Raw genomic sequence first — 57671 nt, 5'->3', positions numbered from 1 at the left:
ATCTGAGACGGTTCAGATGGCCCCGCATATGGTAAACCACTTCCAGCAGGGTTGCGTTGCCGGTCAGCTCCAGGATGCACTTGTGAAAAGCCTCGTCCAACTGCAGGAACTGAATCACATCCTGATGCTCCGCCGCCTCGCTCTGCTCCCGGAGAATACGGCTGATCTGTCTCTCCGCTTGCACGAACTTCTCGGAACTGTCCCAGCTTCCGGCCGCCAGCTTGAAGGCGCTGCTTTCGAGGCTGAGCCGCACAAAGCTGCTTTCTTTCACTTTGGATTCCGAAATGCGGGCGATCTTCTTATGCCTTTGGGGCAGCACCTCGATCAGATGCTCCGTTACAAGAAGCTGGAACGCGTCGCGGATCGGAGTCCGGCTGATCTGGAACGTATCCGCGATTTCACTTTCGAAAATCGGTTGCCCGGGCTCCAGCTTTAACGTGATGATGGAGTCCCGCAAGGCTTCATACGCTTGTTCGCCCAGCGACTTGCCGCTCGTAATGAGGGGGATTTGCGGGGTAGACGCCATAGAACTCACCTCCTTTATATGAGAGTCGGATTAAAATGAGTATACGTGTATACACGTATACGCGTCAATGAAAAACGATCCAGATGCTGGAAGGTTACTGATTACTCGATCAAGCCACTGGTAAAGAGAAGGCTATCACCGATTGCGGGGATCGGCCTGCAGGCAGGAAGCGGTTCGGTTCGCCTGCCGATCTATGATCGGCCGGGAACCACATGTTCAGGGCCAGCCTTCCGGCGCGCGAATCACGAGCTAGCGTTCCTGCAAGGCATGGCGGCGCTCAAGCCTGGCGCTCCCGCAGCCCGGCACCAGGGCCTGAAGCGGAACTGCCGCGTGTCTGCACCGCTTGGCGGGATCGGACCGGCTGCATCTGACCTGCCCCGGAGCTCGCCCCATCCTGCATCCGCCACCCCAAAAAGCAGGTCCTCCGCTATCCGTCCGCATGCTCTGCCGACGGATAACGTGAGGGCCTGCTTCCAGGGACGGGCTCGCGGTGCGGCTCTACTGCGCCTCGCGGGCCCACTCGGCCAGATATCTCCTGTGCTCCTGCTGCTGCCGCTCGCTGACTTCATGGCCGGAGAAAGGATGCACGTCGATGTGCTTATCCCCTTCGATCCGGTTGTAAGCGGCGAAGATGGACTCCGGCCAGCACACCATATCCTTGAGCCCGACGGTCATCCGGACAGGCACGCGGATGCGGTGGGCCAGGTTCATCATATCGAAATGCGCGAGCGTTTCGAATACCGGTTCCAGCCGGTCCGGGTTCCGCTTGATAAAATCGGCGGCTTCCTTCAGGGAACCGACCGAGTTCAGCACGCCGAAATCCATGTGGCACATGTTCGGGATGTCCGCGACGATCAGCGACACTTTCTCGTGAAGCGCGCCCGTGATCAGCGAGAGGCCGCCGCCTTGGCTGCCGCCCACTACCGCGATTTTGGACGTCCGCACTTCCGGGCGTCCGGCGGCCCACTCGACCGCTTTGTACGCATCCAGCGTAACCGCCATGTAATAGCAGCGGTCCTTGTCGAGGATGTTCTGCGTCATCCAGCCGGTGCTGGTCCCTCCGTCGTAGTCGAGCCGGTTGCCGGTTTCGCCTCCTTGGCCCCTCACATCGACGGCAAAAACGGCAAAACCTTGAAGCAGCCAAGCCGCATACCGTTCCGGCAGGCCTTTGTCGGCCGTATACCCCGGGAACATAACGAGACAGGGGTAGCTCTTCTTTTGCAGAAAAGAGGGGACGAGAAACCAGCCGTGGATAGGGGTTTCGTCAAACCCTTCGTAGGTAACGTGATACGTATCGACTCCGTTCATGAGCGAGTCTCTCCGCTCGACATGGGCGTTGAGGGGCTTGCTTTTGAAAAGGTCCAGCTTCTTGTCCCAGAAATGATCGGCTGCGGACGGGTCCAGCGTCAGCGCGGGCTTGTACTGATGAAGAGTATGAATTCTTTTCTCGACGGCATTCATTTCCTAATCCTCCAGTAATTTTGAAGTTTTATTCCATTTATTATAAACTCGCCAAGTGGAAAACACACGATGTTTTTGTGTGCGGAAGGGTAGGAAGAAGCAGACGGATTTGTAAAATAAGGTTGTAACCGGAGTCTGTCGTAACTAAAATGATAGAAAAGCATAAATCCTATATCTGCGCTATGAAGGAGAACGCCTGCCATGACTACGGATTCGGTCAGCATCAGACCCGCAACGGCGGAAGATACCCGCGAGCTTCACGATCTCATGATCCAGTATATCGTCGATTTTTATAAAAGGCCCCGTCCGGATGAGCGCGAGCTGGACAAGCTCATTGATCATCTCCGGGAGAATCCGTCTGCCGGTCTGCAGTTTGTAGCGGAAAGAGACGGTACGCTCGTCGGCTTCGCGACGCTGTATTTTTCGTTCAGCACGCTTCAAGTCAAAAGGACGGCCGTGCTGAACGATCTTTTCGTCGATGCTTCGGCCCGCGGACATAAAGTCGGAGAGCGGTTGTTCCGCTCGTGTCTGTCCTATATCCGGGAGCAGGGCTTTGCCTACATGACGTGGGAAACGGCCAAAGATAATACGGCCGCCCAGTCGTTGTACAACAAAATGGGCGGGCATGTCTCTACGGACTGGCTCGTGTACGAGATCGAGTAAAACGGACAGCAGCCCGTCCGTGATGGACAGGCTGCTTCAAGCGGCCGGTTAAGGCGCGCATATCTCCGGCGTGTCGTACCGGATAGGCCGGAACGTGCCGGATGCTGCGGATTCACGGGCTTGGACGCACATCAAGGCACTTAACAGGCCGTCGTCCATCGTAGCGACCGGTGAAGCGGCGCCCCGCATCAGCCCGGCGAAATTGGCCGCAAGGGCGGAGTCGCCGCCGAAATGGTTGTCGCCCGCCCCGATCTCGTAAGTCTCCACACGGGGTGTGTGGTGCATGAACACTTTCACCTGGCTCGTGTAGAAGTCGAACTCGACGGTACCTTTGTACCCGAGGAAGCGCGCTCCTCTGGAAGCGGCCGCCCGGCGGGCGAAGAAATTTTGCGAATACGACACATGCATGCCCGATTCGTAGCGGATCAGCGCGCTGCCGGAATCCTCGTTGCCGGTATCTTCGGCGTATAAGCAGTATTCCCACGTCTCCGGGATATCCTTGGAGGGGAACGCCGTGCTGTCCGGGCAGGTCCGCTTCTCTTCGCAGTCGGCGCATTTCAGGCCCGCAGGTTTCGTCCCTTTGAAAATCTGCTTGGACGTCATGGCGGCCACATCCGTCGGAGCGAGGCGGAGAACCGAATTGATATAGTCGAAGTCATGTGTCGCCTTCTGGAGGAAAAGTCCGCCTGTTTCGGCTTCGTCCCGATACCAGTTCTGGTAATACACCGCTCCGTACGGCACGTTATTTACGGCCTGCACGTGCTCGACGGTGCCGATTTTACCGGAGTCGATGATTTCCCGGACGAAATTGACGATTGACGTGACCCGCAGGGGAAACGATACCACGACCGGCGAACGAGACGCCTCGTAGCCCTGTTTCAACCGGAGCAGATCCTCCATCGTTGTCGCGACAGGCTTTTCCAGATACAGCGGCAGATGGCGAGAAAGCACCTTGAGCGCCATGGGCGTATGCAGGGAGCAGCGCGTTCCGATCAGAACGCCGTCCAGCCGTTCGTTACCCAGCATCTCGTCGGCGGATGCGTAGAAGGAGATATCCTCCCGTCCTTTTTCACGGAACTGTTCCCGAAGTTCCCCCAGGCGGATATCCGTGATGGCGGTTATTTTGCAGTCCGGGTCCTCCTTCATGATCTCCGACGCAACGTGGCTGATGCGGTCGCCGTAGCCGATTATTCCCAGGTTCATAGAAGCTCCTCTTTTCTGAATCGCATTTGGTAAAGGAATAAAATCCATTACGTTCAGTATAAAAAGGGAAGCCTTCTTTTTCTTTGTCCGAAGGGCCGGATTTTTTGTCCCTTTTTAGTTGAGAACGGTAAGGGAGGCGAGAGAGTGGAGGAGAAAAAGAAGGAGCCGTGCGAAAAGCCTGGTGCCCGGGAAGTTCAGGAAGCCCTGGAAAAGCAGGGGGACCATGGAACAAGCGAAAACCTGGAGCAGGAGAGCGAAGATCAGGAGAAGCAAGCCCAAGAAGCCCAAGAAGCCAGTACCTTGGAACTTCAAGAAGTTCCGGCAAGTGGAGAAACCCGGGAAGCCCGGCTTAACCGGATGCAGAGGACGTACTTGGAGCAGGTGATCCGGATCGGCAGCATCATCACGATGTATTATTTCGAGCATGGGAAGGACTACGTGTTCCGGGGAGAGCGGCATAACTTCTGGGAGTTTCTGTACGTGGACAAGGGAGAGATCGAGGTCGTGACGGACGACGCCGGGCATGTCCTCAAGCAGGGCATGGCTATCTTCCACGAGCCGAACGAATTTCACAGCTTCCGGGCCGCTCCCGGCAGGGCGCCTAATGTGATCGTGCTGACCTTTGACTGCGATTCTCCGGCCATGAGAGCTTTTGCGGGCGGGGTGCTGAGGCTGGAGGACGAAGAGAGGGATCTGCTGGCCCGGATTGTCCAAGAAGGGGAGAACGCGTTCGAATTTCCGTTCGAGTATCCGCTGAAGCGAAGAGAGAGGGCTCTGCCCGGTTCCGAGCAGCTGCTGCGCTGCTATCTGGAAGCGTTTCTGATCCGGCTGCTGCGTCAAGCGCCGTTTGACGAGAAAGCCTCTCCCGCCCAGCTGTCATCTCCGGCAAGACAGAAGAATCAGGAGGAGCTGGCGGCCAAAGTAATTGCGTTTATGGAAGCGAATGTGGAATCTCCCGTCACGCTGGATGAAATTTCGCGTCATTTTCATATCGGAAAAACGCTGCTCAAAGAGAGCTTCAAAGCGCAGACCGGCACAACCATTATGAAATATTGGAGCCGGATCAAGATCGGACAGGCCAAGCTCCTGATACGGGAAGAGGCGTGCAATTTTACGGAAATCGCCGGCCGGCTCGGATTCGGGAGCGTGCATCATTTTTCCAAAACGTTCAAGAAAGCGTCCGGCATGAGTCCGTCCGAGTATGCACGCTCCGTGAAAGCGAGAATGGGGACGGGGGACGGCCGGACGTAAAAACGATACAAACACAGCAGGGAGGCTCAGCGATGGGTACACAAGCCAAAACAAACGCTTGCCGGATGCTCGACAAGCTCGGTATCACGTACACTCTTCACGAATACGAGTGGGACGAAGATCAGCTTGATGCGGGAACCGTGGCGGGAAAAGTAGGGATCGGAATCGGCAGCATGTATAAAACCCTGGTTTTGCGCGGGGACAAAACCGGGGTTCTGCTGGCCTGCATTCCGGGAGACAAAGAGCTTCACCTGAAGGCGCTCGCTTCGGTAAGCGGCAACAAGAAGGTGGATATGGCCCCGGTGAAGGAGCTGCAGGCGCTGACCGGCTACATACGGGGCGGGGTATCTCCGCTCGGTATGAAAAAGAACTACCCGCTGTATCTGGAGCGCGCGGCGCTTGCGACCGAGCCGGTCAGCATTTCGGCCGGCCGCCGGGGGCTGCAGATTTTCCTCAGCGGGAAGGACCTTGCGGCGGCAGCGGACGCCATTCCGGCCGACATCACGCACTGAGGAGCGCGGAGAGTCCGGTGGGAGAGGAGCTTCCCCGGCGATATTCCCGCGCGCAAAAAGGCCCGCCAGCTTGAATGCTGGCGGGCCTTTCCGGCCTGCACGCAAGGTGCGGGCCGACCGGCTTCCGCTACCGGAGAGCGGCGGCCTGCGGCTGCTTACTTAATCGTTTTCGGCTCCGGATAGTCGACTCCGAGCGTATCCACCGTGACCTTCTTCATCGCCGGCGGAGTTTTGGGACGGTCGTTGGCTTCCGTAGGCTGGTTGACGATCTCGTCGACCGCCTCCATGCCTTCGGTTACTTTGCCGAAGGAAGCGTACTGTCCGTCGAGATGCGTGGAGTCCGCTACCATGATGAAGAACTGGGATCCGGCGGAGTCCGGGTCCTGGGCGCGGGCCATCGAGAGGACGCCGCGGGTGTGCTTCAGCTCGTTCTTGAAGCCGTTGGAGGTGAACTCGCCTTTGATGCCGTACCCCGGACCGCCGGCGCCGGTTCCGTCAGGGTCGCCGCCCTGGATCATGAAACCGGGGATGACCCGGTGAAAGATTTTGCCGTCGTAAAATCCTTTTTTGATGAGCGAAATGAAGTTGTTCACCGTATTCGGAGCCACCTCCGGATAAAGCTCCGCTTTGATGATTTTGCCGTTGTCCATTTCGATGGTCACGACCGGGTTCTTGCCGTCCGTCTTCGGCGGCTCCGAACCGCCCGCGGAACCGGCTGCCGTCGGGGACGGCGTCGGTGACGGAGTTGCCGTGCCGCTTCCGTCCGTCTTCGCTTTACCGCATCCTGCGGCGATGACCAGAAGGGCCATCACGAGAAGCAGAAGACCTGTAAAACCTTTGCGCTTGCCTGTCATGTCATTCATTCCACCTTATCTGCATGTTCTCGTTCCTATCATACCGCTTTTGGATGCCGGATGGAAATTTTGGGAACCGCGAGACGTGCAGCCCCAAGTTTTTGACTTGGTTTTTGGACTGTGCTACATTTAAAACGTACATAAATTGTGGACAATTTAATTTTTGTAAATCAAATAAGATCCGGGTACCTGTACCACCGCCGGGCAGCCGCCCTTGTAGTGCGGGACCGCAAAAAAATGGAGGAATTTGACGATGAGCGTATACCCTTATTCGGCCAGAAGCATTCGCGGAACGGAAACGAAGCTTGAAGAGTACAAAGGCAAGGTGCTGGTGATCGTCAATACGGCGAGCCAATGCGGATTTACGTCGCAATACGCTGATCTGCAGAAGCTGTACGAGAAATACCGGGACCAGGGACTTGTCGTCCTCGGATTTCCGTGCAACCAGTTCGGCGAGCAGGAGCCGGGCACGAACGAGGAAGTCAACACCTTCTGCCAGCTCAACTACGGGGTTACGTTCCCGCTGTTCGAGAAGATCGACGTGCGCGGTGAAGAGAAGCACCCGCTTTACGCTTACTTGACCGAACAAGCGCCTTTCGAAGGCTTTGACCTGAACCATCCGAGCGGGAAAATGCTGAATGCTTTTCTGTCGGAAAAGCAGCCGCATCTGCTCCAGGGCAACGATGTGAAATGGAATTTCACCAAATTCCTCATCGACCGTGACGGCAACGTCGTGAAGCGCTTCGAATCCGGTGTCGATCCTCTGGATATGCAGCCGGCTGTCGAAGCCGTCCTATAGAACCGGCGGACGCAGACAGCACCGCCGGCTGCCGGAATGTCTCAACCGGCCCAAAAAGAAAAGGAACCTACGTCGTAGGTTCCTTTTGTGCGAACAGGGCCAGCTTTTCGAACGGGTTGTTCGTGAAGCTGTCGCCGGTTTTGTACACGACCTCCGTCGTATACAGGGGAAGATCCCCGGCCTGATTCCGCTCCAGCACGAGCCGGTCGTGCAGATGGATGAACAGCTTAGCGGTATTCATCGCATCGTCCAGGGCCCGGTGATGGGAGCCGTCGAACGGAATATTCCAGTATTCGAGGGCGGTCTTGAGGCCCATCTGCTGCTGCTTCTCCTGCTGGACGAGTCCGGCCATAAGCTTTTGCAGGTTGTTGTGGTTGCAGATCCAGTCGGTTTTGACGCCATGCATCCGGCAGTCGCTGCCGAGCTGGATCAGGTCGTCGGGGCCCCACGCGCACAGATAGTAGTCTCCGTCCCCGATCCATTCCAGCAGACGTTCCAGCACGAGCGGCCAAGGTTCCGCCGATTGCAGCTCGCTTTGCTTAATGCCGGTCAGGGCCTGGGTGGAAGCGGAAATAACCGGAGAGCGGTCGGGTTTAACGAAAGACTGGAACGTGCCGGTAACGGCAGGTTTGCCATCCGTGATTTCAACGGCCGCCGCTCCGATTTCGATAATTTCCGAAACGTGGATCTTTTTGCGGGTTACGGTCATCTCCAGATCATACACAATTACTTTCAAAGAAACTCACCTCCTAGAGAGAAACCCTCATCATATCGTGTGCCAGCAGCACGCCCGGTGTGCCGGTTTTTTTATATTGGGCTAAAACCTCTTCGTAAGGCTCGTCATCCGTAAGATGAATCGCGATCACTTGAGGGATCCGGTCGACCGGATAGAACGTCAGGATGCCTTCCAGGCTGGTATGGATGCTCATGTCGCCCCGGGCCTGCGTCGCTTCGTGGATCAGTACGTCTATCCTTGGCTGGCTGCGTATCCATTCGCTCGGCGCCGTGTCCGCCGAATACACGAGCACCTTGTCCCCGCATGCGACCCGGATGCCCGATGTGGAGCCGGAATGCAGGCTCGTGAAGACGGAGACTGTCATATCGCCCTGGACGAACAAGGTTCCGGGCTCTGCGCAGTCGAACGGCTGCACCTTGATCTCGAAGCCGATGGGCCACTCGTCGGTCCGGTACGCGCGGAGAATATCGCCGAGCTGGTCCTTATGATCCTGCGGGCAGCAGATGATCAGCGGCTCTTTTCTTTTGCCGAGCCACATGCCCCAGAGCAAAGAAGGGAGACCGAAAATATGGTCGATGTGGAAATGAGTAAGAATGACCCCTTGGATGGATTGCAGCGGGATTTCAGCCTGCTTCAGCTTGCCGAGCGGATTGCCGCCCACGTCTATCATCCAATTGCCTTCTTCATGCTGAAGAAGCAGGTAAGTGTTGTCCCTTTCCCTGCTTCCCGAAGCGCTGGCACTTCCTAATATAAGAACGTCCACGGTGTTTTCCTCCGATCTGTTTGTCCCAAGTACTTATAAATGTATCGGCAATCGGCGGAATGTGCAAGAAAATCCTTGTAGGGGCGCCGTTTTCGGCCGTTTTGCCCTCATAACGGATTTTTAGGAAGATAAATTGCGGCTTTCTGCCGTCAGGTGTTTTGACGCTCCTTACAAAATGGTAAGCTTAGAACAAACGGAACCGCTAAGACGGAGGCTGCGTATGACCATTTATAACAAACTCGTTCGGGATAAAATACCGGCAATCATCCGGGAGAACGGAAGAACTGGAGGCTTTGCGCAGGCGGAAAGCGGCTAAGCGCGGAGGATTCCGGGACAGGATTTATCTGCTGGAAACGGAGGAAACGGAGAAATAGAAGGCCGTACAGAGACGTTTGTCGAATAAAATCGCGCTTTGTCATTTAATTTTCCAAATAGGCAGGAAATTTAAGTGTATTTGGCGAATTTTGTCATCTTAGGTACTCCGGCATAAGACTATCCTTTTCTATTTTTCTTCAGAGGTGCATACATAATGACCAAATCAAGAGCAACGGCGTTCCTGGCATTCGTGTTTACCGGGATTGTACTGCTTACTCTGTTGTTCGTGCCGGCCACGGCGCGGGGGCAATCTCCCTTGGATACGATTAAGATTACCGAATGGGCATACAAATGGGACAGTCAGGGGACTGGCCCTGACGGGACACGGACTCCGGCCGGCACAGACGGATGGACGCCCGCCAATGAGAAGGGGGACATGCCGGTCAAGCCGGAGGGCGTTACCGCACTCTGGGTGAAAATCGAGCTGCCTCGGCTGGAATGGGACGAGCCGGGCATGCTGATCGACAAATTGTACGGTCACCGCATCGAAGTATTTACGGATGAACGCAGAATCTACAAAGCGGGACACACGTATGTGTACGACAAGAACCGGCTGCTGATTCCGCTCAGTGACAATGAATCCGGCAAAACGGTTTATATTCATATCGAGACGGACAGTGACAGGATCGGACTCCAGAAAAACGTGAAAATCGGAGATTATCAGGCGCTGCTTCCGGGCTATGTCAAATCGAATCTGACCGATGTTTTGCTGGGCTGCGCCTTCGTGTTCATTGCCCTCCTGATGTTGATCTGCACGGTATTTCTGAACCGGGGGCAGCTTGCCAAATGGCTCTCGCTCAGTCTGGTCATTCTGGCCATCGGGATGCTCATGATCGGGTCTTCTCAGTTTACATATACGTTTTTTGAAGATCAGGGCAAGTGGATCGAAAGTTTGTTTGACCTGGCGCTGCTTGTGTTTTTGCCGACGTTGACTCTGTATTTCGAACAAATATTAGGTCACGGGACCTGGTCGATGTTGACGAAGTACCGCTGGTTCCAGATCGGATTCTCGGTTCTATGCGTTTTGTTCCAACTGGTGAATCACCTGGCTTCCTACCGGTACGACAAAGCCTATTATTTTGTCACCGTAATGCTGCTGGGGCTTACGATGCTGATCCAATTCGTGCTGCTCATCGGAATGGCTATCACGCATGCGGTCAAGGGCAGCAAGGACGGGATAACCTTAACGACGGGAATCGGTCTTTTCGCGGCATCCGGAGTCGTCGATCTGCTCGTATTCTATGTCAAAAACGAACAGTACGAATTTATTTACTGGAAGTTTGGAATCGTGTGCTTCGTGACCTCGCTGATCATAATTCTCGGCAGGGGATTTGCCCGCGATCACGAGAAAATCGTGAGGTATTCCAAGGAACTGGTGATGTACAACAATGAGCTGCAGCGAGCGGAAAAAATGGAGATCATAAGCGACCTCGCCGCCTCCGTGGCTCATGAGGTGCGTAACCCTTTGCAGGTGACGAGAGGTTTCCTTCAATTGGCCGCAGAGAAGCTGGGCCAGAAGGAAAAAGGGTACATGAACATGGCGATCGAGGAACTCGACCGGGCTTCCAATATCATTACGGACTTCCTTACGTTCGCGAAGCCGCAATTGGAACATATCACGTCACTGAACATCTGCCAGGAATTGAAGCAAATCGAAGGCATTCTGGTTCCGCTGGCTAATCTTCAAGGCGGTGTAATTACGCTGGAGGTGCCGGAGGATCTGTACATCGAGGGCAATTCTTCGAAATTCAAACAGGCGTTTATTAACATCATTAAGAATAGTATCGAGGCATTGGACGGGCAGGGGCAGATCCAGATCTGGGCGTACAAAGAGAAGAATGAAGTGTGGATTCATATCCGGGATAACGGGGAGGGAATGGAAACAAAAGAGCTCTCCAAACTTGGAGAGCCGTACTTTTCAACGAAAACCAAGGGGACTGGCCTGGGTCTTATGGTCACCTTCCGGATCATCGAGGTCATGCATGGCCGTCTGGAATTTAAGAGCGAGAAAGGTGTCGGCACTGAAGCGATTGTTCGGTTTCCTTCGATACCCGGCTAGCCGTTTTGTAGGGGATTACCAGACGCTGTTCGCGTCGGATTTGGCGCTGAGTACTTCAGCCGGATTCGGAGGAATCACGAGAAAGTATTGGCCCGGAGCTTCATCCAGAACTTTTACATCCGCCGATTCCGGCAGCTCGATGTCAAAGGCTTGCTTTAGGGCTCCTCTAGGGTCGTTCATCAACGCTTTCTTGAATTCGGGGTCCGCCCAAGCTTTCTCAATGATCTGATTTTTCAAAATCTCTTCTGCTGACACAAGGCTCATCCTTTCAAAGTAAAGGGATCATATTCCGCCCTGAGTATAGCATGGGTCTAGGTCTAATGTCATTAAAATTTGTTTCTTTTTGACAGCAAGTAGGCAAATCCTCCTAGTTCCAAAAGTCCCCTTTCTTTGTCAATCCGCGAAGCTTCCGCCAAGAGGTCATCCAATAAGGATTGATGAAAGGCGTCCATATGCGGGGCATGGAACAAGCCGGTCCGGGCACCGGCGGAGGCCGATGCGGCCTCGGCATAATCGCGCAGGCAGCCGTGAATGAACACGGCTTGTTTGACGTTGTCTTCCGTAAGCGGCTCCTCCGGCTTCAAGCCTCTTCGCGCCCGGATCAGAGAGAGGAGGCAGTTGTAACTGCCCGTCTCCAGGTCTTCCCGCCAGTCGGCCCAGTCATCGGCCATTTGCAGGGCCAGCAGCGTATGATCCGTCTGCCGCGAGAACGGCCCGATCAGCTCCTCCTGACCGCTTAACAGCAGGGCGCCCGTACTTGCCAGCTTAACGGGAGCGGCTTTATACGCGATGCGGACCGGGTCTTTGCGGAAATAATCCGCTTCGTTCTCCTTGGCGACGCATTCCGCCCACTGCCGCAAGTAGGCGTCCGCGTATGCCCAGAACGGGGAATCCGCAGGAAAACACTCCCGGTAGAGGCGGGAATATTCCGCTTGAAACAGATTCGAGAGGGGCAGCATCAGCCGGCGCTCGTCCGCTCCCGTATCCGTGTCCATGAAATCGTCCTGGACGAAAAAATGAAGCATGACGAACACATTGGCTAATGAAAGCGTTCTGTACATATCGGAAGGGAGCTTGGTCTGTTCCCTCAGCCAGAACGGCAGCAGATAGCAGATGTAGTTTTTCGTGCTGTCTTTTTTCAGGGGATGAAACTTGTCCAGATAGTCCAGACCGGCCGTGTGCAGCGGGGCGGGAAATGCGGCAACCCTGCGCACCGCCTCTTCGAAAACAAGCTCCAGTTCTTCTGTATAGTCCGTAAACCACTTCATGGGGCACCTGCCTCTTTTTTGTTCTTTTTCAAGTATAGGTCACAGGTACTAGACCGGCAAGATAAGCAGGCTTCTCTTTTGTGCAAAAAATGAACTCAACTCTTTCCCGGTTTCCTCCGATAAATAATAAGCTGACATATATAACAGGAGGAAAAGCAGATGAATCAGGTGTGGAAGAAAATGAAGCTGAAAAATTCCCTGAAAACAAAGCTGATCGCCGCTTTTCTGCTGCTTTCGCTTGTGCCGCTGGTCGTGACATCCGTCGTTCTTCTGAATATGGCGAAAACCAACACGGAGAACGAGATTGCCTACAACATGACAAACCTGGCGAAGTCCAATGCCGATAGCGTAGATTACTGGATGCGCCAGAGAATATCGCTGGTCGAAGAGATGATAAAGAAGCATCCCGAGATGGCTAAAGGGGAAAAAACCCAAATTTTGAGCGTGCTCAAGACGGTTGGAGAAATCGACAAAGAATTCGAGTACTATGCCTACGTGGAGAAGGATGGTACCAGTACAAACACCGCAGGCCTCGTGTCGAAAGTCGGGGAACGCGATTATTTCAAGAAAATGGCCGAAACAAAAAAAACGGTCGTCAGCGAAATGCTTATCAATTCCAAAACGGGAAAACCGGTTATCGTCATCGCCGTGCCGATCGTAGAGGGAGGCGAGTTCCTCGGCGCCATTCATGCGGTCATTAACCCTGACATTCTTCAAAGGCTCATAGAAGGAGTCAAGGTGGGCGAGAGCGGTTTCGGTTACCTGATCTCGGGTGAGGGCACCTATTTGACTCATCCGGATAAAGCGCGGATCGGGAAGAAGCTTGATGAGGTGATGCAGTCGAGCGAGCTGAAAAAATTCAAAGAACAGGTACTGGTGCAAAATGATGGCGAAGTCGATTACAAGTCGGCGGAAAATATAGACCGGACAGCTTCCTATCATACCGTGTCGGCTACCGGTTGGAAGATGATTGTCCTGACCAATGACGCGGAGGTTCTGGAGGCACTCCAGAAATTCGCCCGGACGACTACCATCATCATTCTGATCGTGTGCATCCTGGTTCTGCTCATTTCTTGGCAGATCGGCAGGGTGGCCGTTGCGCCGATGCTGCATCTTTCGGAAGTGCTGAAGAAAGTTGCGGGAGGAGACCTGACTCCCCGTTTGAAGGTAACTTCAAAAGACGAGATCGGGGATATCGCCCAAAATACGAACAAGATGCTCGAATCGATGAGCGAGATCATCGGGGACGTGAGCCTCATGGCGGAGCAGGTTGCCGCTTCCTCGGAAGAGCTGACGGCTTCGTCGGCCGAATCGGTCGAAGCATCCAAGCACGTGGGCCAGTCGATCGAGGAAATCGTTCGCGGTTCGGAAACGCAGGTGCAGAGCGCCGAGCAGAGCTCGAAGGCGATGGAAGAGATGGCCGGAGGCATCCAGCGGATCGCGGAGTCTTCGTCGACGGTTGCCGATACGACCAACCGGACGGCCGCCGAGGCGAAGCAGGGGAACAACGCCATCCAGATGGCGGTCCGGCAGATGGATTCTATTCGCGATTCCGTAACCGTCACCTCCGGGGAGCTTAAAACGCTCGGCGAGCATTCGCGGCAAATCGGCGACATTGTCGACGTCATCACGCAAATTGCTAGCCAGACCCAGATGCTCTCGCTCAACGCCTCCATTGAGGCGGCCAGAGCGGGTGAGCATGGGCGCGGTTTTGCCGTCGTAGCGGGCGAGGTGAAGAAGCTCGCGGAGCAGTCCGCGAAATCGGCCGCGCATATTACGGAGCTGATCGCGCACATCCGCACGTCCACGGATAATGCCATCACGACGATGGACCGGGGCGTTGCGGAAGTCGGCAAGGGTGCGGAAATCATCCATATTGCCGGGATTGTTTTCCAAGATATCTACACAGCCGTTCAGAACGTATCGGATCAGATCCGCGAGGTTTCCGCGGCAACGGAACAAATGTCTGCCGGCTCCGAGGAAGTGAGCGCTTCGATGATGGAAATGCTGCAAATCTCCCAAGGCTCGTCGGACAGTGCCCAGATGATTTCCGCGGCATCCGAGCAGCAGCTTGCTTCTATGGAGGAAGTTTCCTCCGCGAGCGAATCTTTGAGCCGGATGGCCCAAAGTTTGCAGGAGAGCCTCTCCAAATTTAAAATCTGACCTCATATAGAATGAGACCTGTTTCCTCCTCCGGAGGAGCGGGTCTTTTCCTTTTGGAGAGAGCCAAATTAACCGGACCCGATGGATTTGGTTACATAACTGTGTTAATTTTAAATAGAGATTATTAACGAGAGGATACACATTCATGTTCGGTCTTGAACACCTTCAGTTGGACACCTCTTTCCTTGCTTTGGAGGGGGAATGCCCGGTATCGCAAGCCAAGGCTCTGCTGGAACAGGTCCGTTTTGTGATCGTGGATACGGCCCCCGGCGCAGCTTATATCATTTCCTATCAGGAAGCGAAATTTCTGGATGCTTTACATCCGGATATGACTATAGATGAGTGGGTCCGCCGTACAGGCTGGCCCTGCTCGGCCGCTTGTCCGAAGTCCAGGCTGGGCGAGCTTCAGACCGACTGGCAGAAGCCTATTCTGGTTCTCGGCGAGGATTCGAGGAAGCTGGGCATCGTTACGGCCGAAGCCATGATGAACTGTCTGCAGCAGGAGAAAAGGCAGTTGGTCTCCTATCTGGATACCCTCGTGGAAACCGTCAACGACGCGGTGACGGCCGTAGACCGGGAGGGCCGCGTTATTTACTGGAACCGGACGGCGGAGCAAGTGTACGGGATCGGCAAGCAGGACATTATCGGACGGACGATCGGCGAGCATTTTGAGAAAGAATCGATCATGCTTCATCAAATATTGGACGAAGGCCGGACCATCCGCCAAGTCTATCACCAGCCCGCCCCGGACACCCACGTCCTGATCAGCGCTTCTCCAATCGTGGAGAACAATCAGATTATCGGCGGGATTGCCACGGAACAGGATATCACGCGGATCGTGCGTCTAAACGAAGAACTGTATTCGGCCATTCCGCTGCGGATCGAGCAGGACAAGCCTTTCTCGTCCATTATCGGAATGGGCCACGATATTAAACGCTCCCTGGAAGTCGCCCGCAAATTCGCCCGTTTCAGCACCCCTGTGCTGCTTGTCGGGGAACCGGGCTCGGGCAAGGAGATGCTTGCCCAGGCCATTCATTACAGCAGCGAGCGCAAAGACGCCGCTTTCGTTTCTCTGCACTGCGGAGCCATTCCGGGCGGTCTGCTCGAAACGGAGCTTTTCGGCTACCAGGGGGCCGCTTTTACAAGCGGCGAAGACCAGGGCAAGGAAGGGAAGCTGGAGTTTGCCGACGGCGGCACTCTGTTTCTGGAGGAAGTGGGCGAGATACCCTTGGATATCCAGCTCAAGCTTTCCCATTATTTAAGGGACAAGTCGTTCCAACGTGTAGGCGGGGAAGAAAGTATCCGCACGGATGCGAGAATTATCGCCACGACTCATACTTCGCTGCAGCCGCTTATGGAGCAGGGGCTTTTTCTGGAGGATTTGTTTTATCAGCTCAACGTGATGAGCATCGAAATCCCGCCCCTGCGTGAGCGGAGAGAAGATATTCCCGAGCTGGTGCAAGCTTTTATCCGGGAATTTACGGAGCATTATCACAAGCCCGTTCCCAAGGTTGAACCGGACGTGCTGAACGTACTTATGAATCATGACTGGCCCGGCAATATCCGGGAGCTGCGGAATGTCATGGAGCGCGCCGTCATTCTTTGTGAAGGAGATACGATTACGGGTGTCCACCTGCCTCCGGGCCTTTCCTCCAAGATGCAGCATGCCGGTTTTTTCGCGGACAGAGAGGAGACGGGAGCGCCGAAGCCTCATTCGGCTTTTCAACAAGAAGACCATCTGATCGAAGAAGCTTTGCGGAGGGCGTACGGCAACAAAAGCGCGGCCGCCAAGCTGCTCGGCATTTCTCGCGGGACCCTCTACAAGAAAATGAGGGAGTACGATATCCACACGGAGTAGCGGCAGATCTCTGCGTAACAAGGACAGCAAGTACAATTTATGCGCACCTTTGGACAAGAAATTGTTCAGAGGTGTTTTTTTATTGGCTGAAAATAGAAGAAAGTGTATACAAGTGATGAACATTATTGTATTATTGGACATATATTAAACATATGTGTTCATTGTTGTGAACACAATATTCAATAATTTGGAATATGGAGGCATCTTTATGGAAGCCATCATGAGAAATATGTTCCAAGCGCTGGGCAAAAGCCATTCGGCGAACAAAATGGCCAAAAAGTTCGGCCTCCGCTTTGGAGCCGCCCGGTTTGTGGCGGGGGAATCCATTCAGCAGGCAATTGAAGCTGTCCGCGGGCTGAACAGCGACGGCCGTCTCGCTACGCTGGATCATTTGGGCGAATTTGTGTTCAGCGAGGAAGAGGCCAACGAATCGGCCGAGATGTGTATCAAGACTTTGGAAGCGATTGCAGCGTCCGGTGTCAACTCGAACCTTTCGCTTAAAATGACTTCGCTGGGTCTGGATATCAGCAAGGATTTGTGCCTGCAGAACATGCGCCGGATTCTGGACTGCGCCAAGAAGCACGGGAACTTCGTCCGCATCGATATGGAGGATTACGAGCACTGCCAGATCACGCTCGATATTCTGCACGAGCTGCGCGACGAATACGATAATGTCGGCACCGTTATTCAGGCATACCTGTACCGCTCGGAGCAGGATATCCGCGATTTGAACAGCATCCACGCGAATCTGCGTCTAGTCAAAGGCGCCTACAAGGAATCGCCGAAGGTTGCTTTTCCCGAGAAGAAAGACGTGGATGACAATTATAAAAAAATTATTAAACAGCACTTATTAAACGGCAATTATGCCGCAATCGCCAGTCACGACGAAGCGGTCATTAACGAGATGAAAGCTTTTATCCGCGATATGAAGATTTCGGGGGATCAATTCGAGTTCCAGATGCTTTACGGAATCCGCGAGGATCTTCAAAAGCAACTGGTTGCGGAAGGGTACCGGGTGCGCGCTTACGTACCTTACGGAATCGACTGGTTCGGGTATTTTATGAGGCGGCTTGCCGAGCGCCCGGCCAACGTCTGGTTTGTTTTGAAGAACTTTTTTAAATAAATATACATTTTTATTAGGGAGAGGTGCCATTATGACTACGAACCAAACGACAATTGCCCCGTTCAAAAACGAGCCGTTTACGGATTTCACGCAAGAGGATAACAAGAAGGCGATGCAGGAGGCTCTAGCCAAAGTTAAACAGGAGCTGGGCAAGGAATATCCCCTTCATATCGGGGCGGATAAAGTAACGACCGAGGACAAAATTGTCTCGATCAATCCCGGGAACATCGACCAAGTAATCGGCCGCGTCAGCAAGGCCACACAAGAGCTCGCAGAGCGCGCCATGCAGACGGCTTTGTCTACCTTCGAGACATGGAAAAAGGTGCCTGCGCGCGAACGCGCCGAGTATTTGCTGAAAGCGGCGGAGCTGATGAGACAGCGCAAGCATGAATTTTCGGCCTGGATGGTCCTGGAGTCCGGGAAGAACTGGGCGGAAGCCGATGCGGATACGGCGGAAGCGATCGACTTCATGGAATTTTACGCGAGGGAAGCGATCCGTTTAAGCGAGACGAATACGCATCAGCCGCTAACGAAGCTCGACGGCGAAGATAACCGCCTGACTTACATTCCGCTGGGAGTAGGCGTGGTGATTCCGCCGTGGAACTTCCCGCTGGCGATTTGCGCGGGTATGGCTACTGCGGCAGTCGTTTCGGGCAACACGGTGCTTGTGAAGCCGGCGTCCACTACGCCCGTCATCGCTCACAAGTTCGTGGCTCTTATGGAAGAAGTCGGTTTGCCGGCCGGCGTAATCAATTACATTCCGGGCAGCGGCGCCGAAGTCGGCGATTACTTGACGACGCATCCGAAAACCCGTTTCGTCAGCTTCACCGGTTCTAAAGAAGTCGGCCTCCGCATTAACCGTCTGGCTGCCGAAACGGTGGAAGGCCAGATCTGGATTAAGCGCGTTATCGCCGAAATGGGCGGCAAAGACGGTATCGTCGTCGATGAGACCGCAGATCTTGATGCGGCAGCGGCAGCCATTACCGCTTCGGCATTCGGCTTCCAGGGACAAAAGTGCTCGGCCGGTTCCCGCGCCGTTGTTGTGGAGTCCGTCTACGACGAGATTGTGGAGAAGGTTGCGGAGCTGACCAAAAAGCTGGAGATCGGCCTCCAGGATGAAAATTACGCCGCAGGTCCCGTGATCGATGAGAACTCGTACAATAAAATCCTTGAATATATTGAAATCGGCAAAAAAGAAGGCCGTCTCGTTACGGGCGGCGGCAAGGCCGAAGGAAACGGCTACTACATTCAGCCGACTGTATTTGCCGATGTGGACGGCAAGGCACGCGTCATGCAGGAGGAAATTTTCGGTCCCGTCCTGGCCATCGCGAAAGCGAAAGACTGGAAAGAAGCGATCGCCATGTACAACGATACCGAATTCGGCTTGACCGGCGCTTTCTTCTCCAAAGACGAAAGCCGCATCGAAACGGCTCTTGAAGACATGCACTGCGGCAATCTTTACATTAACCGCAAATGTACGGGCGCGTTAGTCGGCGTTCATCCTTTCGGAGGCTTTAACATGTCCGGTACGGATTCCAAAGCGGGCGGCTACGATTATCTGCTTCTGTTCACGCAGGCTAAGCTGACTTCCAGAAAACTGTAAGGCTGTCACGAAAAGCTTATGCGCACCGGAAAGCACCGCGAAGACCACAGGACTCTTTAGGAAAGACTGCTTTCACTATAGAAGACGGGAAGGGACGGAAGTTCCTTTCCGTCTTTTTGTTATTCATCGGGTGAATTAAATCTTTCCCCTTTGGGTTAAACATCATATGATTGCTATAACGACTATCTTGTTTTCACAGGAAGCGAGGATCTAATCATGCTTACTTCACTAAAAGCGATCGAAGCATACCGTCGGGGCGCAGAACCTCCGGTTCCTGCTTATACCTGGCTCCGTTTTCTCGTTTCGGCGGAAGAGCGGATCGTCAATCTGGAAAGAATCCGTTCCATTCATGAGTTGGCGGATGCGAACCCCGTACTGGATTATGTGGAAAGAACTCTGCGCATTCTGGACGGATTGAAGCTTTCTTTCTGGGTGAAAGAAATTTTGGAAACCGTGCTCGTTTGGTCCGAAACGGCCAAAGGCGGAACGGTCCGCCAGCGGATGCAGTGGCAGGCCGACGGGATCAATTTGTTTGTTCATAATATAGGGGCCGCGCAGCTTTTTGACCGATTTAACGAAATGGGCGATACGGGGACGGACAAGCTTCTCGTGATCCGTAGCTTGATCGCAACGCACGGCTTGATCGGCCAGTATATACGGGGCGAAGTCCCCTTTGAAGGAAATGAACCTTTGACGGAGATCGTCAAGCGGGGGCTTCTGACTCCCGAAGAGCTTCAAAGCCTGCTGCTTCCTTTGAATCACAGCATCATCGGCGCTGTTTCGCCCGAACTGTGGAACACGGTGCGAAGCGAAGTGGAGGAGCTGGCGTCGCATATCTCCATCGGAGAGCAACCCGGAGCATGGTCGGTCCGTGAGCGGCTGCGTAAACTGAGGAGCGGCTCCATCCGCCAGGGGGAGAACTTCGAAGCCGAATACGAGAAAGTAGCGGAAAGGCTGGAGGCGATTGAACGCGCCCGAGTGGACGAAGCGGGAGAAAGGATGCCGCCGAACGGGCAAGTATTTGTCGGCGAAGCGTTTGACGGGGGGACGGGGCAGGTCAAGCAATCCGAGCAGACCGGGCAAGCCGGATCAGCCGAGCAAGCGGGGGCAAACGACTATGACGGGCCAATGAGACAGGCCGGACAAGATGAGGAAGCCGGACAAGCCGCACGGACCAAGCAAGCCGATGAATTCCGATACCCCGGATACGCCCTCGAAAGAGCGCTGCAACCTCTAGCGGGAAAAACGCTGTGGTATGTGGAATCCGCGCTTCAGGAATTCAGCCTGGAAGAAGTCGTAAAGGTATTTATGCTCGCGTTGCAAACGGGAGCAAACACCGTCTCGGCAGCGACTATGACGGATGAACCCGTCCATCATATCAGCTTCGAGCGGCTGATGAATGCCATGTATTACGATTACAAGGGCGTGAAGAAAATCAATGTGTATAAAAAACGCATCATCGAAAAGTTTCTTCGTGAGCTTGCCTTTGAACATATAGGGTCGAGCGGGGCGCCGGTGAACCCGCACCTGGCCTATAAGGTAGAACGCAGCCCGTCGGCTGCGGACACGGTGTTCTTCACCTTCGAATTTTCCGCTGCCGCCGAAAAACTCATTGAGTTTTGTATGGAAGCGGAGAAATCGCCTCTTTATGAGAAGGCGGTATTGCTCTTGTTCGACCTTTTCGAACTGAGACGTGACGCCTACGACCGGTTTCATAACGAGGAAGAGTATTTGGAGACGATGAACCGGACCGCCGATTACAAGAGCGTAATGCTGGAGTTCATTACGGGGGAAAAGGTGCTTGATATCGGGCCGGGCGGCGGAGTTATGCTGGATCTGATCGAGCAGAGGCTGCCGGATAAGCAGCCGGTCGGAATTGACATCTCCACGAATGTCATTGAAGCGTTAAACCGCAAGAAACAGCTTGAAGGACACCGTTGGGAGGTTCTGAAAGGTGACGCGCTCAATTTGAAAGATTACGTGCATCCTGGCACTGTCGGAACCGTTATTTTCTCCTCCATCCTACATGAACTGTACTCTTACATCGAATGGAACGGTTCAAGGTTCAACCGGGATACGGTGGCAGCCGCTCTGCGCAGCGCTTTCGATGTGCTGGCCGTAGGAGGGAGAATCATTATCCGTGACGGCATTATGACGGAACCCGCAGAGATGAAACGGCGCATTCGTTTTTTGGCCCAAGACGACAAAGAGTGGCTGATGCGGTATACGGGTGATTTTGCAGGCAGGCAGATACAGGTCGAGTATTTGGAAAACGGCGATGTGGTGATGCCGGTGAACGATGCCATGGAGTTTCTCTACACGTACACGTGGGGGGAGGAAGCTTACGTTCACGAAGTGCAGGAGCAGTTCGGTTACTTTACGCCCTCTGACTATGCCGATTTCATCGGAAAGGTGCTGGGACCGGAAGCCGTTGTTGTGGAATTCCGTCACTTCCTGCAAGAAGGTTATACAGACGCGCTTGCGGGCAAAGTCGTTTTTATGGACGAGAAGGGCGCATCCGTTCCGCTTCCGGACAGCACTTGTTTGATTGTTATAGAAAAAAGAGGAGAAACACACCTTGACAATTAGTTTTAATATGTCATAATGATAATATCAAATTGACGATATATTTCTTTTCTCTAAGAAACGGCAGGTGCAAACATGAACCCGAATTTGGAGGACGAGAATTACTCGGCGGGCAAATACAGAACCCCGGACGGCGCTCCCGCGGATATCGTGATTTTTACGATCACTTCGACCGAGCGCGGCACGGCCAAAAAATCTTTGCCCCACCGGGAGCTGCAGGTTTTGCTCATCCAACGCAAAGGCTGGCCGTTCGCCGGCCAATGGGCACTTCCCGGAGGCTTCTGCAAGGAGACGGAGACCGTTTACGATTGCGCAAAGCGCGAGCTGAGTGAAGAAACCGGAGTCCAGGAGGTACACATTGAATACTTCAATGTATACAGCACGCCTGGCCGAGATCCGCGAGGCTGGATTATCTCGCATGCTTTCTTCGCGCTGGTGCATGAACAGTATTTGGCGGGGCGTCAGGCAGCGGATGACGCAGCCGATGTTAAGCTTTTCTCCGTAGAAGAGGCGCTCCGGATGGAGTTGGCCTTCGATCACAAGCAGATTCTTCAAGACGCTTTGGATCAAGTCCGCAGGCAGATGCTGACGACGATTATCGCCAAGGAATTTCTTCCCGAAGAATTCACGATCAGCGAGCTCTATCAAGTTATCCGGACGCTTGTCCCGGAATTTGAGGAGAAAAATTTTATCCGCAAAATCACCTCCACTCAAAGCCGCAAAGGAATTATAGAGGAAGCGAGGGATTCCCGGGGCGAGCGCAAATTTTCCAACCGCTATTCACAGCGTGCGGCTCAGCTTTACCGGTTTACCGGAGATGTGCCTCAGCTGTCATTGTACAGCTAGGCTTTTCTTTTAGGTTTTGATATTGTCATTATAATATTATTAAATTAATTATTTGGAGGGAATGAAATGAAAAAAACGGGAACCATGCTTGTGCTGCTTGCCGCGATGCTGACGGTTGCCTGGCTGACTGCTTCGTCGGCTTTTGAAATCGCAGCTACAACGACAGGATTGCTTTGCGTCTGGCTGACGGCCAGAGAAAACATATGGTCGTGGCCGATTTCACTGGTTAATGTGGCCTGTTTCTTCTATATGTTCTGGGAGGTAAAGCTCTATGCGGATATGGCGCTTCAAGTTTTCTTTTTCCTGTTGAGCATCTATGGCTGGATCGTATGGCTCACAAAAAGAGGAGGAGCGGGCGTGCGTCCGACGAGGAAAATAGCGCCGTGGCTGATCCTTCCTCTGGTTCTGTTCCTGATTGGCGCGACGGCGGGCTGGGGATATGTTCTGCACAAGTATACCGACGCCTCCATCCCTTATGCGGATGCATGTATCGCTACGCTTAGCATCATTGCCCAGCTGCTCTTATCGGCTAAGATTCTGGAAAATTGGACGGTCTGGATTGCGGTGGATGTGCTGTCGATCGGCATGTACGCCTACAAGGGGTTGGATGCGATTGCGTTCTTGTATCTGATCTACCTGATCATCGCGATAGCCGGACTGATTACGTGGAAAAGAAACTATACCGCCGCGGAAGGGTTTCGTCTTACCCCGGAGCCTGCGGGAAATCCTCACAGCACGGAAAGAGGTGCATGAAAATGAATACGCAATCGAAAACTACCGGACTCACTCTCGGGAAATTCGCTCCGCTTCATAAGGGGCACCAATTGATGATTGAGACGGCGATAGAGGAAAACGACGACGTGATCGTGCTCATCTATGACAGCCCGGATGTCACGGATGTTCCGCTCCCGGTACGGGCCAAATGGATACGGACGCTGTATCCCGGCGTTGAAGTGATTGAAGCCTGGGACGGACCGGTAGAGAACGGGTATACGCCTGAGATTCAAAGGATGCACGAAGAGCACATTCTCGCCATGCTCGGCGGCAGAAAGATTACGCGTTTCTATTCCAGCGAAAAATACGGAGAACATGTAAGTGCCGCGCTGGGTGCGCATAACAGGCAGGTAGATCCCGGCCGTCTGACGGTACCTGTCTCCGGCACACGGGTTCGTCACGACCCGTACGGTCAGCGCCGTTATGTAGATCCTGTCGTTTATCGGGATTTGATCACGAAGGTTGTGTTTCTGGGGGCTCCGTCGACCGGAAAAACAACGCTCGCCGGTTACTTGGCGAATCTTCACGGAACGAATTGGATGCCCGAATACGGGAGGGAATATTGGGCGGAGCACCAGATCGGCCGCCGTTTGTCAAAAGAGCAGCTCCTGGAAATCGCGGAGGGGCACCTGCGGAGGGAGGAGAAGCTGACGGAGGAAGCCAATAAGTATGTATTCGTCGATACCGACGCCCGTACAACGCTGCGGTTCTCGATGTATTATCACGGCGGGGCGCTGCCGAAGCTTCATGAATTGGCGGAAGCTGCCGCTGCACGATACGATTTGGTATTCGTATGCGATACCGATATTCCTTACGACGACACGTGGGACCGGTCGGGCGATGCCCAGCGGAATCTGTTCCAGAAACAGATTCTGGCGGATCTGAACATGCGCCGTATCCCTTATTTCGTGCTCAGCGGCACGCTGGAGGAGCGAGCTGCCCGGGTTAACGCCGTATTGGCCAAACACCGGAAATACCGCAGCCTCGCCGAAGTGCTGGCATAATCCGCAGCCATGGAAGAGAGAGAGTCCTGCCGGGACTCTCTTTTTTTGTCCGCCAAGCAAAACAAAGACGGGCAACCCGCTAAACGTCGTCGGGAGCAACCACTTCGACCTTGATCCGGTCCGGGTCTTCAAAATAAACGGCATAATGCCGGGGGCCGCCCGCATGCGGATGCTGTTCCCGGTACAAGACACGGACGCCTTTTGCCGTTAAAGCCTCCGTCAATCCGTCTACCTGCTCTCTGGATTTCGCGTGAAAGGCGAGATGGTTCAAACCGGTACGCCGCCTGTGGTAAGGAAGGTCCAGGAAACGTTCTTCGGTCTGAACAAAAACCAAATACGTATCTCCGCACTTCCAACTGATTCCTTTCTCCCAGCGCTGGAACGTTTCGTAACCCAGCTGGCTCAGCAGCCATTCCCAGAACGGAGCCGATTCATTCAAATCGGACACATTGATTTCGACGTGATGAAGCATAAAAACCTCCTGGAATCTCTTGTAAACAGTATAAACGAGAACATTTGTTCTTGTCAATTTTTTTAAAAAAGGGCTAACGGAATAGAATGCAAAAAACGACCGTTTTACCAAAAAAAGATATTGATAACGATTCTCATTGTTGATATACTCGTTTTGGGAATTTGTGATGAACGGACATGAAAAACCATGCTTTATCATCCTGTTTTCAGCCAAAAGAACTTGAGGAGTTGTCTTTTATGAAGATTCGTTATGTCGCGCTTTTTGCAGCCTGCACGGTGCTTTTTACGGGATGTGGTTCCAAAAACAATGAAAACGCGGGTGCTTCAGCAACTCCGGATGCCAAAGCGACACCGGCAGCGGCAGCGGCAACTCCGGCTCCGGCAGGCGATGAATCGTGGAAACCGATTCTCGACGCTTACCGCACGTATGCCACGGAACAATCCGATCTGTTCGTCAAAGAAACGGAAAAGTTCGTGAAGGCCGTTAAATCCGGAAATGTTGAAGAAGCCAAAAAACTGTACGCGCCGACCCGGATGTATTATGAACGAATCGAACCGATCGCCGAAGCTCTCGGTGACTTGGATCCGAATATCGATGCCCGCGAGAACGATGTCGAAGAGAAAGACTGGCGCGGATTTCACCGCATCGAACAGGCGCTCTGGCAGAAAAACACGACGAAGGGCCAAGAAGAGTATGCGGACCGTCTTTTGAACGATGCGAAGCAGCTTCGTGCCCTGATCGAAACGGTCGAGGTGGATTCGGGTCTGCTTGTAACGGGTGCGGTTGAACTTTTGAACGAAGTATCCGCCTCCAAAGTGACGGGGGAAGAGGAGCGTTATTCGCATACCGATCTGTATGATTTCGTGGCGAATGTCGAGGGGGCGAAGAAGATTTACACCCTCCTGCAGCCTAAGCTCAAGAGCAAGGACGCGGCGCTCGAAGAAACGATCGGAGCGAAGTTCAAAGACCTGGAACAGGCGCTTGCCGCCTACAAAGAAGGGGACGGGTATGTCTCTTACGAGAAATTGAAGCAGGATGACACGAAAAAATTGAGCCGCCTGCTGGATGCGCTGGCCGAGCCCCTTTCTCAAATGGGAACGATTTTGGGAGCGGCTGCGAAATGAGCGGGAACGATAACGATCAGAAAAAAGGATTTTTCGATAAACCGCTCAGCCGCAGAGATATTCTGAAGCTGGCCGGAGTTGGCGGCGCCGGGCTATTGCTTGGCGCTGGCGGCGTTGGAGGAATCGTTGCGGCGCAGGCGTCCAAAACGGAAAAGGCGTTTTCCGCCTCCGGAGCCGAAACGGATCCCCAGGGCACGGTGCCTTTCTACGGCGGTCACCAGGCGGGTATCGTTACACCCGTCCAGGATTTCATCTGCTTTGCGGCATTCGACGTGACGGCTTCTTCCCTCGCGGAAGTACGCAAGCTCTTCCAGGCATGGACGGCCGCAGCGGCTAACATGGCTCAGGGCAAAATGGTCGGCCAGGACGACGGCAACGAGCTGCTTCCTCCCTCCGATACGGGGGAGGCGGCGGGACTCACATCGTCCCGGACGACGATAACCTTCGGGGCCGGGCCGTCGTTCTTCGACGGCCGCTTCGGTCTCGCGGGCAAAAAGCCCGAGGCCATCCAGGATCTGCCGGCTTTCGGCGGCGACGAGCTGCGGCCGGAATGGTGCGGCGGCGATCTGTGCGTGCAGGTGTGCGCCAACGATATGCAGATCGCGTTCCACGCGATCCGCAATCTGGCACGCATCGCACGGGGCAAGGCCGTCCTCCGCTGGACGCAGGAAGGCTTCCAGCGGACGGGATATTCGGACCCGGCCAAAGCGACACCGCGCAACCTGATGGGCTTCAAGGACGGCACCGGCAATCCGGATGTGAAGGATGAGCAGGAGATGAAGAAGGTCGTGTGGGCGGACAGCGCGGACGGAAGCGGCTGGATGCACGGCGGAAGCTATATGGTCGTCCGCCGGATCCGGATGCGGATCGAGGTCTGGGACCGGTCGACGCTGGCGGATCAGGAGGCCACCTTCGGCCGTCACAGGAACAGCGGCGCTCCGCTCGGCGCATCGGGCGAGTTCGATTCGCCCGATATGGAGAAGAAGGACGCCTCCGGCAAGCCGGTCATTCCGGCTACGTCGCACTTCAAGCTGGCCCGAGGAGACGGTTCCGTCAAAATTCTGCGCAGATCTTACTCCTATTCAACCGGAATAGACCACAAAACAGGCCAGCTGGATGCAGGTCTCTTGTTCGTTTGCTACCAGCGCGATCCGCGCAAACAGTTTGTTCCCATTCAGAAAGCGCTGGGCAAGAGCGATAAGCTAAATGAATATATCGTGCATATCGGCAGTGCGGTTTTTGCCTGCTTTCCCGGCGTGAAGGAGGGCGGATATATTGGCGACACCCTTTTTTAAACGGAAAAAACGCAGCCTTTCTTTGGCCGCAAGCCGGAGCGTTTTCAAAATCGGTCTGGCAGCGCTTCTGCTGCTGATCAGCGTAACGGCGGCCGGGACCGGATACTCTCCCGTTTTAGCGGCCGGCGACAGTAAGGCGTCGGGCGCGGACGGAATGCTTCCCGTTGTCGGAGGAGCGCTCGTTGAAGCCGGGCAGGGAAGCTGGACGAAAGCCGCCGAGCATCTGGCGGAGGCCGATAAGCTTTGGCAGGCTGAGGCCGCCAAGTCCACCGCTGCGGCAGCGAATGTCAACTCGGCCTTGGCGCATGCGAAGAAAACGGTCGCTGAGGGGGATAAGGACCCCAAGGCCGCAACCGCGGCTCTGTCCGAACTGGCCAAGGCCGTGAACAAGTATGCGAAGGAAGGCCGGCAGGACGCGAAAACGGGCCAGTCCGGGCAGGATACGGCGGCCAGTCTGCTCCCCGTCATGACCAAGCTGGCTGCGAGCATCCAGTCGGGCGACTTAACTCAGGCGTATAACGACTATAAAACGTTGAACAACGGATGGCTCAAAGTCGAGCAGGCTATCCGAAGCGATAATTTTACCGTATACAGCGGAATGGAGACGCAAATGAGCATGATCCGCGTGGCTCTGCAGGCCGAGCCCACACAGCCGGAGCAGGCTGCGGGTGAAACCGCGGCTCTCATTCAGCTCGTGAACGACTATACGGCCGGCAAAATCGTATCCAAAGCCCCGGAACCCGCAGACATGTCCGTTGCGGAGCTTATCGGGATTCTCGACCAGGCTTCTTCGGACATTGCGGCCGGACATCATACGGAAGCGGCGGGACAGATGCAGGCTTTTATCCAAAAGTGGCCTTCTGCCGAAGGCCAGGTCAGAATCCGTTCCGCGGCCGTCTATACGCAGATCGAAAACCAGATGACGGAAGCTTCGCGTTATCTCATGTCGGTTCCGCCTGCGGGCGATAAGGCGAAGGAAGTCATCGCGGCCATGCGGGAACAGCTTCAGCCTATGACAGGCGAGAAGCGGTACACGGCCGTGGACGCCGGGCTTATTCTGCTGCGCGAGGGCCTCGAAGCGATTCTCGTCATCTCGGCGCTGCTCGCTTATTTGAAGCGAACCGGCAACGGGGATAAGCGCAGGTGGATCTGGTCGGGCGTCGGAAGCGGGCTGCTTCTGAGCGCGGCAATGGCGTTCCTGCTTTCCTATATGATTTCCCAGGCTGCCTCGGGCAGTACACGGGAGTTCATTGAAGGCGGAACAGGGCTCCTTTCCGTCGTTCTTATGCTGACCGTGGGCAACTGGCTGCACGCCAAATCCAATGTGAAAGCGTGGAACAGCTACATTGACCGGCAGATGGGCAGCGCCCTGGCCGGTGGAAGCTTATGGTCGCTGTTCGCGGTCTCTCTTCTCGCCATTCTTCGCGAAGGGGCGGAAACGACGATCTTTTACGTGGGTATGGCGCCTTCGATTGCGCCGTCTCAGCTGTTTCTCGGTATCGGAGTGACGCTCCTGCTGCTGATCGGCATTGGTTTTGCCATTATCCGGCTGAGTGCCAAATTGCCGATCCGGCCCTTTTTTATGACGGCGTCGGCGCTTATCTACTACCTCGTTTTCCGCTTCCTCGGGGAAAGTATCCATTCCCTGCAAGTCGCGTCGGTTGTACCTGCTCATTCCGCATCCGGACTTCCGTCCGTGGGCTGGCTGGGAATTTATCCGACCTGGGAAACGCTGCTCCCTCAGTTGGCGCTGCTCGCTTACATAGCGGCGAAACTGCTTAGAAGCAGATCCGGTAAGGCGTCTTCAGAGCCTGCTCTGACCGAACGCTAACCTTTCGTAAAGAACCTTGCTCCGTTTTTAATGGGGAAGGTTCTTTTTTTTCGCGTTTAGAGCTGCTGAAGGCAAGAAGGATTTGGTCCAAAAGAAAACCGCCCAAAAAGAAGGCGGTCAATTCACATTAGTTCAAGTCCATGAAATAGGTTTTACGTTAAAACATTAAAAAGTTCGGATTTTTCTTGGCCTACAGCTTATCCGCGTACTTCACCAAATCGTCCAGCATCAGGTTGGCGGCTTTGATTCCGCCTGAAGTATTCCAGATGATTTCATCGATTTGGAAAGCTTTGTCGGTTTTGGCCGCGTTAAGATTTTTGTAGAGCGGGTCCGACATCCATTCCTGCTGGGTTTTCGTGCCGCCTTTGGAATCATCGTAGTCGGAATTGAAGTAGAAGAGGATATCTCCGTCCATATCGACCATACGCTCCTTCGTAATGACCTCCATGAAGGCGTTCTTATCCTGAGCCGCCGGACGGGCGAAGCCCAAATCCTTAAGGATGACGCCGGAGAACGTATCGTTCTGATAAATACGGACGGCTCCCGGGAGGAAGCGGACGATAGATACTTTGGCCGATGTCTTGGAGCCGAATTTCGCTTTCACATCCGCCACATGCTTGTCGTAAGCGGCTAGGGCTTTCTCACCCTCGGTTTTTTTATTTAAGGCTTCGGCGTAGAGCTTGAAGTTTCCTTTCCACTGTCCGGTTAACGTTTCGGCAAAAACCGTCGGGGCGATCTTTTGCAACTGGGTGTATATTTTCTCGTGTCGGACTTTGTTTCCGATAATGAGATCGGGTTTGAGAGTGACGATCAGTTCCAGGTTCGGCTGGACTTCCTCTCCCAGATCCGTGACGCCCTGCATCGCATCTTTGATGTGCGGGTACCACGTTTTGCCGACACCGGATTTAACGGCTCCGACGGGTTTGACGCCAAGCTCCAGAAGAGCCTCGGTTCCTTCGTTGGTCAGAATCACGACGCGCTGCGGAGTGCCTTTGATTTCGGTCTCTCCCATCGCATGTTTCACTTTACGAGCGGTACCGGCTTCGGCTGGCGCCGGTGATGCCGTGTTCGGAGCCGTTGAAGCGGCGGGAGCCGTGCCTGGTTTGCTGCACCCGGATACAGCCAAGGCGAAAATCGTAAAAATTAAAAGAGCCAGTGTAGACAAGGACCGTTTAGGACGGTTCATTTCATAGTTCCCCCTTAAGGATTATGTAGGAATAGAGAATGGGTTATTTATTTAAAATTGATTATGATAATCATTCTCATTCGTTATTAAATAGCATTTTCTACTTGCTGTCAATACTTTCCTCAGGAATTGCCGGTTATAGCCGTTTATAAATGAGGCGCGTTTTAACACAACCTTAATGCCTTCCGTGATTTCCCCTAATATTCCGTCTTCATAATAAAAGATAGAAGCTTATTCGGGTAAAACCGGGAGGACCTTAACGATGAAACTGTTCAAAAGCTTTAGCGTACTGCTGATCGCCGCAAGTTTTTACAGTCAGGCTGCCTGGGCTTCGGTCGAGGAAGGTTATGAACCGCTGAGGGATATGCTGGAGCAGGCAGGAGCCCGCGTGACGTGGAATCAAAGCACGCTGACGGCTGATTTTGCTCTGCAGAGCGGTCTGGAAGGTTCGGTTACCATCGGGAATGACGGATATAAGCTAAACGGAACGGACGGAAAATTGAACGGACATGTGAAACTGATCGGAGATAAAACGTATGTGCCGCCAGGCTTCGTCGAGCTGGTTCTCAGCAAGCTGCGCAGCGGCGGCGGGGAGCAGACGGCTGTCGGGGAGGCGCTCGCCCGGGTAACGGCGGACGGTGAAACGGAAGCGGTCGACACAGGGGAAGATGCGGCCGATGACCCTGCCATCTGGGTGCATCCGGATGATCCGGCCAAGAGCAAACTGATTGCGACCAACAAGGGCGGCGGCATTCTGGTCTATGACCTGGACGGCAAGCAGGTCCAATCCTACAAGCTCGGCAAAATGAACAACATCGACGTGCGCTACGGATACGAGCTTAACGGTAAGAGGATGGACATCGCGGCGGCGACGAACCGGACGAGTAATACGGTCGACGTTTTCTCCATCAACCCGGAAACGGGAGCGCTGACCGATATTGCGGCCAAGCCGATTAAGTCGGACATGGGCGAGGTGTACGGCTTCAGCCTTTATCACAGCCTTAAAACCGGCAAGTACTATGCGCTTGTGCTCGGCAAAGAAGGGGAATTCGAGCAGATCGAACTGATACCCGGATCGGCCGGTGTGGAAGGCAGGCTTGTACGCCACTTCAAACTGGCGTCTCAAGCGGAAGGAATTGTCGCGGACGACGAGTACGGAACGATCTACATTGCGGAAGAGGATGCGGCCATATGGAAGATCGGCGCCGAGCCGGACAGCGGCCTGAAGCCTTACGCCAAGGTGGATGAGGCGGGCAAAGGGCATTTAACCGCGGATATCGAAGGATTAGCGCTGTATTACGGGGCGGACGGCAAAGGCTACCTGATGGCTTCCAGTCAGGGAAGCAGCACCTACGCGGTTTACAACCGCCAGGGGACAAACCGGTACTTGGGCAGCTTCGCCGTCAAGGACGGTCTGATCGACGGGACAACGGAGACGGACGGAATCGATGTCGTCGGATTCGGCCTGGGACCCGCTTATCCTAACGGGATTTTCGTGGCGCAGGACGATGAAAATACGGATAACGGAAAGAAACGCAATCAGAACTTTAAAATCGTGTCGTGGGACAAGCTGGCGAAGTCGTTCCACGCCCCTCTTCGTATCGACAACGGTATCGATCCCCGCAAGCTCAGCCCGCGTAAAGACGGTTGACATTCTAGGCAGACAGGTTCGGAAGGCGCAGACAAGCATGGGCCGCCCGGAGCTGTCTGTTTTTTTTACGGCCGGCATTTGCCCGCCCGGATCATCCTGACTTTCTCCCGCTTCTCCGTCCGGTTTCAACCCCTGATTTGGAAAAGGCGTTTTTTGCTTTCTGACGGTTAATCTTTTATCATGAAAACTAATTTAGTTTACTGTTCTGTTCCCGTATGCGCGGGTGCGGTTATATAAAAGGAGTGTATAGAAATGTATTTGCCGTCTTTTCAACTGGAAGGTAAAACGGCTCTGGTGACCGGAGCGGGGAGAGGCATCGGCAGAGCGCTGGCTATCGGTCTTGCGGAGGCGGGAGCGGATGTCGTGCTTCTTTCGCGGACGCAGAGCGATCTGGACGCCGTAGCGGCGGAAATTGCCGAAGCGACCGGGCGCAAAGCCTACGCCATTGCGGCCGATGCGGGGACGCGCGAAGGCGTGACGGAGGCCGTCGGCCGTGCCGTACGCGAAGCGGGACGCCTCGATATTCTCGTCAATAACGCGGGCATGAACATCCGTACGCCTGCGCTCGAAGTAACGGATGAAGAGTGGGACGCGATCGTGCAGACAAATCTCAAGTCGGCTTTTCTGATGTCGCAGACGGTCGGGCGCCACATGAAGGAGCATGGGGGAGGACGGATCGTGAATGTCGCCTCCGTTGCGGGCCATATGGCGCTTCGCACGGGAGTCGTGTACGGCTCGACCAAGGCGGCGCTCATTCAAATGACCAAGATTCTGGCGTTGGAATGGGCGCAATACGGCATCCTCGTCAACGCGATCGGACCCTGGTATTTCCCGACGCCGCTTACGGAGAAGCTGCTGGCCGACGAGTCCTTCGTGGCCGAAGTGACGGGCCGCACGCCGCTTAAGCGGGTGGGCCGGCTGGAGGAGCTGGTCGGACCGGTCGTCTTCCTCTCGTCGGATGCGGCGAGCTATGTGACGGGACAGACGCTTTATGTGGACGGCGGTATGACCATTTACGGATTCTGACGACAGACGCGAAGGAGGAAGACCAATGAAACCGTTACCGCTGCGTCTCAGCGTGCTGGATCTCGTACCGGTCATGCAAAAAGCGGATTCCCATACGGCGCTGGGACAAGCCGTCACGCTGGCGCGGACAGCCGAGAAGCTCGGCTATACGCGCTACTGGGTGTCCGAGCACCACGACATGAAACAGCTCGCCTCCGCTTGCCCGGAAGTGCTCCTGGCCCATATCGGAGCCCATACGGAGCATATCCGTATCGGATCGGGAGCCGTTCTGCTGCCGCATTACCAGCCGGTTAAAGTCGCGGAGGCGTTTCACCTCCTGGCGACGCTGCATCCCGGGCGCATCGACCTGGGCATCGGCCGGGCTCCCGGCGGTTCGGCGCATGTCACGCTTGCCCTGAGCGGCAATTTCCTGGAGAATGTGCAGAAGATGCCGGACAAAATCCGCGATCTGACCGCGCTGATCGAAGGCGAATTTACCGTGGAAGGGGAGCGGGTCACGGCCCGCCCGGTTCCGCCCGATTCGCCGGAGCTGTGGCTGCTCGGCACGAACGCCAAAAGCGCCGCTTACGCGGCCGAATACGGGACAGGCTACGTATTCGGCCGGTTCATGAGCGACAACGACGGCGCCGCCGTGCTCGGAGAGTACCGCAGCGCTTTCCGGCCTTCCCGCCTGCTGGCGGAGCCGAGGGCCATCGTCGCCGTCGGCGCGGTCTGCGCCGAGACGGAGGAGCGGGCCCGCGAGCTGGCCGCCGAGGGAGCGGGCTGGCTTCGCTCCGGGCTTCCGGCCGCGGAGGAGGCTGCCGGGAGCGAAGCTGTGCAGGTGCAGGGCCGGGATCGGCAGCAGGGCGCGCTTTCGGCGGCGGGTGAGGCGGCCGAAGGCAGGCAGCCGGAGAAAGCGGACACGCCCGACAGGCGCACCCTGATCGGCACGGCCGGCCAGATCAAGGAGCAGCTGCACGAGCTGCAGAACCTATACGGCGCGGACGAGTTCCTCCTCGTGACCCAGGTGGCGGATTACGCGCAGCGTCTGAAATCTTACGAGCTGCTCGCATCCTGCATCATCGGTCCAGGGCGTCAGTAACGATGGAACACCGCTCCCGGCTAAATTTCGAACCCGGCGCGGAGGACATTTTTCACGCTAAGATCGAAGGAAACCTCCGCTCTATCCCGCGGACGATTCTTCCTGTACAATATAAACCAGCGCATGCCGACAAGCCATTTTAAAACGAAAACTAATTTAAGCAGGTGACATAATGGGTGAAATGGACGGACAAACGATTCAGGTACTGAACGCAAGCATGATTCACGATACGGAGAACGGATATATCGGCAAGGTGGAATTTAAACTGGCGGAAGGCAAGACCGCTTACGAGGTGGCCCTTTTCAGCAAAAAGGGGAAAGAATGGATGTACAGCTTAAATTTCACCGCCGAATCCGGCACGGAAGAAGAGATTGTCGCCATCGAGCAGCAGTTGGAGGAAGATGACGATCTGTTTGATTTTCTCGTGAACACGGCGCTCAGCCGTATGGAACAGGATTCTTCGGGGGGCGTGGAGGGGGAGTAATCTCCTTCATGCAGGCCGTGTTTCCGCCGCATTTCCAAGCGATGCCCGCAATTCCGGTTGCGGGTATTTATGCTGGGCGAATCCGTCGTGAAACTTGCCATGGCGGCGGGAGCCGTGCTATTTTAAGGCCATGCGGTACGCGTTTTTAACCTGGACGTTTAGACGGGGAGGACGACATATATGACAGAGACCGAAAAACAGGCGGCCGCTTACGAGCTGGCTACCTTTGCGGGAGGCTGCTTCTGGTGCATGGTGACTCCGTTTGAGGAATTGCCGGGCATTCACGGCATCGTATCGGGGTATACGGGCGGCCGCGAGGCGAATCCGACCTACGAGCAGGTGAAGGCGGGAGAGACCGGTCATGCGGAAGCGGTGCAAATCCGGTTCGACCCTGACGTTTTTCCTTATGAAAAGCTGCTGGAGCTGTTTTGGCAGCAGGTCGACCCGACAGATGCTTTCGGGCAGTTTCAGGACCGGGGGCTTTCGTACCGGGCGGCTATTTTTACTCACACGGAAAAGCAGAGGGAGCTTGCGGAGCAGTCCAAGCGGGAACTGGCGCAAAGCGGCCGTTTCGACAAGCCGATCGTGACCGAGATTGTTCCGGCGGGGCCGTTTTACGAGGCGGAGGAGTACCATCAGAATTACCACCGCAAAAATCCGCAGCACTATAAAGAAGACCGCGCCCAATCCGGGCGGGACGAATTTATCGGCAGCCACTGGAAATAAAATCGGCGGCATGCCGTGAAAAACGAGGCCGGAAGCCGGCGGACATGCCCGGTTCCGGCCGGATCATAAACAAATGCGGAAGTTTTGAGAGGAGTTTATTAATCAATGAGTGTACATATCGGAGCGAAGGAAAACGAAATCGCGGAACGTATTTTGCTGCCGGGAGACCCGCTGCGGGCGAAGTTTATCGCCGAGAATTTCCTGGAAGGTGCCGTCTGCTATAACGAAGTGCGCGGGATGTACGGATTTACCGGAACCTATAAAGGCCAGCGCGTATCGGTTCAAGGGACGGGCATGGGCGTGCCGACCATTTCGATCTACGTGCATGAGCTGCTGGAAAGCTACGGCGTGAAGACGCTGGTGCGCGTCGGTACGTGCGGAGCCTTCCATGAAGACGTGAAGGTGCGCGATCTTGTGCTCGCGATGACTTCCCACACGGACTCCGCGGTTAACCGCATCCGTTTCAACGGGCTGGATTTTGCCCCGGCCGCCGATTTCGGGCTGCTGAAGAGCGCTTACGAATCCGCCGAATCCGCAGGCATGCCCGTACATGTGGGCAGCGTCTTCACAAGCGACACGTTCTACCGCGACGATGAGGGCGCGACGGCGGCCCTGTTGACGAAGTACGGCACTTTGGCGGTAGAAATGGAGACCGCCGCGCTGTATACGCTGGCCGCCAAGCGCAAAGCCCGCGCCCTGTCCATTCTGACCGTCAGCGATCACCTCGTGACCGGTGAGGAAACGACGGCGGAAGAGCGCCAGACGACGTTCCGCCAAATGATCGAGGTCGCGCTCGATACGGTTATTCAGTATTAAGGATATGAGCGGGGGGCCGGGTGCAATAGGCCCTACCTCATTCGGCGCTTGTGCGCAAAGTCTTTGTGAAAGCTAAGATCCCTGACCTAAGATGGTCAGGGATCTTTTTGTCGCGGCAAGAGCAGGAAAGCAGCCTGTATGCTGCCGCATGTCTGAGCAAGGCATGTCTTCTAAATAGGAGCACTTGTGCTCCTTAAAGACGCTTAACGAGATAGAAATCTTTTATAAAGGCTTCTCGTTCAACCGGGTAAGATCGTCCAGAAACCTTACGATCACGGAAAGCTCTTCACCCGAATAAGTGCTGTACAGCTTGAAATGCTTCTCTTCCAGCAGCCGGTGAAGTTTATCGTGCACACGCGCGATTTGTTCCCCCAAAGGAGTAACGAGATAATGCATTTCCCGCTTGCTTCCGGGACGGGGGGCTTCTGCCGCCAGACCCGCCTGGATCAGTTTGGCTACGGCTTTGGAGACGCCGCCTTTGGTAACGCCGATGTGGTTCGCGATTTGGGTAACGTTGGCGTTCTCCCCGCTTGCTATCTCGTGGAGCACGTGCATCTGCGTCAAGGTGAGCTGGCTCAGATCCGCATTCCGCTCCGCCCCGTCTTTTTGCAGGCCTCCGATCATGTCATACGCTTTCTGTTTTTTAAGTTCCGCGGCTTTGTCTCTGGAATGCAGGTATTGGAGAAGTTTGGCTTGTAAAAGTTCATATGCGGCTTTGCCGTCGTTCACTTGGCGCGCCCCCTGTCTTTAAGTAAAACGGACCGGTTTTCCGGTTCTTTCCCATTTTAGCAGGACAAATACGGCTGTGGCAAAGGCGAGCCCGAGCAGTCCGAACAGAGCGGCGGGATGAACATACACCTGTAAATATCCGAAAACGACCGGTCCCGCAGCCATTCCCGCATAGCGGATAAAGTTATATAGACCGAGAGCGGTCCCCCGAATGGACGGGAATTCCCCGGTGAGCAGTGTCGTATGGACCGGAAGGGTGAATCCTGATGAAATCCCGTACAGAACAAGCGCTGCGGATAGTCCAGCCAAGGAAGCCATACCGGTAAGGGCGAACAAGACGACAAACCCGGAAATGAGCAGACTGCCCCAAAACAGCAGCGCCGTCAGGCCGATGCGGTGTTGGATTTTTTTGAACAGCCAGCTTCCCGCAAGGGTGCTGACCGCCATCGGAAGATAGAGCAGCCCCACCCATTCGAGGCCGAGCCCGTAATGATCGGTGAGCAGAACGGGAAGATATACAAGCAGGGCGAAATAGATGAAGAAATGAAGGAAGCCCGTAAGCATCACGGTCAAACCGATTTTGCTGCCGAATATCGTCCGATAGGCGGCGTGCGTCGAAACGGGCTTCGCTTCAGCGGGAAGAGATTCCCCTTCACTGCGGCTTGAAGGAAAGTAGAGAACATGGACGATAAACAAAACGGCCGCGATACCCGTCAAAAGCCAGAAAATGCCCGCATAACCGGCTCTGCTTCCGATAAAACCCCCGAGTACGGGAGCGACGGCCGGTGCGAAGGACAGCAGGGTCTGATACGTTCCCATCGCTCTGCCGCGGTCATGGCCGGAAAGCAGGTGCCCGATGGTCGTTGCCGCGATTAGCGGGACGGCCGCCGTACCCAGCGCCTGCAGCGCCCGGAAAAACAGGAAGCTGTCGAAACGGACCGCAAGCGAGCAGCCGGCCGATCCGATTACGGTCAGGAAGAGGCCGGGCAGCAGGATTTTACGCGCTCCGATGGAGTCGATCAAAGGACCGAGCACGAGCTGCATCACCGCTAAAATCAGCATGAAAAGGGAAACCGACGCGTTAACCCGGGCGAGGGAAACGTGAAAAGAATCCTTTAGCAGCGGCAGCACGGGCGAATAAATATTTTGCGTCAGTGAAGCCAGGAAAGCGCTTATGGAGACTAGGTACAGAAGAAAAGAATGCTGCGTGCGATTGGCAGTTGGCATGAAGGCAACCTCCTGAATCAAATTGTTTCCGGGAAACTGTTTCCTGGAAACAATTAAAACATTCTGAGAACATAAAGTCAATTCCCCTAACCGGAATGCCGGCACGTGTGCTTTGAAGGCTGCTTTTAAGAGAAGGTCTGTCCTTAATCGGATGAATGGTTAATTGCGCTGAGCAATCTTTATCCCCGGAGGTGTATAGTAAACATTACCAGATCTATTAAAAGGAGGAAAAATCATGGCAAGATTTCGGACGGTATCCGACCGTTCTCTTTCGTTATGGCAGTCCGCTGTTACGGAGACGGTACAGAAGCAGGCGGGCGTGCAGGAGCCTGTAAAAACTGACGCGGAGGAAAAGGAGACTGAGGAGACTGAGAAGCCGATCCAGCAGTGCCTCGTGGAAGGCTCCTGCTTATTCACGACGGAGCAGAATCTGATACTGGCCGCGCTGGGAATCCAGGTGAAGCAGGAGCAGAACACAGCGGGGAATGAGGGTACCGCACAGGGCTCAGTAGAAGATAGACATGAAGACAAGGCTGAACGTAAGACTGAAAGCAGCGCTGGAGTTACGGCTGGGGAAGAACGGGCTGACCGCCATATGGGAGACCGTAAGGTTTCTGCCGATGAGGCGAGTGAAGGCGTGGAAACAGAGGCGGTAATGACGAGTCCTAACACGGGCGATGCCGTCCTGAATCTGCCAGACACCGCAAGCGATATGGGGCAGGCTTCCAGGCTTATGTTCGAGGCAGCCTTAGCGAAGGCCGAAGGCAGCGAAGAAGAAGCGCTGAGGCTCATGCGGGAGGCGAGAAAATATTCAACCGGCGACTTGGCCGGCTGGCTGAGCTGCATCACGACCTATTTGGAGTATGATGCGAGATACGACGCGCCTTACTATCGCGACTGGAAGCTGGACGGTCGTGATATAGGCACGTACGGAGTGGTCTCTCACGTTCTGCCCGGCGACGCTAAGGTCGGGCTGATCGGGGACTGGGCCACGGGAATGCCGGATGCCCGGGAGCTCATCGCGTGCATATTGGACCAGGATGTCGACGCCGTCATTCATCTGGGCGATACTTACTACTCGGGGACACCCGAAGAGTGCAGGCGCAACTTTAAGGAAGTTTTTGACGAAGTATTCGCGAAAACGGGCAAGCCCCGCATTCCGGTCTATTCCATACCCGGCAACCACGATTATTACGCGTTCGGATACGGGTTTTATCAGGAGATTCTGGACGAAATCAACCGGGGGGAACCGGAATGGAAGCAGGAGGCCAGCTATTTCTGCCTCCGTACGGAAGACGGCGCCTGGCAATTTCTCGGCATGGATACGGGCCGCAACGATTATTCTCCCTACAACGGGATTAACCCGACTTACGACGGGCCCTGGCTGGAAGAATCCGAAGTGGAGTGGCATCGCGACAAACTGGCGAATTTCAAGGGAAGCACGCTGCTGCTGTCTCATCACCAGCTTTTCTCCCAGCATAGCGCAATCCAGGGCTGGGGTGCGCAGCGCCCTTGGCTGAACGAGCACCTGGAAGCGGCGTTCTCGCCTTTTTTCGACCGGATTGCATGCTGGTTCTGGGGACACGAGCACAACTTGTGCCTGTTCCGGGACGGATTGATGGGCCTGGCCAAAGGCAGGCTCGTCGGATGCTCCGCTTATGAGGAAACCTCCGGAAAAGATCCGTACGCCCCGTATCGGGACGACTATGCGGAGCACGTGCCTTATCGGGAGGAGATGCCCCGGGTCAGTCAGACGGACGGGTATTATAACCATGCTTTTGCCATCCTGGAGTTTAAGCGAGAGGCAAAGGAAGATCCGATTACGTGCGCCTACTATGAGTTTCCTTCTTGGGGTTCTAATGCTCCGGAGAAGCGGGGAGCCAAATTATTGATGCGGGAATTCATTCATTCGAAGCATTTTAACGTGTAAAACGAACAGGGTGCAAAGGCCGCTTGTAGACGCAGAGCCGGGTATCCGCTAGAATACGGGGATACGAGTCAAACCGCAGCAAGGAAGGGATTTCGATGAATTCATCCGCAGACGGCCGCCCTGTGCCGTCTTATGTATACAGTTTTGCCTGCCACGAGGACGAAAAGGAGCTCTGCATGCTGGAGCTGCGCACCCTGCTGGGCGTCCGGCCGCTGGACGGCTGGGCCGAGAGCCCGCTGGAGCTGGACCCGAGCCGGAGTCCGTTTATCCGGCACCGGCTGGAGGTCCGGCTCCAGGCAGCCAGCTTGGACGAGCTGGCCGAAAGGGCCAAAACGCTCGATTTGAACGGGGACACGTTCAAGCTGCTCTACGTGGAGGCCGAAGGGAAGGCCTCCTACAACGAACGGCGCGCCATCGAGCGCCGGATCGGCCAACATGTCCGGGGCAAAGCGGACATGAAGCAGCCCCGGCACCTGCTCGGCGCGGCTTACGCGGGCGGCCGCTGGGTGCTGGGCCCGTGCCGCCGGAGCGAAGCCGTCTGGCTGGCGCACAACAGCAAGCCGCGGCAGTACTCCACGGCGCTGAGCACGCGCGTGGCCCGCGCCGCGGTCAACATCGCGGTGCCGGACCCGGCCGGCATCCGCGCGGTCGACCCGTGCTGCGGCATCGGCACGGTGCTGGTGGAGGCCTTGTCGATGGGGATCGACATCGTCGGCCGCGACCTCAACCCGCTTGCCGTCCGCGGCGCGCGGGAAAATCTCGCCCACTTCGGGTATCCCGATGTGGTGAAGATCAGCGACATCTGTGATCTGGATGGCGCTTATGATGCGCTGCTTCTCGACATGCCGTACAATCTGTGCTCGGTCATCAGTACAGAGGAGCAGCTCGAGATGCTGCGCAGCGCCCGCAGGCTGTCTCCGCGGGCGGTTGTCATCTCGGCGGAGCCGATCGACGCCGCTCTGGAGCGGGCGGGCTTCGCCGTGAAGGACCGCTGCGTCGTCCGCAAAGGGAGCTTCGAGCGGCAGATTATCGTGTGCGAGCGGCGGGAGGATGGGGCGGAATAGGACGACGTCAAAAAAAGAATCCCTAGATGCGCGAACATCTAAAGACTCTGGCGCACAGCGTCCGCATAAAGAGCGGTCGGCTTCGGTAAAAATTCTTTATATCACAACAATAAAAAGTGATAGATCCTACCTTGGCGGGCGGTCTATCACTTTTTATTTACTTTCCCAACACGATATAACAACAATCAGGCCCAAAATACAACTAGTAGAAAGGTCCTGAAATAACATGCTTAAGCCCCAGCCCGGGGATTAACGGGAACCGTTAGCGCAGCAATGTTCCAAACAGGTCGCTCGTTCGGAGCTTATTGACTTAAGCTTAAATTTATCCCGAAAAGAGCAGGCAGAGCGGGCAGCACCGCCAAGCTTGCTTTTTTGTGTTCTGTTGAACGAACTGCAGGTTAGGTCGTACTTTTAAGACGTCAAACAGGAATTTTTGCCCTTTTAAAAAAAGGCGTTGAAATATATGTAACTCTTAGTTATAATACAAAACATAACAAATAGTAAAACGCTTTCATTGAGAGGGTGAAGCCATGAACCTAGCCGGAATGAACATTACGTACAAGCATTTTCCCTTCCAACACTTCCTGGATTCCATGTCGGAGCTCGGCATCGGTCATATCGAACTGTGGGCGGGTGAGCCTCATTTGTATGTCTACCGTAATGTCCTCGGTAACTTAAGGCAGATCAGGCAGCAGCTGAAGTCAAGAGATATGCAGGTTGTCTGTTACACGCCGGAGCAGTGCGTATATCCGTTCAACATCGCGGCCTCAGACGCACATTTGCGGCAGAAGAGTGTCGATTATTTCATCGATAATCTGTACGCCGCGCTGGAGCTGGGGACCGATAGGATGCTTATGACCTCGGGAATCGGGGACTTCTCGGTATCCCGGGAGGAATCGTGGAAATATGCAACCGATTCGATCTACCGGGTATCGCGGGTGGCTGAGAAGGAGGGGGTGACGCTTGCGCTGGAGCCTCTGACCCGGTTCGAAACGAATCTTCTGATCGACGTGGAGGGAATTCTGAGGGTGATGAGGGACGTCAGTTCCCCTTCGTTAAAAGGAATGATCGATACCGTAGCGATGCAGCTTGCTGGAGAGACACCCGAGGATTACTTTACGAAACTGCCGGAGATCTGCCATTTCCATCTGATTGATGGAGACGGCTCCTCCGATGCGCATTTGGCCTTAGATGACGGGGAGCTGAATTGGAGAGAATATGTAACGACCCTTGAAAGCCACGGTTATAAAGGAGGCTGCACCTTAGAGATTATGGGATCCGGTTATTATCAGAGTCCGCATGAGGCACTTAAGAAATCAATCAGGAAAATAAGGGATTTGGAAGTCTTATCATCTTGATTTGGAGGAACTCGCTATGAGTAATGACACACTTACACGAAAACTGGGTTTCTGGTCGGCCCTGGCTATCGCAGTCGGAACTACGGTAGGTTCCGGAATATTCGTCTCTTCCGGAGATGTGGCAAAAGCGGCGGGTCTTCCCTCGATTTCAATCCTGGCCTGGGTTATCGGCGGGATCATCGCAATTCCGCAGGTCATGGTGCTGGCTGAATTATCAACGGCTTACCCGCAAAATGGAAGCGGTTACGTTTACCTGAATAAAGCGGGCTGGAGGCCCTTGGCCTTCCTGTATGGCTGGGCGACGTTCTGGGCGCTCGATCCGCCGTCCATTTCAATTATGGCTTTGGCCATCGTGGCTTACTTGGCAAGCTTCTTCCCGTTCTTTGCCGGGTTCACCGGCAAGCTGCTTGGGGTGGCGATTATTCTGATTATCACATCCATCCATTATCGCAGCGTTAAGGGAGGCGGAAGTTTTCAGGTTATTATTACCGCGGTTAAAATCATTCCTTTCCTGATTGTTATTGTGCTCGGACTTATGTATATGAATTTTGACAACTTCGCTTACACCCCGGCGGCGGGAGCCGGAAGCTCAAGTCTTATCGGAGGCGTATCCGCTACGACCTGGGCGTATACGGGAATGGCAGCCATCTGTTTTATGGCTGGAGAATTCAAAAATCCAGGGAAAGTTCTGCCTAAGGCATTGATCAGCTCGGTGCTGATTATACTTGGCCTGTATACACTGCTTGCGGTGTGTGTCACCGGCTTGATGCCGTTCGACAAGCTGATGGGTTCCAGCGCGGCTGTATCCGACGCCGTGAAATACATTCCGGGATTATCCGGTATTGCCTCCTCTTTTGTGGCCGTTACGGCAATTATTGTTATTCTGGGTTCCTTGAGCTCGTGTATAATGTTTCAGCCGCGCCTGGAGTATGCCATGGCGAAGGACGGACTGTTCTTCCAACGCTTCGGGAAAGTCCATCCCAAATTCGAAACACCTAGCTTCTCGATTATCGCTCAGGTTACATTTGCGTGTATTCTTGTGTTCTTCAGCAATCTAACGGAATTGCTGGGTTATTTTACACTCATTCAGCTGGTTATTAACATTCTGGACTTTGCCGCCGTCTACAAATGCCGGAAGAGAGACGATTATAACCCGATTTACCGGATGCCAATGTGGAGAGTAACGACAATCCTGGCGATCGCGGGAGCGGCATGGCTGGCATGGGGAACCTTTACATGGGCCCCGATTCAAGGCATGATTGCGGCTGCCATTGTCATCGCGACAGGGCTGCCCGTGTACTATTACTGGGAGAAAAAATATGGCTCCAAAAAGCCCGGGGACAGCCAAATCGTTGCTTAATCAAAAAAATGTTGTTTGAATTGTAATGTTGTTTTATAATACAAGACATAACAAATAAAATGGATCATATTGGAGATCGCCTCCAATATGGGGAGGGAACGAACATGTTGAACTTTGATGAACAGTTATTCCTTAAGCTTGTGGAACAAGAGGGCCTTGCCTTTAGAGGGCAGGTTGAAGAGATTGTGGACGGAATTTGCAAGAAAGGGTACAGCAACATTTTTCTGATCGGTGCGGGCGGTACGATCGCCATGATGTATCCTTATGAATATATTTTGAAATCGAACTCGACGATTGACGTGCATGCGGAGATCGCCGCTGAGTTCATGGTGATGAACAACCGCCATTTCAGTAAAGATTCCGTATGTATCTTCACCTCGGTATCCGGGACTACTCAGGAGACTGTGGCCGCAGCCGAGTTCTGTAAGGAACGCGGAGCAACTACCATCGCGCTTGTGGCCGAACCGGATACGCCGCTAACGAAAATTGTGGATCACTGCATCACTACGGGCTCGGAGAAACATTCCTTCGATACGTTCTTCATGCTGCTGCACATGGTCGTGTTCCGCTTCATGTATAACAATAACGAGTTCCCTCAATACGATCAGTTCGTCAAGGAAGTCTCCCTGCTGCCGCGTGCGATTCTGAATGCGGTCAAGAGCTTCGATCCGAAAGCGGAAACCTTCGCGAAAGAGCATAAGGATACTGACTACCACATGATGGTGGGCTCCGGAAATCTATGGGGGAACACGTACTCTTACGCGATGTGCATTCTGGAAGAGATGCAGTGGATTCACGCGAAATCGATCCACGCGGCGGAATTCTTCCACGGCACACTTGAGCTGGTGGTTGAGGATACCAGCGTGATTCTGCTAAAAGGTGAAGACGAAACCCGGCCGCTGATGGATCGCGTGGAACGTTTTGCCGGGAAGATCACGAAGAAATTGACTATTATTGATACCAAGGAATTCAAAATGGAAGGCATCAGCGAAGAGTTCAGAAAGCACTTTTCCGTCAATATCAACTGGTCCGTGCTCAGCCGCATCAGCGTCCACCTGGAGCGCGAGAGAAACCATCCGTTAACGCTTAGAAGATACTATCGTCAAATGGAATATTAAAATGCCGTGAGCACTACTTCGTAGTGCTCCTCTTTTAATCGCAGGGAAGGCGGGAGCAAGATGAGAATCGTTACAGTCGGAGATAATTGCATGGATGTTTATCAGGCCAGCGGCAAAGCCTACCCGGGAGGCAATCCGGTGAATGTGGCCGTTTATTTAACGGAACTGGGTGCACAGACCGCTTATATAGGCTGGGTAGGCACTGACATGTATGGGGAGATTATGATCCAGGCTATTAAGGACAAGGGCGTGGATACTTCCCGAATATCCAAAAAGGAAGGAAAAACAGCGGTAACCCAGGTCGAGATGATCGGCAATGATCGCAAGTTCGGGGATTATGACGAAGGGGTTATGGGGCAGTTCTCTCTTACTCCGGAGGAAATTAGCTTTGCCGGAAATTATCAGCTTGTACATTCGGGCATATGGGGGCATGCCGATAAGTATTTTGCTGCGTTTAAGGAAAAGGGTCTGGTGACCTCCTTTGATTTCTCAGACCAGCTCAGCGATGAGCTTGTGCAGACCTTAACGCCTCACGTGGATTATCCGTTCTTCTCTTATACCCAGGACGATGACTATATCCGGGGGTTTCTGACCGAAGTGAAGCAGAGAGGATCTCAGATCACCGTCGCTACTCTGGGAGAGAACGGTTCACTGGCCTATGACGGGGAGCGGTTCTATACGTGCGGCGTTGGAAAAGTGGATGTGGTGGATACGATGGGCGCGGGGGATTCGTTCATTGCCGGGTTCATCTACGGCCGATTGAAGGGGCTTTCGATTGAGGCTTGCCTGGAGCAGGGCGCATCGACGGCGGCGAAGACCATAGGATATTTCGGGGCATGGTGACTGGAGTAGGCCATCAATGTATAATACGTAATATATAATCATTGATGGATAAGGATGAATGAACGATGAATTTAAATCCTTCAACCCCCCAGCCGCTGTATATGCAGATCCGGCAAATGTTGAAGAATGATATCCAGCACGGAAGATATAAACCGGATGAACAGATTCCAACCGAGGCGGAGCTCTGCGATACGTATAATGTAAGCCGGATTACGATCAGGAAAGCGATCGAGGAATTGGTGCGGGACGGCACGCTGACGCGGATTCCCCGCAGAGGCACCTTTGTGGCCTCGAACAAGTTCCACAACGAGCTGTTATCTGTAAGCGGATTCTCGGAGTTCAGCCATCAGCTCGGCATGATCCCGAACTCCCGGATTCTCCGGAGTGAGGTCATTCAGGCCTCGGAGGAGGTGGCCGGGCATCTTCAGATTGAGGAAGGCAGTCCCGTACTGGAGCTTGAGCGGCTGATGTACGTGGATGACCGCCCTCTTTTCTATGATATTGCCCACTATTCACTCACCCGGTTCCCCGATCTGGAGAAGAAGATTGCGATGAACGAATCGACCTACAAGATTCTGTCGGAGGACTATCATACCGAAATTGTAAGCAACGATAAGATCATCGATGTCATTGGGGCGACCAAAGATTACGCGAAGCTGCTTGAATGTGATATCGGGGCGAATCTGTTCCGGATCTTAAAAATTGCTTTCGACGCGAACGATGAGCCGGTTCACCGCTCCACCTTCATGTGTGAGACCAACCGGGTCAACTTGACAGTTCACCGGGCCAAATAAGGTCATGCCCAGCGGCATGAAGACCCCAAAAGAAGGGGTCTTTTGTTTATCCGGGAGCACGGAACTATTCCAGCTTGAACCCCTGTTTCTCCAGAAACGGCTTCAAATGAGCGCGTACCGGCTGGCGGTACTTGTCCGCCATACTCCGGGACCAGGTGACGCTCTGCTTGCCTCCGGTCCGTTCCTCGTAATATTTCCGCGTCGTCTCATCGTACTGGCGGACGCCTTCGTCCGAGCGTTCGCTCTGATAGCCGTTCTCGTGCAGAACGGCCGTTTGGGGAAGCCGGGGACGGAGGGATGGCTCCTGGTCCGGCACGCCTACGCACATTCCGAACACCGGGTAGACGAGCTCCGGAAGCTTCAGCGCTTCGGCGACGCCGTCCGGGTTGTTGCGGATGCCTCCGATGTAGCAGATGCCCAGGCCGAGGGATTCGGCCGCAATTGCCGCATTCTGCGCGGCCAGCGCTGCGTCCATCGAGGCGACGAGGAAGCTTTCGGTGTTCTGGTGGAACACTTCGCCGGACTGCTCGGTTGCTTTGCGGAGCCGGTTCAGGTCGGCGCAGAACACGAGAAAGAGTCCGCACTGCTCGACGTAGGCCTGATTGCCGGCGAGCCGGGCCAGTTCTTTTTTCAGCGCGGGATCGGTGGCGGCAATGATGGTGTAGGCCTGAACGCTGCTTGAAGTCGAGGCCATTTGTGCGGAAGCGACAATCGCTTGCAGTTGGTCCCCGGGAATCGGATCGGGTTTGAACTTGCGGATAGAGCGGTGCCGGGTCAGCAGATCGATAAAGGAATTCATGGGCGTAATCTCCTTTTTTTCAGAGCATAAGATAAATGTTGATCGGGTTGTTACAGTTAGTTCTATTATAGGCGAAAACTTGGTAAGATCGTACTTATATCAGGAAATATAAGGAACCTTCAAGAACCGGGAAGGACGGGCCGCAAAGCAGCGGTGAGTGCCGGAGTGCCAAGTGTGGCGGAACCGGAAGTTAAAAGACGCAGGGGGCCGAATATGGACGAACGGATAGAACGGACCGAACGGGATGTTGTCCCGCCGATTCCCGGGAAAAATTCGCTGGAAAAGCGGGCTTTTATAAAGCGGAGCGCTTTTGTGCTGCCGCTTGTCGCTGTGCTGTCCGCTTGCAGTGTGACCCACAGCGTGGAAACGGAGACCATCCGGGCTGCCGCCAAGTCCATGAAGAAGAACCTGAAAGGATATAAGGGGCTCCACTGTACGTTTACCCGGCCCGATGTAACCTGCAGGATCGACTGGAAAGGGGAGCCGGACCCGGAAACGCATGCTGCCGTGATGGCCGCCGTGAAGGCGTTCGTCACGCCCGGGCATATGCGGGAAATTGCCCGCAGTGTGAACTGGAAACTGGAAATTTCCGAATTCCATTTACTCCTCAATACGGATGACAATAAGGCCGACGCGGAGCATGCCTATTCAGCCCGTTATTACAAAACGTCGGATGCGAGCGACGATTCCGAAGCCAACATAGACGCTTACAGAACCTGGACGGAAGACGGAACGCAGGCCGTTCCTCTTGAAAACGGATCTGACTGAAACGGCTGCCTCCCGGCGGCTTTTTTTGCGGTTCGGCAGATAGGAACGGTCAAGCTGTATAGGGGTGACCATCGTTACGCAGCGTCACACCGGGCACAATGAAGCTGCGCAGGTCCGAACGATCAGGACTTTTTCAAATAAACTTTCCGGATCGGGAACGGTTCCGCCGTTTCTGTTGTCTAATTGGGTGGGGGTGAAGGCGTTGGGGGCTCAACAGGGAAACAAAGAGGGAAAACCGGCAAAAGAACATTTTCGGACGTTGATGCTGGATTACGGACAGGACGTGTGGAACTACGCCTTCTTTCTAACCGGACGCAGGGAAATGGCGGATGATATTTCGCAGGATGTTTTTTTGAGTGTCTTCCGTCACCTGAATACGTTCGAAGGGAAAGCTTCCGTCAAAACGTGGCTGTTCGCGATCACCCGGAATACGGCGCGCAATCATATGCGGACCGCTTTCATGCGCAGGGTGATTCTGGTGGGCCGGGCTCGGCCAAACAGCAGCCATCCGTCGGCGGAGAGTGAAGCGATGGAGGCGGCTTTCACGGATGAGATCTGGGAAATCGTGATGAAGCTTCCCGCAAAGTTCAGGGAAGTGCTCGTACTGGATGCCAAATACGACATGACGATGGGAGAAATCGCCCTGGTGCTCGGCGTGTCGGAGGGAACCGTGAAATCGCGGCTGTCGCGCGCACGCAAAAAGGTGTCGGAAGCATGGAAGGAGGAGTCTGCTTATGAACGGGCCTAAGCCGGAATGGTACGACAAGCTGAAAGCGGGACCTTTTACAAGAAAAACGTTCACGATGGACGATATATACCGCATCGAGCAAAAGACGGCGGAATCCGCGCAGGGTGGTCGTGTGCCTAAGCTAACCGTTCCCAAAAGAAGAAGGACGCTGCCCGTATTGGCGGCTGTGTTCTTGTGCGTAGCGGCAGCCGCGTTCCTGTTCCGGGGGGAACTGGAGCCCGCCGTAACCAAGGCATGGTCCGGGTTCGTGAAGCCGACGGAGCCGCCGCAGGCGACAGTTCCTCCTTTACAGCAGGAAACGGGGACATTCTATCTAAAAGGAGACGCGACAGCCGTGTCCGAGCCGGAGGCTTTCGGCGATGAGGAAACGGATGCGACGGTAAATTCCGAGAACCCTATTACGGTTCTGGAGAAGCGGAACGGGTTCGTAAAAATTGGCGAGAAGCGCTGGATTCCGGAATGGTATTTGAACAAAGACGCGGACAAGCGGCTTAAGGAAGTGCGGCTGAGCCAATTTTTGAGGGAAAGGCCCGTCGTGACGATGACGGCGCCCTATTACGGCGTTATTGTGCAGGGTGTCAACTTTTCGCTGTATCCCGGAGAACCGAAGCCTTCCGGTGGCGTTTTGAAGTACGGCAGAGTGGTTCAAGTCATAAGAGACTACAGGGATTGGGTTTGCGTAAATGTATTCTCCTATGACGGCCGCAAATATGCGGGGGATAAGTGGGTGCCCAAAGAGAACGTGGGAGTCTATGATTCTTCCGTTGCACAAGAAGGATTACTCAAAAAAAGGGTCGAGGCTTTGTCCCCCTCCGGTACGCCGGCCTACCTGGTCCCGGGCGCAAGAGTTGTTATCGAAGGGGAGACGGACGGGATTTACATGATCCGTTCTCAAAGCACTTATACGGCAAAAATCAATAAATCGGATTTTCTCCCGAATCCGTTCCTGGGGCTGGACCGCAAGGAAGACACAGACCCTCAGTGGTACTTCACCCAGGAAGAAATGGTGGACCGCTATGGAGACTTCACCAAAACCCGAACCGACGACCAGCTCAAAGGTCTGGAGCCAATCGATATTTTCCGCTATTATATCCTGGCTTCGGAAAAAGGGGACTGGGAAACGGTCTATGCCCTTCTGATAAAGGGCAGCGATTACGCGACGCCGAGCCGGGAAGAATACATGACCGATACCGGTAGGCAACCGGATGCGGATAAACAGGCGAAACAGAAATGGGACGCCTTGCGGAAAGACTATACGCTGTACCAGGAAATCAGCGGAGATTCTGCCTATATTGTCATGACGAAGCGGGGCTCCAGTTCACCGGAGGACAAACAAGCGTTCAGCTTGACCCGCAACAAAGCAGGCATTTGGAAAGTGAGCTGGCTGCCCATGCAGTAAAGCCAAATAAAAAGGAAAGAGCCAACTTTGCGTGGTCGGGGCAAAGTTGGCTTTTTAGCGTGCGGGGACCTGTGTAGGTGATGCCCTGTAGGATTAAAGCTCGATCAGTTCGTGAAGACGTGGTTCCCGATCACGGCCGTTTTCGGACGCGACTTGCTCCAGGACGAAGTGGCGACGTCCGGATTGTAGTAAAACAGTGCGCCACCGGTCGGGTCGGAGCCGTTCAGGGCGGCGCGTGCCGCTTTGTAAGCCGTTTCGTTAGGCTTCAGCCCGTACTGGCCGTCACGGACGGCGGAAAACTGTCCCGGCTGGTGAATGACGCCCGGAATGGAATCCGGGAACTGGTTGGACTGCACGCGGTTGATGACGACGGCGCCGATCGCAACCTGCCCCTGGTAGGACTCGCCTCGGGCCTCGGAATAAATGATGCGCGCCATCTGCTCCAGAGCGTTCTGCTTCGGCACGGCCGCTTTTTCCAGCTTGCCGAGGGTCTTCGAGTCGGCTTCGCCGTCGACGGGAAGGCCGTAAGCGCGCTGGAATTTTTTCACGGACTCCGCGGTTTTCATTCCGTAGTAGCCGGTGACGCCCGCGTCGAAGTAACCGAGCGCGTCAAGCCGCTCTTGCAGGTCCAGAACGTGCTCGCTCTGGGTTCCTGTGGCCAGGGACATGGCCGAGGCCGAAGGGGCCGCGCTGACAAGGCCGATGGCGCATGCGGCGGCAGATAATAATATAGGCATTTTTTTCATGGTTAAAGGAAAACCTCCTCTTTTTTTTATGACCACGTTTTGTGTACGTGCGATAGGGACTTAAGGGCCTACGATGGTCATCAAAAGCTTCCGCCCACGCTTATCGGCGGCTGCAGGGGAGTGACAGGGGCCGGCTCGATTCCGGCTCGTCCTTTATACTGTTCGGGGAGCCCCGCCGAATTGTTTCCGTAGGAACGAAAAAAATGGATAGGCGATCCAGTTTTAAAAAGAAAGAGACCCACAGCAACGGGCTGCGGGTCTTAAGATTTATTTATTAAAAGGGGGTCGAGTTTTAGTATAGAGCTTTTATATTAAAGGAAGATGAAAACTGGATTGCAGTTATGTTACAAATTGTTATCGGAGTGTATTCTCATCGCCCGCGGAATGGTATAGTTCTAGAAGAGCTTTACAACAACGCTTGCACAGAGCAGCTTAGAGGACAAAAAAGACAGAATTTGAAGGTGAACGGTTTTGAGTCAGGCCCCTTTTTACACCGTGCCTCCGGGTACGGGTCACACGAACATTCCGCAAGCCGTCATGGCTTCCGCACATACAAGCAGGGAACTGGTCCCGGACGGAGACCGGGACGCTTTCTACTTCCGCCGCCTGGAGGCGCAGGGCATAGCCCTGAACGAGCCGCAGATCCGGGCGGTGAGACACTTCGAAGGACCGCTGCTGACGCTGGCGGGCGCCGGCTCGGGTAAAACGTCCGTGCTCGTCTGCCGGACGGGGTACTTGCTCGCGGTGCGCCAAATCCGGGCGGCGAGCATTTTACTTGTCACTTTTTCCAGCAAAGCCGCCGCCGAAATGAGAGAACGCATCGCCGCACTGCCGGGAATAACGGCCCAGGAAGCTTCACGGCTTCAAGCGCGGACGTTTCACTCTTTTTTTCTGCGGGTCATAAGGAGCCAGGGCGTCCAAGAAGAGATATTTAACGAGACGCGCAGGCAGCACATCTTGCTCAAGCAGATTATGCGGGAGCTGGGCATCCCCGATACGTATCAGCCCGAAACGCTTCTGACGCTGCTTTCCTCCTATAAAATGAACCGGACGGAGCTTCAGGACCTGCCGCAGCAAACGAAGGAAGAAAAAGAAATCCGGAGCATTCTGATCCGCTATGAAGAGTGGAAGTTGGCCAACGCCAAAATCGACTTCGACGACGTGCTTCTCCGGGCGTACCGTATGCTGAAGGAGAACGAGAGCCTGCTGCGCTCGCTGCAAAACCGTTTCCAGTATGTCATGGTGGACGAGTTTCAGGACACGAACGGCATCCAGTACGAGCTTATCCGGATGATTGCGTCGCCTCAGAATCATTTGATGGTGGTGGGGGATGACGATCAGACGATTTATTCGTTTAACGGGGCGCGGAGCGAATTTATTCTCCATTTTGAAAAAGAGTTCCCGTCCGCCAAGGTGATTACGCTCGCGATTAATTACCGCTCGGGGGCATCCATCGTCGGGCTGGGGAACGAAATCATCCGGCACAACAAGATGCGGCGGGTGAAGACGCTGAAAGCCGCGAACGCAAGCAGTGCCCGGCCTCAGTATATCCGCCCGCTGACGACCGACGAGGAGGCGGAAATCGTCCTCTCGCGTATCCGGCAGGATGTGGAGCAGGGGAGGCGGAGTTACGGGGATTTCGCCGTGCTCTACCGCTCCGCAAGCAACAACCGCGCTCTGCTGGAGCAGCTCGTTCTGCGCGAAATCCCCTATATTGATTACGGGGACGGGCAGCTGCTGTACGAGCATTGGTTGATCAAGCCCGTTCTGGATCATATGCGCCTGTCTCTGAACCGCCGCGACTTCGAGGCGATGGAGGGAGTGCTGCCATCCCTGTACATCAACCGCGAGCACGGGATGGCGTATATCCGCCAGCAGGAGGCCCGGCAGCCGAAGAAAGGGCCGCTGGTCCATCTGCTGTCCATGCCGAACAAGAAGGACTTCCAAATAGAGAAGATCCAGACAAGGCTGGAACTGATCCGGGAGCTGAAAAAGCTGAAGCCTTTGGATGCGATCCGCAAAATGCGCGTGCATTTCTACGACGCCTACGTCGAGACGGACGGGCGGAAGCAGCCGACCCAGCACAAGGAGATGCTCAAAGAGATGCTGGACGAGCTGGAAACGTCGGCGGAACGGTTCCGCACCACGGCCGAGTTCGTCCTGTTCGTGGACGACGTGCTGTCCCGGAGCAGGCAGAGCGGCCGCCATCTCTCCGAGGAGCAGGGCAGCCGGGTCGCGTTGATGACCATTCACCGGTCCAAAGGATTGGAGTTTCCCGTGGTCGTCCTGATCGGAGCGTGCGAAGGCAGTCTGCCCCACAGCTCCGTACTGGACCCGAAAGCGGCGGACAACGCCGCCGATCTCGAAGAGGAACGGCGCCTCGCCTACGTGGCCGTGACCCGGGCCCGCGAGGAGCTCATCGTAAGCTCGCCTTCCCTGTACCGGGGAAGAAAGGCGGGCGTCTCGCGGTTCGTCGTGTCCGCCTTTACGGGGCGGAGCGGCGATTCGCCGGCTTCCGGCCGCCGCGCGCAGCCGGTCTCCGGCAAGCGGACGGTGACGGCCGTGAGCCGCACCGCACCGGCGTCCGGCAGGGCACCGGAGCGAAGCGCACCGGCCGGGCCGGTACGCACGGAGACGGTGCCCGCGTGGCTCTGCACCGGGCCGGGCTGCAACGCCTGGGTGCGGATCGCCGCCGGCGAACCCGCCGCGGGCAAGGCGTCCGGTGCGCCGGCCAAGGCCTGCCCGCTGTGCGGGGCGCCGATGACGGCGGGCCGCCGGGAAGCGGCCGTGCGCGCGGCCGGCCGTTGAGGGCGCTGGCGTGGAGCCCGCTGTCGGGCCGAACTGCCGGCGAAGGCTTGCCCGCTGACCGGCGGGGCCTTTCCCGGTGGGCTGGCCCCGATGCGTGTGCCGAAGCCTGCCCGCTCTGCGGTCACCGATGACGGCCGGACGTTGAGGGCATGGCCTGGAGCCCCGTGGCGGGGGTGGGATGCCCGGCGGACCCGAAGCGCGAGTCCAAGGCCTGCCCGCTCTGCGGTCACGGTCCAGGCCGCTCGTACTCCGGGCGGGAATAGCTGCCGGAGTACCGCCAGCGCGTCGCTGCCGCGTCTGCGACACTCCCGCAATCCAGCGGGAACCGCACATGCGCATACAACCCATAAAAAGAACGGACCGGCATCTCCATGCCAGGGCCGTTCTTTTTATGTCCACAAGCGGAGGAGCGGCCCCTCCTCACCGAAAACCGGATCGGTGTCCGGCACAGGAACGCTGCCGATCTTTTCCCGGATGGCGGGGGTTACGCTCTCGCTCTCTTTGTGAAGATCGGGCTCCATGCCGCCCGGATAGGCCCCAACGATCTTGAAGTCGGGGCTGCCCGACAGTTTTTTGTGCCCGGTGCCGGCAGGCAGCACGACCACATCGCCGGTCCTCAGCTCTACCTGCTCTCCATGCTCGCCGCCGAGCCGCACTACCGCGCTTCCGCTTATGACGCCGAGCACCTCGTGCGCGTTGCTGTGGTAATGATGGTAATCGAACACGCCGTTGGTCCAGCTGTTCAGCCAGTTATGCTGGTTAAACAGCTTCTCCGTCTGCTCCGCATTTTCCGAGAAAACCCCACTGTACAGAAGCACGGGCAACCGGGGGTGGTTCGGAATCGCACCGTCTTCTTTGAAAAAAATTGTTTTCACGTCTACGTCCGCTGCGCTCATTTAAATCTCCCTCCCTAAATCAACCACGTCCAAATAAAATCTAGAAATTTTCGGGACTAAATTGTTGACCCTACATATAGTTAACCTTCCCGATATTTTTTTAATACGAGAAAATAAAGCAAAAAACCTCCTCCGTTTTGGAACGGAAGAGGTTTTGTTACGGATTCCGCTTTCGGGGGCTGACCGGTCGAACTTCCGGAAAGCCTTAAAACCGGCCGTTACTGAGGATTGGTTGTCCAGATTCCGGCGGTCTTGATGAATACGCGCGGAGGAAGCTTCAGCGTGGCGGTAATCAGCTCCGCTACGTCTTCCGGCTGCATCATCCGGTCTTCGTCGCCGATTTTGAGGCCCGCATTGCTCGCCAAATCGGTGTTGACCGTGCTTGGCGTAAGCGCCGTTACACGGATGTTGGATTTGCGGACTTCCTGCATAAGCGACTCGGTCAGACCGAGAACTCCGAATTTGGAGGCGCAGTAAGCCGAACCGGTCGCAAAACCGCGTTCTCCGGCCGTAGAAGCCACATTAATGATAGTTCCGCTGTTTTGCTGGATCATGCCCGGCAGGACGGCACGCGTCACATAGTAGGTTCCCATGAGGTTGACCTGAATAATGCGCTCCCACTGCTCGGGGTCCATATCCGCCACCGTGCCGAATTGGGCGATTCCCGCATTGTTGATCAGAATATCGACATGGCCGAGCTCTCCGGTTAGGGAGGAGATAGCCTGCTGCACTTCGGATGGTTTCGAAATATCGGCGGAAGCATAGAAAACGTTGACTCCGTAAGTACCGGAAAGCTCTTTCTGAAGGGCTTCCAGGTCCGCTGTGCTTCTGGCCAGAAGACCGAGGTTAACGCCTTCTTTGGCAAGCGCGGCGGCGGCCGCTTTGCCGATTCCTTTGCCGGCCCCGGTAATGATGGCCGTTTTGTTCTTAAGCTCCATGAGTGTCTCTCCTTTATTCCCTTGAGGGATCTTTGGTCTCTTTGTTAAGTTACCATAATAGTTACAGTTTATCAAAACCGGCCGAAACTATTTTCGGGTTAAAAAGAGGGCTTCTTTTCGGAAGCTCTTTTTTTGTACGGATGTTTGTTTTTTTCAAGACCCAAACTGTCTCTTATCCTCGCACATATTCTAGCAGGAATCCGAAAAAGGAGTGAGAGAATGGGAGCTTTAACTTCGATTATTATATTGACCCGGAACGGGCTGAAGCATACCCGGGCCTGTGTGGAAAGCGTGCAAAAGTACACGTCTTTGCCGTACGAATTTATTTTTGTGGATAACGGATCGACCGACGGGACTTTGGCTTATTTATCAACGGTCCGGAATGCTACCGTGCTTGCCAACTCTGTGAATAAAGGCTTTGCCGGGGGCTGCAACCAGGGAATCCGGGCGGCCAAGGGAGACTACCTGCTGCTCCTGAACAACGACGTCGTCGTTACGGAAAATTGGCTGGAAGGGCTGCGCGGCTGGCTCGATTGGGACCGGACCATCGGCATCGTCGGACCTGTTTCCTGCAATGTGGCACCGATTCAGCGGATTCAGCCGGACCCTTATCAGACCATGGACGAGATGCAGCAGTTTGCGCGCAAGTGGAGAGAGCAAAACATAGGCATGGGATTTTATCCGCACCGGCTGATCGGTTTTTGCATGCTTTTTCATAAAAAACTGATTGAAACCATCGGAGGACTCGATGAGCGTTTTTACCCCGGCGGGTATGAAGATGACGATTTTTGCCTTCGTGCCCGGCTTAGCGGAAAAATTTTGTGGGCTGCTTGCGACGTTTACGTGCATCACCACGGTCACGCGACTTTTACGGCTAACGGACTCGCCTGGAACGAACAAGGCCTCTATAATGCGGAAATATTCCGGAATAAATGGAATTTGGAAGTTTCTGCGGTCGAACTGGAAAAAACGGGTTACAATCCGAGCCTCATCGTCGAGAAGGTTAAAACCTTTTGCCCCGAAAAGCATTTCGTGCCGTTGGGTGAAGAAGACGGTTTGGCGTGAGCCCGAATTTTTTTACACAGGATAACTCTACAAACCAACTATGTTCGCAGTTCATAGATTAATAGAGGAGGTGAGGTTATGACCGTTTTATTTAACAATTTGATTCAAAACGGCGGCTTCGAGCTGGGAAGCATGGATGCCTGGGGAGCCTATAATGCCGTTGCGGTGAGTACAAATCCCAAGGTCGGCGCAAATGCTTGCCTATTGACGGGTGGAAATGTCGGAGCGGGGATCGTTCAGGCGGTCTTCGCTTTGCCGGGAGAAAGCTATGCGGTATCCGCTTCTTTTGCCAAAACCGGCACCGGTACGAGTCCGCAAGTTAACGTAACGCTGGCTTACTACGATTCCTCGTATTTGTTCATTTCGAACGGAGTAGCCACCACGATCCAGCAGGGAACGCTTCCCGATGTGGCAACCGGATCCTGGAAAATGCTATATGAGGTAACCGGTGCGGTGCCTGCGAATGCGGCTTATGCCTCTTTTCTGGTGACTCTTTCGCCATTGCAAAATTCATCGAACGTGCTGCTGGACGAAGTGGTTGTCATGAATGCAAGCGCATCGGGCGTCACGGGTGCGACAGGGGCAACAGGCCCCGCAGGTCCGACCGGCCCGATTGGCCCGGCTGGAAGTACGGGAGCTACGGGAGCTGTAGGGGCGACAGGTCCTACAGGTGCGGCTGGGTCGACAGGTGGGACTGGTGCTACAGGTGCGACCGGGGCCGATGGAGCGACTGGTGCTACTGGTGCTACTGGTGCTACTGGTGCTACTGGTGCTACTGGGGCCGATGGAGCTGACGGAGCGACAGGAGCAACGGGAGCTGATGGAGCGACAGGAGCAACGGGAGCCGACGGAGCAACAGGTGCAACGGGAGCCGACGGAGCAACAGGTGCGACGGGAGCCGATGGAGCGACAGGTGCGACCGGAGCTGATGGAGTGACTGGTGCTACCGGAGCTGATGGAGC

51 protein-coding genes (1 of these 51 only partly in view) are annotated in these 57671 nt (G+C 54.9%); 35 read left to right on the top strand and 16 right to left on the bottom strand.

Going from position 1 to position 57671, the window contains the following annotated elements:
• Together HMPREF1207_RS08580 and HMPREF1207_RS08575 are read right to left on the bottom strand one after the other, a co-directional pair.
• A protein-coding gene (locus tag HMPREF1207_RS08580) for a GntR family transcriptional regulator (protein WP_009671275.1) crosses the window boundary here: on the bottom strand, nt 1-526 show its 5' portion. Its footprint begins 182 nt before the window's first position; the window shows 526 of its 708 coding nt (coding positions 1-526); its start codon is at nt 524-526; the stop codon falls past the left edge of the window.
• Nucleotides 527-1024: 498 nt separating this feature from the next.
• Complete coding sequence (locus HMPREF1207_RS08575) at nt 1025-1987, bottom strand: acetylxylan esterase (protein WP_009671295.1); 963 nt, start codon at nt 1985-1987, stop codon at nt 1025-1027.
• A gap of 201 nt (nt 1988-2188) precedes the next feature.
• On the opposite strand from HMPREF1207_RS08575, the gene HMPREF1207_RS08570 reads away from it, so the two are divergent.
• Nucleotides 2189-2650, top strand: a complete 462-nt coding sequence (locus HMPREF1207_RS08570; protein ID WP_009671272.1) for a GNAT family N-acetyltransferase — start codon at nt 2189-2191, stop codon at nt 2648-2650.
• A 48-nt stretch (nt 2651-2698) separates the two neighbouring features.
• Here the strand turns inward: HMPREF1207_RS08570 and HMPREF1207_RS08565 are convergent, their stop codons facing one another.
• The gene (locus HMPREF1207_RS08565) at nt 2699-3853 is read right to left on the bottom strand and encodes a Gfo/Idh/MocA family protein (RefSeq protein ID WP_009671315.1); all 1155 of its coding nucleotides are present in this window, start codon (nt 3851-3853) and stop codon (nt 2699-2701) included.
• A gap of 144 nt (nt 3854-3997) precedes the next feature.
• Here HMPREF1207_RS08565 and HMPREF1207_RS08560 point away from each other — a divergent pair, with 144 nt between their 5' ends.
• Both HMPREF1207_RS08560 and ybaK read left to right on the top strand, forming a co-directional pair.
• Complete coding sequence (locus tag HMPREF1207_RS08560; protein WP_009671305.1) at nt 3998-5104, top strand: AraC family transcriptional regulator; 1107 nt, start codon at nt 3998-4000, stop codon at nt 5102-5104.
• A 32-nt stretch (nt 5105-5136) separates the two neighbouring features.
• Nucleotides 5137-5616: a Cys-tRNA(Pro) deacylase gene (gene ybaK, locus HMPREF1207_RS08555; RefSeq protein ID WP_009671277.1), complete on the top strand. Its 480-nt coding sequence runs from the start codon at nt 5137-5139 to the stop codon at nt 5614-5616.
• Nucleotides 5617-5771: 155 nt separating this feature from the next.
• Here ybaK and HMPREF1207_RS08550 read toward each other — a convergent pair whose 3' ends face one another.
• A complete protein-coding gene (locus HMPREF1207_RS08550; protein WP_009671285.1) occupies nt 5772-6470 on the bottom strand; it encodes a peptidylprolyl isomerase in 699 nt (232 codons plus the stop codon).
• 253 nt (nt 6471-6723) lie between these two features.
• Here HMPREF1207_RS08550 and HMPREF1207_RS08545 point away from each other — a divergent pair, with 253 nt between their 5' ends.
• Nucleotides 6724-7269 carry a glutathione peroxidase gene (locus tag HMPREF1207_RS08545; RefSeq protein ID WP_009671296.1) on the top strand — a complete coding sequence of 182 codons (546 nt, stop codon included), beginning with the start codon at nt 6724-6726 and terminating at the stop codon, nt 7267-7269.
• Nucleotides 7270-7336: 67 nt separating this feature from the next.
• Here the strand turns inward: HMPREF1207_RS08545 and HMPREF1207_RS08540 are convergent, their stop codons facing one another.
• Both HMPREF1207_RS08540 and HMPREF1207_RS08535 read right to left on the bottom strand, forming a co-directional pair.
• Nucleotides 7337-8005 (bottom strand): 3'-5' exonuclease, encoded by a 669-nt coding sequence (locus HMPREF1207_RS08540; RefSeq protein WP_009671325.1) that lies wholly within the window; start codon nt 8003-8005, stop codon nt 7337-7339.
• Between the two features lie 13 nt (nt 8006-8018).
• Complete coding sequence (locus HMPREF1207_RS08535; protein WP_009671297.1) at nt 8019-8768, bottom strand: MBL fold metallo-hydrolase; 750 nt, start codon at nt 8766-8768, stop codon at nt 8019-8021.
• Nucleotides 8769-9297: 529 nt separating this feature from the next.
• On the opposite strand from HMPREF1207_RS08535, the gene HMPREF1207_RS08530 reads away from it, so the two are divergent.
• Entirely contained in the window at nt 9298-11202 is a 1905-nt protein-coding gene (locus HMPREF1207_RS08530) for a sensor histidine kinase (protein ID WP_009671282.1), read from the top strand.
• A gap of 15 nt (nt 11203-11217) precedes the next feature.
• Here HMPREF1207_RS08530 and HMPREF1207_RS08525 read toward each other — a convergent pair whose 3' ends face one another.
• Nucleotides 11218-11466, bottom strand: coding sequence for an NHLP leader peptide family RiPP precursor (locus HMPREF1207_RS08525; protein ID WP_231392026.1), 249 nt, complete (start codon nt 11464-11466; stop codon nt 11218-11220).
• A gap of 62 nt (nt 11467-11528) precedes the next feature.
• A complete protein-coding gene (locus HMPREF1207_RS08520) occupies nt 11529-12470 on the bottom strand; it encodes a hypothetical protein (protein WP_009671291.1) in 942 nt (313 codons plus the stop codon).
• 159 nt (nt 12471-12629) lie between these two features.
• Between HMPREF1207_RS08520 and HMPREF1207_RS08515 the strand changes: the two genes are divergently transcribed.
• The 8 genes from HMPREF1207_RS08515 to HMPREF1207_RS08480 all read left to right on the top strand — a co-directional run bounded on the left by HMPREF1207_RS08515 (nt 12630) and on the right by HMPREF1207_RS08480 (nt 24427).
• Nucleotides 12630-14633, top strand: a complete 2004-nt coding sequence (locus HMPREF1207_RS08515; RefSeq protein WP_009671298.1) for a methyl-accepting chemotaxis protein — start codon at nt 12630-12632, stop codon at nt 14631-14633.
• A gap of 145 nt (nt 14634-14778) precedes the next feature.
• The gene (locus HMPREF1207_RS08510; protein WP_009671274.1) at nt 14779-16491 is read left to right on the top strand and encodes a sigma-54 interaction domain-containing protein; all 1713 of its coding nucleotides are present in this window, start codon (nt 14779-14781) and stop codon (nt 16489-16491) included.
• 208 nt (nt 16492-16699) lie between these two features.
• Entirely contained in the window at nt 16700-17614 is a 915-nt protein-coding gene (locus HMPREF1207_RS08505; protein WP_009671301.1) for a proline dehydrogenase family protein, read from the top strand.
• Nucleotides 17615-17645: 31 nt separating this feature from the next.
• Nucleotides 17646-19217, top strand: a complete 1572-nt coding sequence (gene pruA, locus HMPREF1207_RS08500) for an L-glutamate gamma-semialdehyde dehydrogenase (RefSeq protein ID WP_009671322.1) — start codon at nt 17646-17648, stop codon at nt 19215-19217.
• 216 nt (nt 19218-19433) lie between these two features.
• Nucleotides 19434-21806, top strand: coding sequence for a class I SAM-dependent methyltransferase (locus tag HMPREF1207_RS08495; RefSeq protein WP_009671309.1), 2373 nt, complete (start codon nt 19434-19436; stop codon nt 21804-21806).
• Between the two features lie 72 nt (nt 21807-21878).
• On the top strand, nt 21879-22649 hold the full coding sequence (locus HMPREF1207_RS08490) for an NUDIX domain-containing protein (protein ID WP_009671304.1): 771 nt from the start codon (nt 21879-21881) through the stop codon (nt 22647-22649).
• 66 nt (nt 22650-22715) lie between these two features.
• The gene (pnuC, locus tag HMPREF1207_RS08485; RefSeq protein ID WP_009671318.1) at nt 22716-23402 is read left to right on the top strand and encodes a nicotinamide riboside transporter PnuC; all 687 of its coding nucleotides are present in this window, start codon (nt 22716-22718) and stop codon (nt 23400-23402) included.
• Between the two features lie 2 nt (nt 23403-23404).
• Nucleotides 23405-24427 carry an AAA family ATPase gene (locus tag HMPREF1207_RS08480; RefSeq protein WP_016423586.1) on the top strand — a complete coding sequence of 341 codons (1023 nt, stop codon included), beginning with the start codon at nt 23405-23407 and terminating at the stop codon, nt 24425-24427.
• Nucleotides 24428-24506: 79 nt separating this feature from the next.
• On the opposite strand, the gene HMPREF1207_RS08475 is transcribed toward HMPREF1207_RS08480, so the two are convergent.
• A complete protein-coding gene (locus HMPREF1207_RS08475; RefSeq protein ID WP_009671324.1) occupies nt 24507-24899 on the bottom strand; it encodes a VOC family protein in 393 nt (130 codons plus the stop codon).
• A 236-nt stretch (nt 24900-25135) separates the two neighbouring features.
• On the opposite strand from HMPREF1207_RS08475, the gene efeO reads away from it, so the two are divergent.
• The 3 genes from efeO to HMPREF1207_RS08460 are packed head-to-tail and all read left to right on the top strand — an operon-like array spanning nt 25136 to nt 29149.
• A complete protein-coding gene (gene efeO, locus HMPREF1207_RS08470) occupies nt 25136-26023 on the top strand; it encodes an iron uptake system protein EfeO (protein ID WP_009671326.1) in 888 nt (295 codons plus the stop codon).
• Complete coding sequence (gene efeB, locus HMPREF1207_RS08465; protein WP_009671299.1) at nt 26020-27318, top strand: iron uptake transporter deferrochelatase/peroxidase subunit; 1299 nt, start codon at nt 26020-26022, stop codon at nt 27316-27318. Before efeO ends, efeB begins: the two co-directional genes overlap by 4 nt.
• The gene (locus tag HMPREF1207_RS08460) at nt 27299-29149 is read left to right on the top strand and encodes an FTR1 family iron permease (protein ID WP_009671310.1); all 1851 of its coding nucleotides are present in this window, start codon (nt 27299-27301) and stop codon (nt 29147-29149) included. The genes efeB and HMPREF1207_RS08460 overlap by 20 nt, the downstream gene beginning before the upstream one ends.
• 190 nt (nt 29150-29339) lie before the next feature.
• On the opposite strand, the gene HMPREF1207_RS08455 is transcribed toward HMPREF1207_RS08460, so the two are convergent.
• Nucleotides 29340-30335 carry an ABC transporter substrate-binding protein gene (locus HMPREF1207_RS08455; protein ID WP_009671313.1) on the bottom strand — a complete coding sequence of 332 codons (996 nt, stop codon included), beginning with the start codon at nt 30333-30335 and terminating at the stop codon, nt 29340-29342.
• A gap of 262 nt (nt 30336-30597) precedes the next feature.
• Between HMPREF1207_RS08455 and HMPREF1207_RS08450 the strand changes: the two genes are divergently transcribed.
• The 6 genes from HMPREF1207_RS08450 (at nt 30598) to deoD (ending at nt 36119) form a co-directional block, all read left to right on the top strand.
• Nucleotides 30598-31986 (top strand): phytase, encoded by a 1389-nt coding sequence (locus tag HMPREF1207_RS08450; RefSeq protein WP_009671323.1) that lies wholly within the window; start codon nt 30598-30600, stop codon nt 31984-31986.
• A gap of 252 nt (nt 31987-32238) precedes the next feature.
• Complete coding sequence (locus HMPREF1207_RS08445) at nt 32239-33012, top strand: SDR family NAD(P)-dependent oxidoreductase (protein WP_009671314.1); 774 nt, start codon at nt 32239-32241, stop codon at nt 33010-33012.
• Between the two features lie 25 nt (nt 33013-33037).
• On the top strand, nt 33038-34093 hold the full coding sequence (locus HMPREF1207_RS08440) for an LLM class flavin-dependent oxidoreductase (RefSeq protein ID WP_009671294.1): 1056 nt from the start codon (nt 33038-33040) through the stop codon (nt 34091-34093).
• 172 nt (nt 34094-34265) lie between these two features.
• A complete protein-coding gene (locus HMPREF1207_RS08435; protein ID WP_009671321.1) occupies nt 34266-34577 on the top strand; it encodes a hypothetical protein in 312 nt (103 codons plus the stop codon).
• A gap of 180 nt (nt 34578-34757) precedes the next feature.
• Nucleotides 34758-35303 carry a peptide-methionine (S)-S-oxide reductase MsrA gene (msrA, locus tag HMPREF1207_RS08430; RefSeq protein WP_009671271.1) on the top strand — a complete coding sequence of 182 codons (546 nt, stop codon included), beginning with the start codon at nt 34758-34760 and terminating at the stop codon, nt 35301-35303.
• Nucleotides 35304-35408: 105 nt separating this feature from the next.
• Nucleotides 35409-36119, top strand: coding sequence for a purine-nucleoside phosphorylase (gene deoD / locus HMPREF1207_RS08425; RefSeq protein ID WP_009671290.1), 711 nt, complete (start codon nt 35409-35411; stop codon nt 36117-36119).
• A gap of 222 nt (nt 36120-36341) precedes the next feature.
• Here deoD and HMPREF1207_RS08420 read toward each other — a convergent pair whose 3' ends face one another.
• Together HMPREF1207_RS08420 and HMPREF1207_RS08415 are read right to left on the bottom strand one after the other, a co-directional pair.
• Nucleotides 36342-36848 carry a MarR family winged helix-turn-helix transcriptional regulator gene (locus HMPREF1207_RS08420; RefSeq protein WP_009671287.1) on the bottom strand — a complete coding sequence of 169 codons (507 nt, stop codon included), beginning with the start codon at nt 36846-36848 and terminating at the stop codon, nt 36342-36344.
• 18 nt (nt 36849-36866) lie between these two features.
• Nucleotides 36867-38075, bottom strand: a complete 1209-nt coding sequence (locus HMPREF1207_RS08415; RefSeq protein ID WP_009671320.1) for an MFS transporter — start codon at nt 38073-38075, stop codon at nt 36867-36869.
• Nucleotides 38076-38310: 235 nt separating this feature from the next.
• Here HMPREF1207_RS08415 and HMPREF1207_RS08410 point away from each other — a divergent pair, with 235 nt between their 5' ends.
• From HMPREF1207_RS08410 to HMPREF1207_RS08380, 7 genes are all read left to right on the top strand, one after another.
• A complete protein-coding gene (locus tag HMPREF1207_RS08410; RefSeq protein WP_009671293.1) occupies nt 38311-40005 on the top strand; it encodes a metallophosphoesterase family protein in 1695 nt (564 codons plus the stop codon).
• Between the two features lie 95 nt (nt 40006-40100).
• A complete protein-coding gene (locus tag HMPREF1207_RS08405; RefSeq protein ID WP_009671312.1) occupies nt 40101-41069 on the top strand; it encodes a TRM11 family SAM-dependent methyltransferase in 969 nt (322 codons plus the stop codon).
• 530 nt (nt 41070-41599) lie between these two features.
• Entirely contained in the window at nt 41600-42427 is an 828-nt protein-coding gene (locus tag HMPREF1207_RS08400) for a sugar phosphate isomerase/epimerase family protein (protein ID WP_009671300.1), read from the top strand.
• Between the two features lie 16 nt (nt 42428-42443).
• On the top strand, nt 42444-43787 hold the full coding sequence (locus HMPREF1207_RS08395; RefSeq protein ID WP_009671292.1) for an amino acid permease: 1344 nt from the start codon (nt 42444-42446) through the stop codon (nt 43785-43787).
• A 104-nt stretch (nt 43788-43891) separates the two neighbouring features.
• On the top strand, nt 43892-44905 hold the full coding sequence (locus HMPREF1207_RS08390) for an SIS domain-containing protein (protein ID WP_009671289.1): 1014 nt from the start codon (nt 43892-43894) through the stop codon (nt 44903-44905).
• Between the two features lie 60 nt (nt 44906-44965).
• Nucleotides 44966-45748, top strand: coding sequence for a fructoselysine 6-kinase (frlD, locus tag HMPREF1207_RS08385; RefSeq protein WP_016423585.1), 783 nt, complete (start codon nt 44966-44968; stop codon nt 45746-45748).
• Nucleotides 45749-45813: 65 nt separating this feature from the next.
• Nucleotides 45814-46542 (top strand): GntR family transcriptional regulator, encoded by a 729-nt coding sequence (locus HMPREF1207_RS08380; RefSeq protein WP_009671286.1) that lies wholly within the window; start codon nt 45814-45816, stop codon nt 46540-46542.
• 64 nt (nt 46543-46606) lie between these two features.
• Here HMPREF1207_RS08380 and nfsA read toward each other — a convergent pair whose 3' ends face one another.
• Entirely contained in the window at nt 46607-47341 is a 735-nt protein-coding gene (gene nfsA / locus HMPREF1207_RS08375) for an oxygen-insensitive NADPH nitroreductase (protein ID WP_009671311.1), read from the bottom strand.
• A gap of 213 nt (nt 47342-47554) precedes the next feature.
• Here nfsA and HMPREF1207_RS08370 point away from each other — a divergent pair, with 213 nt between their 5' ends.
• The 3 genes from HMPREF1207_RS08370 (at nt 47555) to HMPREF1207_RS08360 (ending at nt 50256) form a co-directional block, all read left to right on the top strand.
• A complete protein-coding gene (locus tag HMPREF1207_RS08370; RefSeq protein WP_009671319.1) occupies nt 47555-48109 on the top strand; it encodes a hypothetical protein in 555 nt (184 codons plus the stop codon).
• Nucleotides 48110-48371: 262 nt separating this feature from the next.
• Nucleotides 48372-48857, top strand: coding sequence for an RNA polymerase sigma factor (locus HMPREF1207_RS08365; protein ID WP_016423584.1), 486 nt, complete (start codon nt 48372-48374; stop codon nt 48855-48857).
• Nucleotides 48844-50256, top strand: coding sequence for a hypothetical protein (locus HMPREF1207_RS08360; protein WP_009671316.1), 1413 nt, complete (start codon nt 48844-48846; stop codon nt 50254-50256). Before HMPREF1207_RS08365 ends, HMPREF1207_RS08360 begins: the two co-directional genes overlap by 14 nt.
• 104 nt (nt 50257-50360) lie before the next feature.
• On the opposite strand, the gene HMPREF1207_RS08355 is transcribed toward HMPREF1207_RS08360, so the two are convergent.
• Nucleotides 50361-51002, bottom strand: coding sequence for a cell wall hydrolase (locus tag HMPREF1207_RS08355; protein ID WP_009671302.1), 642 nt, complete (start codon nt 51000-51002; stop codon nt 50361-50363).
• Nucleotides 51003-51473: 471 nt separating this feature from the next.
• Between HMPREF1207_RS08355 and HMPREF1207_RS08350 the strand changes: the two genes are divergently transcribed.
• On the top strand, nt 51474-53810 hold the full coding sequence (locus HMPREF1207_RS08350; protein ID WP_009671306.1) for an ATP-dependent helicase: 2337 nt from the start codon (nt 51474-51476) through the stop codon (nt 53808-53810).
• A 389-nt stretch (nt 53811-54199) separates the two neighbouring features.
• Here the strand turns inward: HMPREF1207_RS08350 and HMPREF1207_RS08345 are convergent, their stop codons facing one another.
• A complete protein-coding gene (locus tag HMPREF1207_RS08345) occupies nt 54200-54706 on the bottom strand; it encodes a cupin domain-containing protein (RefSeq protein ID WP_009671284.1) in 507 nt (168 codons plus the stop codon).
• A 218-nt stretch (nt 54707-54924) separates the two neighbouring features.
• Entirely contained in the window at nt 54925-55644 is a 720-nt protein-coding gene (locus tag HMPREF1207_RS08340) for a 3-ketoacyl-ACP reductase (protein WP_009671307.1), read from the bottom strand.
• Between the two features lie 219 nt (nt 55645-55863).
• Here HMPREF1207_RS08340 and HMPREF1207_RS08335 point away from each other — a divergent pair, with 219 nt between their 5' ends.
• Both HMPREF1207_RS08335 and HMPREF1207_RS30200 read left to right on the top strand, forming a co-directional pair.
• Nucleotides 55864-56709: a glycosyltransferase family 2 protein gene (locus HMPREF1207_RS08335; protein ID WP_009671288.1), complete on the top strand. Its 846-nt coding sequence runs from the start codon at nt 55864-55866 to the stop codon at nt 56707-56709.
• A 78-nt stretch (nt 56710-56787) separates the two neighbouring features.
• Nucleotides 56788-57671 (top strand): NTTRR-F1 domain (locus HMPREF1207_RS30200; RefSeq protein WP_016423583.1); only part of this gene is annotated, 884 nt, incomplete at its 3' end.

Source organism: Paenibacillus sp. HGH0039, from assembly GCF_000411255.1.
GTDB lineage: Bacteria > Bacillota > Bacilli > Paenibacillales > NBRC-103111 > Paenibacillus_F.
Note: the sequence above shows the minus strand (reverse complement) of the source record. Positions and strands in the feature narration are given on the sequence as shown.

Excerpts from the sequence above, each read along its gene's own strand:
- HMPREF1207_RS08575 (WP_009671295.1), bottom strand. The coding sequence starts at position 1,987 with ATGAATGCCGTCGAGAAAAGAATTCATACTCTTCATCAGTACAAGCCC.
- HMPREF1207_RS08570 (WP_009671272.1), top strand. The coding sequence starts at position 2,189 with ATGACTACGGATTCGGTCAGCATCAGACCCGCAACGGCGGAAGATACC.
- HMPREF1207_RS08565 (WP_009671315.1), bottom strand. The coding sequence starts at position 3,853 with ATGAACCTGGGAATAATCGGCTACGGCGACCGCATCAGCCACGTTGCG.
- ybaK (WP_009671277.1), top strand. The coding sequence starts at position 5,137 with ATGGGTACACAAGCCAAAACAAACGCTTGCCGGATGCTCGACAAGCTC.
- HMPREF1207_RS08550 (WP_009671285.1), bottom strand. The coding sequence starts at position 6,470 with ATGACAGGCAAGCGCAAAGGTTTTACAGGTCTTCTGCTTCTCGTGATG.
- HMPREF1207_RS08545 (WP_009671296.1), top strand. The coding sequence starts at position 6,724 with ATGAGCGTATACCCTTATTCGGCCAGAAGCATTCGCGGAACGGAAACG.
- HMPREF1207_RS08530 (WP_009671282.1), top strand. The coding sequence starts at position 9,298 with ATGACCAAATCAAGAGCAACGGCGTTCCTGGCATTCGTGTTTACCGGG.
- HMPREF1207_RS08525 (WP_231392026.1), bottom strand. The coding sequence starts at position 11,466 with ATGAGCCTTGTGTCAGCAGAAGAGATTTTGAAAAATCAGATCATTGAG.
- HMPREF1207_RS08520 (WP_009671291.1), bottom strand. The coding sequence starts at position 12,470 with ATGAAGTGGTTTACGGACTATACAGAAGAACTGGAGCTTGTTTTCGAA.
- HMPREF1207_RS08515 (WP_009671298.1), top strand. The coding sequence starts at position 12,630 with ATGAATCAGGTGTGGAAGAAAATGAAGCTGAAAAATTCCCTGAAAACA.
- HMPREF1207_RS08510 (WP_009671274.1), top strand. The coding sequence starts at position 14,779 with ATGTTCGGTCTTGAACACCTTCAGTTGGACACCTCTTTCCTTGCTTTG.
- HMPREF1207_RS08505 (WP_009671301.1), top strand. The coding sequence starts at position 16,700 with ATGGAAGCCATCATGAGAAATATGTTCCAAGCGCTGGGCAAAAGCCAT.
- pruA (WP_009671322.1), top strand. The coding sequence starts at position 17,646 with ATGACTACGAACCAAACGACAATTGCCCCGTTCAAAAACGAGCCGTTT.
- HMPREF1207_RS08495 (WP_009671309.1), top strand. The coding sequence starts at position 19,434 with ATGCTTACTTCACTAAAAGCGATCGAAGCATACCGTCGGGGCGCAGAA.
- HMPREF1207_RS08490 (WP_009671304.1), top strand. The coding sequence starts at position 21,879 with ATGAACCCGAATTTGGAGGACGAGAATTACTCGGCGGGCAAATACAGA.
- pnuC (WP_009671318.1), top strand. The coding sequence starts at position 22,716 with ATGAAAAAAACGGGAACCATGCTTGTGCTGCTTGCCGCGATGCTGACG.
- HMPREF1207_RS08480 (WP_016423586.1), top strand. The coding sequence starts at position 23,405 with ATGAATACGCAATCGAAAACTACCGGACTCACTCTCGGGAAATTCGCT.
- HMPREF1207_RS08475 (WP_009671324.1), bottom strand. The coding sequence starts at position 24,899 with ATGCTTCATCACGTCGAAATCAATGTGTCCGATTTGAATGAATCGGCT.
- efeO (WP_009671326.1), top strand. The coding sequence starts at position 25,136 with ATGAAGATTCGTTATGTCGCGCTTTTTGCAGCCTGCACGGTGCTTTTT.
- efeB (WP_009671299.1), top strand. The coding sequence starts at position 26,020 with ATGAGCGGGAACGATAACGATCAGAAAAAAGGATTTTTCGATAAACCG.
- HMPREF1207_RS08455 (WP_009671313.1), bottom strand. The coding sequence starts at position 30,335 with ATGAACCGTCCTAAACGGTCCTTGTCTACACTGGCTCTTTTAATTTTT.
- HMPREF1207_RS08450 (WP_009671323.1), top strand. The coding sequence starts at position 30,598 with ATGAAACTGTTCAAAAGCTTTAGCGTACTGCTGATCGCCGCAAGTTTT.
- HMPREF1207_RS08445 (WP_009671314.1), top strand. The coding sequence starts at position 32,239 with ATGTATTTGCCGTCTTTTCAACTGGAAGGTAAAACGGCTCTGGTGACC.
- HMPREF1207_RS08440 (WP_009671294.1), top strand. The coding sequence starts at position 33,038 with ATGAAACCGTTACCGCTGCGTCTCAGCGTGCTGGATCTCGTACCGGTC.
- HMPREF1207_RS08435 (WP_009671321.1), top strand. The coding sequence starts at position 34,266 with ATGGGTGAAATGGACGGACAAACGATTCAGGTACTGAACGCAAGCATG.
- msrA (WP_009671271.1), top strand. The coding sequence starts at position 34,758 with ATGACAGAGACCGAAAAACAGGCGGCCGCTTACGAGCTGGCTACCTTT.
- deoD (WP_009671290.1), top strand. The coding sequence starts at position 35,409 with ATGAGTGTACATATCGGAGCGAAGGAAAACGAAATCGCGGAACGTATT.
- HMPREF1207_RS08415 (WP_009671320.1), bottom strand. The coding sequence starts at position 38,075 with ATGCCAACTGCCAATCGCACGCAGCATTCTTTTCTTCTGTACCTAGTC.
- HMPREF1207_RS08410 (WP_009671293.1), top strand. The coding sequence starts at position 38,311 with ATGGCAAGATTTCGGACGGTATCCGACCGTTCTCTTTCGTTATGGCAG.
- HMPREF1207_RS08405 (WP_009671312.1), top strand. The coding sequence starts at position 40,101 with ATGAATTCATCCGCAGACGGCCGCCCTGTGCCGTCTTATGTATACAGT.
- HMPREF1207_RS08400 (WP_009671300.1), top strand. The coding sequence starts at position 41,600 with ATGAACCTAGCCGGAATGAACATTACGTACAAGCATTTTCCCTTCCAA.
- HMPREF1207_RS08395 (WP_009671292.1), top strand. The coding sequence starts at position 42,444 with ATGAGTAATGACACACTTACACGAAAACTGGGTTTCTGGTCGGCCCTG.
- HMPREF1207_RS08390 (WP_009671289.1), top strand. The coding sequence starts at position 43,892 with ATGTTGAACTTTGATGAACAGTTATTCCTTAAGCTTGTGGAACAAGAG.
- frlD (WP_016423585.1), top strand. The coding sequence starts at position 44,966 with ATGAGAATCGTTACAGTCGGAGATAATTGCATGGATGTTTATCAGGCC.
- HMPREF1207_RS08380 (WP_009671286.1), top strand. The coding sequence starts at position 45,814 with ATGAATTTAAATCCTTCAACCCCCCAGCCGCTGTATATGCAGATCCGG.
- nfsA (WP_009671311.1), bottom strand. The coding sequence starts at position 47,341 with ATGAATTCCTTTATCGATCTGCTGACCCGGCACCGCTCTATCCGCAAG.
- HMPREF1207_RS08370 (WP_009671319.1), top strand. The coding sequence starts at position 47,555 with ATGGACGAACGGATAGAACGGACCGAACGGGATGTTGTCCCGCCGATT.
- HMPREF1207_RS08365 (WP_016423584.1), top strand. The coding sequence starts at position 48,372 with ATGCTGGATTACGGACAGGACGTGTGGAACTACGCCTTCTTTCTAACC.
- HMPREF1207_RS08360 (WP_009671316.1), top strand. The coding sequence starts at position 48,844 with ATGAACGGGCCTAAGCCGGAATGGTACGACAAGCTGAAAGCGGGACCT.
- HMPREF1207_RS08355 (WP_009671302.1), bottom strand. The coding sequence starts at position 51,002 with ATGAAAAAAATGCCTATATTATTATCTGCCGCCGCATGCGCCATCGGC.
- HMPREF1207_RS08345 (WP_009671284.1), bottom strand. The coding sequence starts at position 54,706 with ATGAGCGCAGCGGACGTAGACGTGAAAACAATTTTTTTCAAAGAAGAC.
- HMPREF1207_RS08340 (WP_009671307.1), bottom strand. The coding sequence starts at position 55,644 with ATGGAGCTTAAGAACAAAACGGCCATCATTACCGGGGCCGGCAAAGGA.
- HMPREF1207_RS08335 (WP_009671288.1), top strand. The coding sequence starts at position 55,864 with ATGGGAGCTTTAACTTCGATTATTATATTGACCCGGAACGGGCTGAAG.